Consider the following 56,335-nt stretch of genomic DNA (forward strand, 5'->3'; position numbering starts at 1 on the left):
ATGGCCGGCTCGATGTTCTCCTGCGTTGGCTGAAGGAAACCTCGCCGGATGTTGCATGTCTGCAGGAGCTGAAAACACCTGACGAGACGTTCCCACGACGCGCGCTTGAGAAGGCGGGATATGGCGCCATCTGGCATGGCCAGAAAAGCTGGAATGGTGTCGCCATCCTGGCCAAAGGGAAGGAGCCTGTAAAAACCAGGCGTGGACTGCCCGGCGATCCCGACGACACGCATAGCCGGTATATTGAAGCGGTCATCGACGGCATCATCATCGGGTGCATCTATCTTCCCAACGGCAATCCGGCGCCAGGCCCGAAATTCGACTATAAGCTTCGCTGGTTCGAGCGCCTTAAAAGCTATGCTGCCGAGCTTCTGGAACTGAATGTTCCAAGCGCGCTGATAGGTGATTTCAACGTCATGCCGACCGATATCGACGTTTACGCCCCTGAGCGATGGCGAGACGACGCTTTGTTCCGGCCCGAGGTGAGGGCGGCCTACGCTGATCTTGTTTCGCAGGGCTGGACCGATGCGATCCGGCATCTCTATCCTGATCAACGCATCTACACATTCTGGAAATATTTCCGGAACGCCTTCGCTCGCGACGCCGGCCTTCGCATCGACCATTTCCTGCTAAGCGCATCGTTGGTCGACGATCTGGTAGCTGGGGGCGTCGACAAGTCTGTCCGATCGCTACCGCACGCGAGTGATCATGCGCCAGTTTGGATAGAAATCCGAAATTGACAGAAACTGCGATCGTCACGCCAGTGGGGCGACGCTTGTCGAGCGCGGTCTATGAATGTTGACTAATATGTGATTCAGGGGCTCGGTCAAAAGAGGTGGGGAGTTGTTGCTGTCGGGCACGCGCCGGATGGCAGCGGATATCGCCTCATCTTCCGCTGTCTTGCGGCTTTCTCCTTTTGACGATCAAAAAGGTGCGCGCATCGCCTGTGTGTGATTTGAGGTCGAAGGACGCGCCTGCCGGCGGGAGCGAGCTTGGTAAACATTAAAGCATCTCGAACGACGATTGACGCAGAAAATCGGCAATCGCTTCGGCAGACATCGGGGCGCCCAAGAGGTTTCCTTGCAGTCGGTCGCATTTTCTTCTGCTAAGCCAACCCGCTTGACCGGCTGTCTCGACGCCTTCTGCCGTAACCCGCATCCCCAATCCATGCGCAAGGCCGATGATGAAGCGAACGATCGTCTGGCTCTTCGGGTTCGTCTCGACATCATTGATGAAGTGCTTGTCGATCTTGATCGTGTCGAACGGGAAGCTCTGTAAGTAGCTCAGCGACGAATAGCGAGTGCCAAAGTCGTCGAGCGCGATCCGGGTGCCCAAGACCTCAAGGGTGTGGAGCGTGTCGAGGTTGTTGGTCGTGCGCTCAAGCAAGACGGTTTCGGTTATTTCGAGCTCCAGCCTATCGGCCGGGAACCCAACCTCGTCGAGGATCCGGGTTATTCGGTCGGTAAAGCCGGCGCGCAGGAATTCCGCCGGAGAAAGATTGACCGATACGATAAAATGCGAGGGCCAGGTCGACGCCTCACGGCAAGCCTGTTCGAGTACCCACGCTCCAATATCGCCCATCAGGCCATCGGCTTCGGCCATGGGAATGAAAAGACTCGGCGGAACGACGCCAGCATAAGGGTGACGCCAGCGCAGGAGGGCCTCGAAGCCTATGATCCCGTCTGCAATCTCGACGAGCGGCTGATACTCAATGAAGAATTGTTGTTCCTGGAGGGCAACGCGTAAGCTGCGCCTCAGCATCTCACGCTGTTCCAGCATAATCATCATCGAGCGGTTTAACGTTCTCGCGCGGCCGCCTCCGTCATTCTTGGCCGCGTAGAGCGCAATGTCGGCGGCCTTCATCAATTGTTCGCCGTCGTTGCCGTCAATCGGGGCAATGGCAATTCCTACGCTTGCGCCCACAAACACACTGATCCCGTCGATGGTAAACGGATCTTTGAACGCCCGGACCAAGGATTCGGCCAGACGCTCTGCTTCAGCGGGCTGGTCGTCACAGGATTGAATGACGGCAAATTCATCGCCTGCGAGCCTGTAGGCGGTCTCACCGTCGCGAAGAACGGCTTGGATCCGTTCCGCCGTCATCTTGAGCACGATATCGCCGGCGCCATGACCAAGGGTGTCGTTGACCGGCTTGAAGTCATCGAGATCGATCTGCATCAATGCAAGCTTGTACCCGGCAAGCATCGGGAGATTCGCCTGAAGGTCGCTGCTGAACTGGCGACGGTTGGCCAGTCCCGTCAATGCGTCATGCCGAGCCTGATGAAGAAGCAAAGCTCGATCTGCATCTCCATGCGGCGCCTTCGAACGAGCCGCCTCGTTTCGCGTCTCGATGACGCCGAGTCCCCGTTCCGTGCTGAAGAGGAGAAGATTGCGCCCCTCGTCGGACGCGCCAGGTTCAATCGCAATATTGCACGGCATGCTGCCGGCAAGCACGGCCTCGACACGCGATTTGCGGTCGGGGTCCAACAGCTCTGGATATACCTGCCAAAGAGTCGCATCTGCGGCGGCTACGATTCTGTAGGCCTGCGCAACCTTTGCAGAGCATTTTACCAGTCTCAGGCTATTGCCATAATAAGAAACAAATTCATCAGCTTGACTGTTCATAAACGCAGCCACATTAGAATCTCTCATTCCCACCTCAGGCTGTTGAGAATTGCTAACATGCTCAAGGTAATTTTTTCAATCAGGTTTCGCTTTGGTTAGCGAGATAACAACTAGGGAGCGTCAAATGAAAAGAAAGTGTCCGGAATGGGCCTTCATTCAGATGATCCCTTGCGATCCTGCCGGCATATGGAAAAGTGCGGCCGGCTGGAAACGCAAACAAAGTTCATATGGTAATCACACGAGGCAGAGGAGCCTTTGCTTGTTACCCCGCCGATCAGCGCGATTGCGCCGTCTCGGAGGACTTAAGCTTCTTCACTTCGGCATCGTTCCATGCGATTTGGCTCATTCTACGCCCTCTTGTAGATTGCGTCGCGGATAGCTCCGATTGCGACCTTGATCTTTCGCGCCGTCTCGGCATCAATCCCCACAACCTCGCCGATGCACTTCGAACCGGCGCGGTACGATCCTTAAGCGCTTGACCCTCAGCCGTGAGGTTAAGAAGCACCTGGCGCCCGTCCTGCCGATTGCGTGTGCGAGTGAGGAACAAAGCCTCTCCGAGTTCCTTGACGGTGCGTCCGTCGCGGCTCCAGAGCGAAACCAAAACCAGAAACTGAGGGTAGGCAAGACCAAGATCGGCAAGCAGGGGCCGATAGAGCTGGCTGAAGGCGTGGCCCGCCGAATAGATGGAAAAGCATAGCATTTATTCGATATCAGGGAGGTCGAGTTCAATATCGGCTGCGTTGGCGTTCATGGCATCCCCTTCTTTCTGAAAATATTTTGTGCGCGATCTGTTTGCAAGCTATTGACTGCAAAACCAAGCTCGCCTATTTGGATTGTGCACAATCAAATCGTACACAATGGGATGCTGCTTCGCCAATGTCGGTGCCGACGTTTCGCCTTAAAAGCCGAACATCACTTAAAAACGGCCGAGCCATTCCGGGACCTGAAACCACCAACGATAGAAGGAAATGACATGTCCAGGTTTGCTACCGCCCTCACCCTTATTGGCGCCCTTTTCGCAGGTGCCGCTGCCGCACAGCCGGCCAAGCCCACCGTCGTCCTCGTGCATGGCGCATTTGCCGACTCTTCGAGCTGGAACGGCGTCATCCAAATTCTCGAAAAGGACGGCTATCCGGTCGTCGCCGCGGCCAACCCACTGCGCAGTGTTTCGAGTGATGCCGCATATGTCTCAAACGTCGTGAGCAGTATCGAGGGACCCGTCGTCCTCGTCGGCCACTCCTATGGCGGGCAAGTGATCTCGAACGTGGCAAAGGGTCACGACAAGGTCAAGTCGCTCGTTTATGTCGCAGCCTTCGCACCGGAAGCTGGAGAAGCGGCAGCGGACCTGGCCGGCAAATTTCCGGGTGGCACCCTTGGCGAAGCGCTCGCGCCCCCCGTCAAATTGCCCGATGGCGGCGTCGACCTTTACATCGACAAGGCAAAGTTCCACCAGCAGTTTGCTCACGACGTGCCGTCGGAACAGGCCGCTCTTATGGCGGCGGGACAGCGCCCGATCGCCGAGGCGGCACTGACCGAGAAATCCGGCGAGCCCGCCTGGAAAACCTTGCCTTCATGGTTCATCTATGGCGACGGCGACAAGAATATCCCGGCAAAGGCGCTGGGCTTCATGGCGGAGCGGGCAGGCTCAAAGCACACTGTCGTGGTCGAGGGCGCTTCCCATGTTGTGATGACCTCGAAGCCGCAAGTCGTCGCCGCCTTGATCGAAGAAGCCGCGCAATAGACGGCTTTTGCCGTTTCGCAATCGAAAGAGGCCGGTGCGTCCGCGCACCGGTCTCTTTCGTGCCGATGCGAGTTGCGTGCTGCTGGCAATGCGCTGCTGCCATTTCGAAGGATCTGGGCGGTGCCGCGGCTGATGACGAGCATCATGTCCAGGCCGACTCCGGATGGTTGATAGGCCAGGAACAGCACCTGGACATGGAGCTCAGATCCGGAGATCGTTCCTCTGAGACAGCTTGCGGGCGGATTGCGGTTCCCGAGGGAATCCGTCACATAGGCCCCAATGCAACTCAGTTCCGGCTTATCATGGGCGTTCCAGAAAAGTCCGAACTAGGACGGCCACTCGTTCAGGGTCTTCCCAATGGAGGTTGTGGCCGTGGCCGGGAAGAGAAATGAGCTGCGCGCCGGCGATCGCTTGCCGCATCTGGGCCTGATGTTCCTTGGTCGCGATCATATCCTCCTCGCCTCGCAGGATGAGGGTCGGCGCCGAAATATCCCGGAGAAGTTGCGACGGGTCATAGGCAAGCTGCTCGTAATATATCGAATGCCAGATGCGTGACGGCAACGCGGCGCTTTCGCGTCGAGCATGGGCAAGAAAATTCGCGTCGACCGGAGTTTTTCCACGACACCATTCCCGCATGAATGCGCTTTCTGGATCGATCGGATCGCGGAGCATCTGGATGTTTTCCCACAACCAGCCCCGACGTTCGCGCAGCGCGGCTGAGGTCGATATGAGGACGATTTTGCGGACGAGACGAGGCCAGCGCTCAGCGACCGCTTGCGCAAGCCGCCCACCAAGCGAATGGCCGACGACGTGCGTCGGCACAAGACCCAGCGCCTCTATGAGGAACCGGACATCAGTTGCCATCTCGGGTATCGTGTAGCAGCCCTCAGGTCTGTCAGAATGCCCGTGGCCGCGCAGGTCCGGCGCAACCACGCGAAAGCCTGTCGCGAGATATGGTGCGGCGAGGCTCCAACTCCTGGCGCTGTCGGTAAATCCGTGGAGCAGGAGGATTGGCACGCCGTCAGGGTCGCCGATCTCGACATAGGCGAGCCGGACCCCATTCGAAAGAACGGCGTTCCGCTTCAGCGCCGAAAATTGCTCTTGCGAAATCGGTTCGACCAAACGATCACCCTCAATGCCAACTTCATAATGTTAGCATGAACATCGGGATTGGTGACGTCCGCTTTCGGAGCACAGAAAACTAAGCAAGATCGCCGCCGTCGATCCCGATGACGTGTCCGCTTATATAGGAACTGGCATCGCTGGCGAGGAAAACGACCAGGGAGGCAACTTCCTCCGGCGTGCCGGCGCGCCGCATAGGGTAGGGGCCAACGAGTTGTTCGGTCGTCACTTTCCAGTCACGCCGCACCCGCTCGAGCATCGGCGTCTCGATCGCGCCGGGCGCGATGGCATTGATGCGTACGTGCCGTCCGTACTCCTGTGCAGCGGCGCGGGTCATGTGGATGACGGCAGCCTTTGAAGCTCCGTAGGCGACGATGTTTGGAAAGGCATGCCGGCCGCCGATCGAGGCCATGTTGATCATCACCCCTTCGGAGCGGACGAGATGCGGCAGCTCGTATTTCATTGCGACGAAGACACCGCGCAGGTTCGTCGCAATCTGATCATCGAAGCCGGCAATATCGGTGTCGGCGATTGGCGCTGGCGGCAGGTCGATCCCAGCATTGTTGAAGGCGATGTCGAGGCGGCCGTAACGCTCGACTGTTTCAGCCACGAAACGCTCGACCTGATGGGCGTCGCGCACGTCCGATTTGATATAGACGACCTCGCCGCCAGTGGCCCGAATCCGTCCCTCCACTTCGCGCCCGAGTGCTTCTCGCCGGCCGTTGAACGCAACCTTGGCTCCGGCGTGAGCTAAGACGCCGGCGGTCACCGCGCCGATGCCAGACGTTCCCCCGGTAACGATTGCGACCTTGCCCTGAAGGACGCCAGGAGTCTGCGCCGCTGCCGGTTTAGCGGCGAACCCCCCGCCAACCGTTGCGCCAGCAACAAGCATGCCAGTGAGAATGTCCCGGCGTGGCAGAACCATTGTGTCGGATACAATTGCGTCGGTCATGTCCTATTCTCCTCTACTGTCGATGGGCAGAGCCTAACCGAGGAAATCCAAGGGAAAAATCCCGATCTGCTTTCAGCATTTTAAAGCATGGGTTAATAATCGGCGCATGAGCTTGCGACCGGATCCATTCTACGGCCTCTCAGCTTTCCTTGCGGCGGCGGCGGCGGGCAGCTTCACCGCAGCGGCTGCGCGACTGGGTGTGTCTCCGGCTGCCGTGAGCCAGGCGGTGAAGTCCCTCGAAGAAAAGCTTGGGACGCCTTTGTTCAGCCGCACGACACGGCGCGTGGGCCTGACGGAGGCCGGCGCGGCTCTGCTGGCGCGCACCGCTCCTGCAGCCGCCGAAATCATCGCCGCAGTCGAGGACGTCGCGTCAGTGCACGAACCGTCGGGATTGTTGCGCCTCACAGTGCCGCGCATGGCGGTGCCGTTGGTTATGGAGCCTGTCGTTCCCGCCTTGAGGCGCGCTTATCCGAGGGTTGCAGTCGAGGTGGCGGTCGAGGATGCGACAGTCGACCTGTCCGCACGCAGTTTCGATGCCGGCATCCGCATCGGCGAGTATGTCGAGCGCGACATGGTCGCCGTGCGTCTTTCCCGGGACATTACCTGGGCGGTCGTGGCGAGCCCTGCATATCTCGCCGCTCGCGGCCGACCGGAGGCACCACTGGACCTGGCGGGCCATGAGGCAATTCGGTATCGTTTTCCGAATTCGGGCGCGCTCTATAGGTGGGAATTCGAACGCGACGGCCGGAGCTTCTCCGTCGACCCGCCGGGTAGCCTGATCGTCAACGACGGTGCGCTGCTCGTCTCCTGGGCACGGGCCGGCCTTGGCCTCGCCTATGTCGCCGATATCGCCGTAGAAGCGGAATTGCGCGCCGGCCAACTTGTTCGTGTGCTTGAGCAGTTCCTGCCGACGACGCCTGGTCTTTTCCTTTATTTTCCGCAGCGCACTCAAGTCCAGCCGAAGCTGCGCGCCTTCATCGATCTGGCAAGACAGGTCTTGCGGGCAGGACGCTGAACGCGTCTGCCACGGTCCGGCGAGAGACGTCATGCTGGCGTCGATGTTTACCACGCTGGGTGTTGAGAGACTGCCCGCATAGCATGCGCTTAATACCCGGGAACTTTTCCTGCTCACGCGCGTTGTTGGTGGCACGCTTTTTCAGCGCCCTCCAGTCGTTGAAGTCGACGTGCGCGCTAGTGCTGTGGGGATCACCCCTTGGGCACTAGACTGATGGCTTGGGCTCGCCTTCGTCCCCTCTCTAGACGAGCCCTTGTCGCAATAACTTCGTGAGGTACCTACCCCGCTTCTGGCGGGGTTTCTGTTGGCTTCTTAGGGAGTTTTGAGGAACCAACTATGACCAGAGACCATTTCTCTGCCCGTGAAATGCCTTTGCAGAACGACGATGTTGAGATCTGCAAGAGAATCTTCGATCGCATCTGTACTACCCATCACATAACGAGCGATTGTGAGCGCGACCAACTCGCAAGCCAGATCATCTATTTCTATCAGCACGGTGTTACCAACGAGCAAAGCCTGGAGCGGCTAATGGCTAGCATCGCCGGCGATGAAAACATTGACGTGACCGCGATTCCGCTCGCCGAAAAACAGAGACCAGGGTGATATTTCGAATAAGCCAGCGTAAGACGCGACGAAGATGGCAGCTGGTCGATTGGCGACATGGAGACGCGCACGGTCGCTGTCATTGCTGATTCTGCGGCCCAAATGCTTTCATGAAGCCACGACATTTGAGACTGTCGATGCCTGAGAAAGAGGCATTTGGCTTCTGAAGCACCCGGCGGCACCTCCGCTGAAAGTGCGCGACCGTACTAATCCTTTTTAGCTAGTTTGCCCCCGCGCTGACTTTTGGCATCATTTTTTCACTGGGACACAAAGACCGTGATTCTCAGTGCAGCGGGAATTGAGATGAGCTCCCGCGGCACGAGGTGCGACAGGGCTCGCCATTTTTGAACCTTTTGGACGAGCCCTCGTCGTATTCTTCAGGTCACGGCAGCGGTGATCGGCAAGCCGGCTGCGCAGGTAGGTCCGCAGTTTCTCGGTACACACTTCCGGTAGCATGCAGCCTGCCACCGAGCGCACTTCCGAAGATATCGATCAGGCAGCAGGTTGGAGGTTTGCGAGGGCTTCGGCGATGCGCTGCGGCGCCTTGGGACGCGCGTACATCCGCTCAAGATAAGCTTTGAGATTTGGATAGCCGTCAACCAGCCCATTTTCATTGCCCCAGTCCACGACATAGGCGGTGACGCAATCAGCTATGGTTATTTTATCGCCGACGATGAACTGGCGCCCGTCCATGTGATGCTCCAGAATTGCCGCCATCGCCATAAACTCCTCTCTGGCTAGAGCTATGTCTTCTGGCAGTCGTTTGTCTTCGGGATATATAAAGGTGTGCTTGGCGATCCGCCACAACGGCTGTTCAAGTTCGGTGACCGCAAACATAGACCAGCGATACGCACGTGCCCGCTCCCTTAGGTCGGCGGGCATGAGCCCCTTGGCGCCATACTTCTCTGCTAAATACATGACGATCGCGGCGGATTCTGTAAGTACAAGGTCGCCGTCAACCAGTACTGGGAGTTTTCCGGCAGGATTGAGGCGCAGGAAGTCGGGGCGACGGTTTTCGCCAGCCAGGAGATTGACGGGAACAAACTCGAATTCCGCATCAAGCTCTTGAAGGGCCCAAAGTGCGCGAAGCGAGCGCGTCGGACCTAATCCATATAGTTTCATCATCATGATTTCCTCCGGTTTCGAACAGAAAGCGTCACGGCGTTGATAAGTCATTCTCCCATCATCGAATTCGTGGTCGCATTCAAATGACGTTTGAGGAGACGCCGATCCGACAGAGGGTCACAAAAAATCGTCCGTGCTGGTTCACGATTTCGAAGGCTTGCAAGCGGCAGGAACTTCTTTCACCGAGGCAATTCGACACCTTCTTACCCACGGTACCAGCAGCGCAAACTAGGTTCCTTGGCGGCTTGGGGGGTCGCGCTCCTACTTCACGGTCCGCTCGACAATCCCGCACCTGCCCTGTCCTGCGATCCCCGGATTCTCCGGAGGGCAGAGTTGCGGTCGCATTGAAGCAGGAAATGTAGACATTTCGCATCCTGCTGCCGTGGCGCGTGATCGCGGTTCATGTCGTTCCGGGCCGTAGAGAGCACGCGACGCCAACGGTCGAGCGACGGGGTCCGCTATGAGGGAGCGGGTGCAGCGTGGATGAGATCATCATTTGCAAGCAGACCTGTGGCCAGATGACGGAAAGCCTGGGCGGCTTTCGGGAAGACATCCTTCGGATGTTCGGTGGCCGCAATCCAGAGAGCCGCATTGAGCGCGGCGCCATTCAGAAGCCGAGCGGCCGCCTCTGCATCCACTGGCTTGAAGATTCCTTGCGCAATCAGCCGCGTTACCGTCTGCTTTGTCGCCTGCAAGCAGTTGCTCTGACTAGGCCATTGCGATGGATCTCCGAGGACCGCTGGCCCGTCGAGCAGAACGATCCGCTGTACTTCGGGATCGAGCGCCATTTCGATATAGGCCGTACCCTCAGTAAGCAGCCCTTCCCAGGTGTTTTCCGCTCGGCCGCCGATCTCCTGTGCTCGCGAGGCCATTTCAGCGTCTATCTGGTTGACGACGGCAGCCAGAAGTCCACGCTTGTCCCCGAAGTTGTGATAAAGCGCGCCCCGAGTGAGGCCGACCTCGGCGGTCAGCTCGTCCATTGAGGCGGCTGCGTAGCCTTTTTCCGCAAATGCCTTTCGCGCGGCCGCAACCAGCTTTGCGCGGGTCTCCTCCATCATCTCGACGCGTCGCTTTGCCATCATGACTCCTGTTTTCACATACGCGACGTATATTTGTTGACATACGAGGCGTATGTTGATACTTGGCATACGTGGCGTATATCAATGATGCGACAGCCTGTGAAGCTCCGCAAGCAGCGTTTTGCTCATCGAGTGCCACCCACCAAGATGAAGAAAGAGCGACAGATGACGCAACGCGACGCAATTTTTCCTGCCAATAGGCACGCACTTTATCAAGCACACGGCTACTCAGCCGCGATTCGCTCAGGCGACCTCCTCTTCGTCTCCGGGCAGGTCGGCAGTCATTCCGATGGGACTCCCGAACCTGATTTCGGGCGTCAGGTCGAACTGGCCTTTGACAACCTAAGGGCAACGCTGAAAGCGGCAAGCTGCACCTTCGACGACATTATCGATGTGACCACGTTCCACACAGATCCCGAAAACCAGTTCGCGACCATCATGGCAGTCAAGAACCGGATCTTCAGCAGTCCGCCCTATCCCAACTGGACCGCAATCGGTGTGAACTGGCTCGCCGGTTTTGATTTCGAAATCAAGGTCATCGCTCGCATTCCTGAAGCGGCATAAGCTAGGTCCTGTCAGAGCGGTTGCTCAGGCTTACAGGGCGCAGCAGGGCAGCCGGGGGTTTTCGCTCGCGGCTGTGCTTGACGGTGGAAGCCAGACTCGCGCGAACTGAACCGTCGACAACATCCGGCAATACATGCGCCCCAAGTGGCTATCAAATCCCGTCTTCGACATTTATGCGGCGATCATCGGCGCCGCTTGAGAGACATGGCGGAGACATTTCACGCAACCACAACTATCACCTGCATCGAAATGAAGGCTTGGGACACATGTTGGTCAGCCGTCATGACCGGCGGTTTTGTTTGAAGGAACCGCCTGCTTTTCACTGAGGATGCGATCTGGGTGGCTGTCTGGACGTTGATCACCGCATGACCGGCGAGGCCATTGAGATCATGCATTATGTGAAACCTGATTGGGAGCCGCCGACCTATTGAATTCTCCTTCCGACGACACATATGGAGGCTACCACCCAAATGTGATGGCATCCTGCAGCGATCTTGTCGCGCGTTTGAAGCTATCCGGGTTGGCGAAGGGCGCTCCCCGAAAGGGTAGAGCGCCCTTCGGATTTACGAGGTTCAGACATCTGGGAATGGATCAGCCAAGGATTGCATAGTTGAGTAATGCAGCACGGACCTCTCCTCGGAGACAATGAACCGATACGACCGCTCCACTCACAGTCAGCCTTGAACCGATAGCCTTCAACGCGCGTCAAGCCATTGCAGATCGTCATTGCTGATCGTGTATTTCGATTGAGCAATGCGCGTCGAAACAAGTCCGCGACACCCGTTCGAAGCGATGGCGGGCAAATCGCGTGTCGCGCAGCTAGGCGACGACCAACCGCGGCGCTTGGAATTTCCTATACTACAGCCGACGGCATTGGGCCCGAGGCTCTACGGCTTGAGGTACAGTGGGCGTCGGCTGAATGACGTTGGGCGAGCGGGTCTGTGGCGTTCTCCTTCGTTGGATCGTATTGAACCGGTCAGTGGCTGCGTATGCCTCGTCCTCAACAGATTTCCAGTTTCTCAAATACCGTATGGAAAAACTGCGCGTTCCCCAGTTCCGAAACTGCTCAACATGCTTAAGCTCATGAACCCATAGCCCAGGATCGTTTGCTGCAGCTTGATCCTTGAAAATAACGGTGTCGATCAATGTAACCGCGTCTGCACCGCCATATCGAATGGCCAGGTCTGCGAGGTTCAGGGGGGCGCTACCACCAATTTTGAAAGCTGCCATGTCATAGATCTGCTCGTCGTAAAAGTTTCCGAGCGTTTGACGAAGCGCCGGCGGCATTGGCATCACCCCGCTGGAGTGGGCACTATTTCGTGATGCGATGATCCATTGCTCCAATGCCGCAGCTGCGGTTAAGACCTGGGCTTCCGAGCGAACGCGATCCAACTCTTTTCCAATATCCGCCATCTCCCAGCCGACGCGGCCGAAGATATTCGGCACATCGCTATCTGCATTGCCCGCGTCTCGCTGGACATTGCCCAGAAATTGTTCGGGATCGTCGATGTCGCCAAGCTGAGCCCACGTGACGGCAAAGGACACAGTGAGTAATAAAACCGTCATTGTCATCATGACGCACGTTCTCGTGAATTTGGCCACCGACAACAGCTCGGCACAATATCACAAGACGCTGATGTTAGCACTACGAAGCCACGGCGACCCGGGCCGCGGGTTGTCCGCTGAGATGGCTGCAAATGCCTTTCATCAATCGATCGAGTGCCGCCTGACCTATTTCGCTTAGGTCGATGGCCGAATTAGTGAGAGGCAGGTCATTGCCGAGTAGTCCCTTTAGACGAGTTATAAGGAAGTCTGGGATTCGCTACCATTCTCTTTCCTGCTTGCAGAGTGCAGAATGTGTGGTGTGGCAAGTTGAAACTTGGCTTAAGAAGAAGACCTATCAAGCTGATTGTCGCCGTTGCGGTGCCCTCGAGTTTCCTTCTGCCGTTATCCGGACGGCACCCGTCGGTGCATGAACGAAGCTCTGTCAGTCCGATTTCAATGCCTTTGGCAACCCACGTAGAACACCCGGCTCACTGCAGTCGACATACATCACTGGCGGCGGACGCTGCAGCTGGAAATCAATTTTCCGACTACACTCCTGAAAAATTCTATCCAGCGCGTCAATCATTTCGAGGCTTTGAAGCTTTCGCGGGCGCGCGTTTTCCAAGAGAGCCCACCCAACAAGCAAAACGGCCGGCTATGATATCGAATGACCTCCCGTATTCGCATTGGCCTTTTGAGGCGCAGATAACCAGCCTCTTCATCCACGAACCTCTTCAACACGGCAGGAAGCTGGCGAACGCTGCAACAGCTGAGCTGGCAGATCGACGAGTGAAGGCTATCGACGAACAGCGACGTTCGGAAGGAGGGGGACAATGCGCAATGCGAGGCTCAGCGCACGAGGGGACATGATCTACCCGGTTCAATATCTCAGAGCGTTCGCCGCAACAGCAGTCGTTGTCTATCATATCGGTTTCATCTTCGGCTGGGGGTGGCGGCCGCTCGCGGCTGGCGTCGATTTGTTTTTCGTCGTCAGCGGCTTCATTATGTGGTCGGTTACGGCCGGGAAACGTGTGAAGCCCGCCGAGTTTCTTTCGCATCGAATTATCAAGATCGTCCCGCTCTATTGGCTCTTCACCATAATATTTGTCGTTGGGGCGACGCTGTCTCCAGGGTCATTTGATGAGGCGTCCCCGACCTTTCCTGAGCTTGCGAAATCGCTGTTGTTTATTCCTTATTCCGCCCGGAACGGAGCTGATGGACCAGCGCTTGCCGTGGGGTGGACGCTCAACATAGAAATGTACTTCTATCTCATTTTCTCGTCCGGGTTGGTCCTGAAGAAGAGGCATCGCTTAACCTATCTCACGGTGACCTTGGGAACGTTGATGCTGGCACGATTTCTCTCCAGCGAAGTCGCCTCCCTGAACGTGGTCGCCTCGCCATTGCTGTTGGAGTTTCTCGCGGGCATTTTCATCGCCGTCTGGTACCTCTCCGGCAAGGCTCTTCCAAAAAACGCGGACATGCTGTTTATCGCATTGGGCGTAGCAGGTGTCGCGCTTTCGTTCTGGGTGGGACCGCCCGTGGGCGGATCTCGAAGAGTCTTAATGTGGGGATTACCCGCAGCACTTCTGTTGGCAGGTGCACTTTCGTGCGAGCGCAATGGAAGACAACGGAAGGTCGAGTTTCTTCGTTACATCGGCGATGCCTCCTATGCTCTCTACCTCTCGCATGTGATCACCATTGCTTACTGCAAGTACATCCTTGACAAAACCGGGTTTGAGCCTAAGGACGCGTCGCTTAGCCAGCAGCTGAGCGTTTTCGCCGTCGTCTTCGTTGCGTGCATGGCTGTGGGGATCGCATGTTACTACGCGCTTGACAATCCATCCCATCAATGGATGAAGCAGCGGTTGCGGCGTTATTGGGCACGCGCGACCACCAATGCGCGCCCTCTCCGTCCATGATGTCTTTGGTGCCTGATAGTCGCATCTGCTCTCGGCCAATCTGGCCGAATGGGCCGATCTCAGATCGGCCGAGCTGCTGGTTTCATTCTGGAGCAGCCACCCTGAGAAGATCCATCAATCAGCTAGCGTCGATATAAGGATCCGCCGAGCGTCCAGAGCTGTCGGCACGGCCGCGAGATCTCTGTGAGCCGGATCGGTACGTCGACACGCTGAAGTTCAATCACATAAACGCCATTAATCGACAGGCATCGACCCTGAGTGTTGCAGCGTCGTGAACATTCCTTGCCCGGTACCTTCTGAATCCAGTTGCTCTCGTGCCTGCCGAAACCCGTCGTGTAGCCGTCCAATAGCCAAACTGGCTTCGACAGGAACGATCCCACCTTCCGACATGGCTGCTATGCTATGAAACGGAGCTACAACGGCATCTGTCAAAAGTCGCGCGAAGGTCCACTCCATCCAGGCCATCACGTGCTGCGATGGCGATTATCCGGGTTAGTGGCTCTTTGCCATTCCATTCGTCCCCGACTGTGATATCAACTCGCTTGCCGACAACCTGAAGAATGACCCGCCGGCCCGGTTCTTCGGCCGTATACACAACGCCTTTGCATCGGTAGACGCTGGCAGGAAGCTTGCGCACCGCTTCCCGCAATGGTTCCAGGGAAAGTGGCGCGTCCGTCTCGTAGCTCCATGTCTTGAAGGCTTGCAAGTGGTCATGCCGATGGCCTTGAGCGCTATGCTCACAATCATGTCCATCACAGTCGTGAGGATGGCTGTTATGGTCACGAGAAGATGTGCCATCGAGCCGGGAAGGATCGAACCGACCCACCGATAGCAGGATTTCCAAAGGCACGTCTCCGCGGGATGTCTGGACGAGCCGATAGCGGTGGAACCGGTCGTCGAGCCATGCCTTGATCCGCTCGATCTCCTTCTGGGTGACGAGATCGACCTTGTTGAGGATGAGCATGTCTGCAAATGCCACTTGGCGGAGCTTTAGTTCCATCATCTCCGGCGCAGCAAAGATCTGCTCTGCGTCCACGACGCACATGATGCTGTCCAGCCTGATGCGGTCGCGCAAATCTTCGTTCATGAAAGCTAGTGCGATTCCGGAAGGATCGGCCACCCCACTGGCCTCGAGCAGGACGAATTCGGGCTTTTCAGGACGAGCCATCACCTGCGTCACCGCTGCGACCAGATCCTCCCGGATGTTGCAGCATACACAGCCGTTGGCGAGATTGATGACATCCCCGTCGCTTTCAATGCCGACAACCAGCTCGGCGTCGATGTTGATCGAACCGAAGTCGTTCACCAGCACCGCGACCCGAAGGCCGTGACCGCCATTGAGAATGCGGTTCAGGAGTGTCGTCTTGCCTGCTCCGAGAAAGCCAGTGAGGACGGTCACCGGCACCGCCTGCGCGGCAGATTGCTGGGGCGCGCAGAACGACGCCGCTTCGGTATCGCTTGGCGGGGAGGTGATTACACGATCCATCGCTACTCCCTGCTTCCTTCAATAGCGTCGATGATGGCCTGGATTTGCGCGGCCTTTTCCGAGAGCTTCGTCTGGGCCTGTTTTGCCTTCACCAGAGCCATTTCGCGGACATCGATCGTGTAGTCCCTCGGGTAATCCTTGTTCGGTTGGCGATACACATCCGGTGGGTAATATTTCTTGGGGTCGATGTCCCCGTTGAGTATTTCCGCCTCCAATTGGTCAGCAAGCGGATTTCGGGGATTTGGAAACGTGACCTTCAGATTTGTCGGCGTCAGGCCGAACAGTTCGACCGCCTCTGCGGGGCTTGGGCGTGCCATGTTGCCGGCATCCGGGATTGCAGCCTTGCGCGTCCAAATTGCGTCCTTGGTGACATTGACGACCACGACGTCTGGCGCGCCGAACTGGAACAATCCGCTGTAGTGAACGCGGATCCCGGCCGTGATCTCCGGGATCAACTCCTCGTCGTACGTCGTATGGGTGACCATCGCGAGGCGCGGCTGGATCTTGTCGAACATATAGCCCACCGCGTAGTGGGGGCTGTGAGCCTGGTCGATTGTCGTGCTCATGATGACGGACGGCATGCCCATTTTCATCGCCTGGAGGTTGGCCGTGTCCGGCTGCACCTCGGTCACAAACACGTCCACCCCCTTCGCCAATTCCAAAGAGCGTTCGTCCGGTCGACCGTCGCCGGTCCAGACGAACGATAACCCATTCCAGTCGAGCCTGTATGCCGAGGCGCCGTCCTTGGTGTGCGAACGCCGCCAGTGGCGGATGGTCACGCCGTCCTTGTCGTAGCAGACACCGTTGTCGTCCCGGAAATCGAACTCGTTGACCTCGACCTCGTAGCCGTCGCCGATCGGACAAGCGTTGAAGGAGTCCGTATGCCAACGTGTCATCATCTTCATCCCCTCGATCATCGTCTTGATGCCGTCCGCGGGCGTGCGGCCAGATGGACCATGCACGCGCAGCGGCTTCCAGCGCCCCATCCACGGGGCGAAGGCGAATAGATACGGCAGGTCCGCGTAGTGATCCACGTGAAGGTGGGTGAAGAAGATGTCGTTGACCACCGACAACGGCACGGCCATCGCGATGATGTTGCGCACGCAGCCGGAGCCGAAATCAAAGAAGAACCGCTTCCCGTTTCCGAGCTCCACCATGATGCAGGTGCCGGCCTGTGCACGCGTGACCGGGATCGGCGTACTGCCGATGAAGGCAATCCGCATCTCATCGGGTCCGAGCTGTTCCTGGCCCGGATAATACACGTTGTTGCTCACAAGGCTCGGAGTGGGTCGGTAGTAGGGTGGAAGCGTGATCCCGCCGCTCGGCACCCCACCATAAGGGTTTTTCGCATTGGCCGCGGCTGGTGTTTCCTCAGCCGTTTGCGCCGATGACACGGTAGCCGTTGACAGAGCCGCGGCTCCGGCCAGTCCTGCTGCCTTGAGTGCCTCGCGGCGGCTTATCGGCCGCTGACCAGCGCCAGCTTCATCACGTATGCTCTTTTCTTTTGTTATTTCCGGTTTCATGGCGCGTTTACCTCACCGATCGAAGCCCTCCGGGACGGTTTGATAAGCATTGAGGCAAAACCCTAGCAGTAGTAAACACCGGCCGCGCAGCGCCGCACCGTGCGCCGTGCCACCCCGGCGACGCTGACTGGCGTAAGGGGTCGTCCAACCCTCGCTTCGCTGGTCGCCACAAAACTGTGCACGCCCGGAATTGAAAGCTCCGATCCCAGTTCCAGCCCGAACAACGCCACCATCCCCGCCAGCACGGCGATTTTGAGTTTCGTCGATATGTTCATTTGGCATCTCCTCCGACAAAGTTATCTGGCAGCTCATCGATATCGATAAGTTGCTTCGGGTCGTCGACCTTGTTGGCGTCCGTCGGGGGCTTAAAGCTGAAATCCTCCGCGTCCAATTCTGCACCGCTCTTCCATTCGCTGAACTGGACGCTGTATTGTGGCCCCTGGTCTATTTGACTGGACGTGATGATATATTTGCATGGGTACGGCTGTTCCCCTTGGGCGATCCATATCTGCCAGTCGACGTCCTTCGTCCGAAACGCGAGATGATCGCACTCAGTGCCGGCAATCACACCGCTGCCGAGATCCTTCACATCGACAACGTCGCGCATCAACTCGTCGTAGACGTTTGACAGAAGTAAATCAGCGCCCGGTACGGGCAGGTGATGCTTCGTTCTCAACTCCTCGATCAGATTGTCGATCGAACCGGGCACTTCGAACTGGGTGTAGAGATTGACGTCCTTGCCCATCAGCGTCAGGGACTTTCCGTCGAAGGTTATCTCGACATCGGCAAACCCGCCGGACCGTGTGGCGCGAATCTTGTCGGGGCGAGCCATTCCAACCTTGCCTGAACTCGCCAATTGCAGTTTCTGATGTTCTGTGGTGACGACCTCGAAACTGGTATCGTAGGCGAACGAGACGGTTTTTTGTCCCGCCAGATAGTCGGACATGGCTTTGACCAGCTCCTTGGCCTCCGCTTCGCCAGCCTTTGCGTTCGGACCCGTTCCAGACACAATGATCAGTGCCAGCATAGCCGTTTGCGCTGTCGTCCTCATCGAGGTAGCCTCCCTTGAACGTTCGTCAGGTATCGACCTGATCCGGAGTCATTTTGTGCAGGCTTCGAAAATGCGTCTGTGGTCGAGGCGGAACGACGCGAGAGCCGCTGACCCGCTCGGCCCCAGACCCCGAGATGGTTTCCCCGACCACATTTCGCTGAACGCACCACTGGCACAACACCAGTTCAGCGTGTATATCTTGAGCAGTGAGAGGTCACCTAGGCATGTAGGCAGGCGAATCGAACCGGCCACCTATTTGGCAGCGGCTTTAGTTGTTCCCCATCGGCCGGAATGCCCGACATATAAGCGTCTGCTACTAAACGTACTCCGCAAATGCCGCTCCGTCCATAGGCTGTTGTCGACATTCCTCGGCCTCGGTCGAGAGGAATGTGTGAAGCGCTTAATTCGTCATCCAACCGTCGAGGCGAGCGGCGGCATCGCACGCACGAGCAGCGCAACCCGCAAATCCGATAGCCCTGTTCAAGGCGCAGGTGAATACCAAATCGGCGATGTGTAGGCGCGCTCCTGGATTTCCATCCTGGCTTCCGGCGGCACTTTTATGGCGTAGTATTTGGCGTCATGGGCGGTCCACCGCGGCGTCGGGATCTCCAGCACCCGGCCGTAGTAGAAGGCGCTTTGCGCTGGGTCGAATTCCGGGTCGGTCCAGACGGCGACCAGTTCGGGCGCTCCGATCGTGTTCTTCCACGTCGCATTGTTGATGTCGACCGTGGTACCCACCGCTGGCAGCTTGCCGTCGACGCCGGGCTTGCGGTCGCCCGACCAGGCGACGTCATAGATCTTTTCATGGACCTCGCCGGCGGCGTCGATCCAGCCCTTGACGATCTGGTAGCGGTCGAGGTTCGCGCCGATCGGGTCTTTGAGGGCGGCAACCAGGAAGGTCGGTGCCTTGCCTTCGGGCGCCGACACCAAGTCGCCGCCCATCGGCACGCCCTTGAGATAGCCGGCGATGGCGGGATTTCTGGTGTTGGCGTCATCGGCGTTGAAATCCCATCCGCCGAACAGGCGCACCGCCATGCGTGGACCGGTCGTGGCATAGGTTTCGCGCCGCTCCATCGCATCCCACAGGGATTCGCGCGTGTTCTCCATGGCCCAAACGGCGGCGTAGCCCGACGCGGAAACCTCCCAGTCCATGATCTTAACGCCGGTTTGCTTGTTATCGATGAACGCGGCGGTGGTGCGCTGCCGGCTCGGCTCCTGGGGCACTGTCTTGCCGAAGAAATTGTCCTCCTCCAGCGCGCTCAGCGAGTTGTGCGCGTCACTACTGCCGATCAGTCCAAACTTGTACGGATTGGCCCCGAGTTGCCTGTCAAGCTTCAAGCCGTTTTTCAGCGCCGAGCGCGCATATTCGAACTCCAGCATCTCCTTGGTCTTTGCGACGCTCCCGTCGAGGTTCCCCTTATCCCATCGCTCGAAATCGGCGAACTCATCGTTGGGCGACAGGAAAGGGTGCGCCTCGCTATCGCCCTTGGTCTGCGTCGCCTCGTAGAGCCGTTCCCACTTCAGGCGGGTTTCGGCATATTGGCTGTCGAGTCGCTTTCCCAAAGCCTCGACGATCGGAAACATCGTGCCGTTGCTGAGGTTGCCGTTGTGTGCAATGGCCAGCACGTTTCCGCCGGTCTTGCTTTCGTAGGCTTCCATCCACTTCCAGAGGTCGACCGGATTATCGCTGCCCATGGGAGGATAGACCGTAAACGGTTCAACCTGGCTCGCCTTGTCGCCATTGTCGCGGAAGATGACGTTGCGATGCAGATTGTTGCCGCCAGTATTGGACGTCCATTCGTAGCCGATGAAAGCGGTGAAACGGCCCGGATCGTTGTACTCCTCTGCCGCTGCAATAGTTTCCTGCCAGGCGCCCCGATAGGCGGTCGTGCCGGGAAAATACATCAGATCCTTGGGGAAGGTTCCATGGGAAAAAGCGACGATGATCTCGATCGCTGCATCGGCCCCCTTGCCAGATTGAATCATGTCGTACCATTTGCGGCCGGTCGGATCGGCGAGCATCGCAGGCTTGCCGGCAAACAGGTCGGGGAAGAAGCCCATATTGTCGGAATGATCGGCAACGACGAGGAAGTCGAGCGGTCGCGACAGCTTTGCGGGCTGGCCAGTGGACGATGTGACCTCTTCGCCCCTGGCGAAGCGATAGGCGTCCCTTGGTCCCAGCCGGGCGCCAAAGGCGCCCGCGTCCATAGAGAAGGACGTATGCAGATGCGTGTCGCCGAAAAGCGGCCGCGTCGGGAACTTTCGGCCCGCATAGGGCGAGTAGGGCCGCTTGGTCGGATAGAGCTGGTCGGCGGCGTCCTTGTTGAGAGTTCCAGAATCGAGGGCTGCCGTGTCGTCCTGCGACGCGACAGGTGATATGCCTGTCAGGGTTCCGAGAAGGATGACGGCCGAAGCAAGCAGCAATGGGTGATAGATTTTCATTGTTTCCTCCATGTTGTTCGGTTGCGCATGCCAAGCCAAGTGTTTCCTGGAAACTGCTCATCGAAGATCATCGAACGGAGTAAGCCCAGCCTCGAAACTCCCGCCGTCGTCGGCGCTTGAAAGGTATGTGGCGACTGCAAAATGCGATGCTTCGTCGAGCCCGATGCCAGTATTCAAGATTTCACGCAGCCGGGGCACGAAACGCGTCACTTTCCAGGCCAACAGATCATTTGCGACATGGCCGGCAAGCTCGGGACGAACCGCTAGCAAACGTTCATATGCATCGATGATCGAGGGCCGCAATTCGACTGCCCCGCCTGTCCCCTGTACGGACAGCGCCTTCACAATCTCGAGCAACTCACTGTTACTTCGACCCGATTTAACGAAATATTCTTCCGCAAGCCGCGTCACTCCGTCCGCGCCTGTCATCTCGATGAGCGCGGTGGCGTAAGCAGCGAGATTGGTCGTCAGCCTATACTTCGCCGCGGTCTTCAGTTTTGCGCGCACGAAGGCGATGTCGTCCGGTCGGTCCGACGTGCCGAGCATGAGGATGTAGAGCCCATGCCATTCGACATGAAAGAAGTCGTTGACGATTCGATAAATATCATCTCGCCCCACATTTGTTTTGAGATTGCGCAGCGTTGCGTAGGGCGCGCGCCCGACCTCCAGAAAAGCCAGTTCCGCGAGCCGGCGATCTTCGTGCCGAAGGTAAGGGGCGAAGAACATCGCGCGTTCGGCTGGCGTCTTCGAGCCGGCATCCCAATCAGCGAGCTGGCGCATCACACCTTGATATTCACTTCCCGCCAGCCCTAGGCCCGTCCAGATCCCGCCGGGGCGGTTTTGAACGAGAATGACCCTAAGCATCGGATTGAGCCTGAGGGCGCGGCCTGTCATCGAATCGAGGAACAGAGGGATCGCGCTGCCGTCGTAATGTCCCTTGAATGTTTCCTGGACCACGTAGGAGAAAGGCTTTACCGGATTCTCGCCGGCAAAAACCGCCGTACCACTTCCAATGACCTGATCGGCCTCCGTCTCTTGAGGATAGGGCAAGCAGAGCACGCAAGCGTGAGCGAGCGTCGGGACGACGAGGAAAGCAGCAGCAATCATGGGTATCAGCCAGGCCAGGATGGCGCTCACTGGCCCGCGAGCTGCAACTAACGCGAATGAGGTATCCATGTGCCATCCCCCTGATGACCTTAGAACGCCGCGACCCTTTCGATGACCCAGAACATAGCGATCGTGCCGATGGCGTATGGCGGCACGAGGTGGAGCCAGGCAGGCAAAGGCCGCTTGGCCGATCGGATGAGCGCGGCAAGTGCAAGCACTGCTGCGATGAAAAGAAGCTGACCGATCTCCACCCCGACATTGAAGAACAGCAGCGCCAATGGAATCTGTCCCACGGGTAATCCGATTTCACTTAGGGAACCGGCAAAGCCGAAGCCATGGAGTAGCCCGAAGGCGAAGGCCACCAGCCAAGGTGCTCGCGCAGAAAGGCTTCTGCGCCCCTGTCGAACGTGAACGATCTCGACCGCGACAAAGGCGATCGACAATGCGATCACGGCCTCCACGGGCGGCGAGGGCACATGAACAAAGCCGAGTGTTGCCAGCGCCAGCGTGATGCTATGGGCAATCGTAAATGAAGTGACGGTCTTTACGAGCGCCCAGATCCCTTGCGTGATGATGAGAAGGGCAAGCACGAACAGCAGGTGATCGAACCCCAGCAGAATGTGCTCAATCCCGAGCTTGAGATAAGTGGCGGCCACCATCCCGCGGGTTTGTGCCACAGGAATGGTGGCTTCCGGCGCGCCGGGCGTTAGCCGCGCGACCCATGCCCCGCCCGCGGCAAACTCGACCCGCACCAGCGCGTCTGTCATGGTGCTCCGTAGGCCCTCGATCAAGACCTGTTGGCCTTGGAGCGGCTCGATCGTCCGCATGCGCCAGGTCTGAACCATAGCGTTGCCAGTCGGGCGCGAGACGATCGGCGTGATGTTCTCAATCTTGCCCGAGAATACCGCAGAAAGCGCCAGCCGTGCGTCGCCACGCATTGGCGTCTTGAGTAGAACGCTGTATTCGTTGGGCATCTCCTCGCGGAGTTCGAGGTAGGCGGGACGTACCTCATGTGCGCAGGCAGTGACTAGCGACAGAAGGCCAATGCTGAGTGTCAACAGCACTAACACAGCGCTGGAGTTCCAGATCCGCCTCATGGTGCTGCTGCCATGTCAGCGACACGGTCCGCGCCGAGCAGTTCCTTCACGCTGTCATCGAGCACGACTCCGTATTTCTCGCGAAGTCGAGCAATGTAGTCCCGATTTGCGCCTTTTTCTTTCTCACGTCGCCATTCCTGCAGGACCTCATCGCGAACCTCCTCAAAGGGAGGCTGCCTCCCGGCGCTGCTGTTTGCTATCGAGACGAGATGAATGCCGTATCCAGATTTGACTGGCTCGCTCCACATTCCGGGCTTGAGGGCGAAAACCGCCCGCGCAAAATCCGGCCCGAACATGCCGGATACTGCCTGCTCATCTGCATCGCGGACTTCGGTGTCAAGCAACCATCTGTCGCCAAGCATCGCCGCAAGGTCGGTATCGCGCGCGCGCTTTAGCTCGACAAGCGCCGCCTTCGCATCCGAGGAGGCGTCTTTGCGCAGCGCCGGGTTGAAGAAGATTTGTGTGAAAGACACCCGCGCGCCGCTTTGGAAGCGGGCGACGTTGGCCTCATAGAATTGTCGAAGCTCTGCTTCATTTGGCTCGATGAGACCCGAGGTATCTTCGACTATGAACTTCAGCTTTTGTGCCAGACGGCGCCGCACGATCGTGTCGTTCCTGTCAAGACCCATTTCCCGCGCCTCGCGGGCGAGCAACTCCTCGGACACGAGATCGGCGACAAGCTCTTGCAGCTCCTGAGTACTCGGTGCGCGAAGCCACTGGTTGGCCCAGGTCTCCTCCAACCACCGTACTTCGCCTTCACCAATCCGGACCGGTTCGAGGTCACTGGCATCGGTCCGTTCGCGGTCCAGCCATACGTATCCGGCAAACAACAACGCGCCGCCGACGACGAAGTGGAGCAGTGGTTCCCTGAGGAGGTTCACAGGACATCCCTTCAGATGCAGGATTGCTCACGAGGCATTGTCAGAGGCGGGGTCGAGAATATTCAAATTCGCTGAAATACTGATACGGTTTGCCGTGTTTGGCAAGACGATAGTCTCCAACGACGACGAACCGCATCAGGTTGATCACGCTACCAAGGGCTGCATTCGTCGCGCAGTACAATTTTATACGACCGATGTAACAGTAAGTTACTTAGCATTTTACTGATATTCGGGCAGCTTGTGTCGTAGGGGAATCTCGGCCGGACATCCAGTGGCAAGTCCATCGCCGATGAGTGAGGGATGATGATGAAGGCTACTTCGGTATGTACGGCCATTCTGTGCGCGGGCTTGGGAGTTGCATCGCCCGGCCGCACGGCGGACATCACGCCGCTAGCGCCGGACGCCAAAGCGATCGAAAGCCCCAGCGGATGGACGTTCACCGTCGCGCCCTACTTCTGGGGCGCCGGGATTTCCGGCGACATCGCGCAGTTCGGATTGCCGGAAGTTCAGGTGGACGCTGACTTCGGCGACCTCTTGAAGAACCTTGACTTCGCCTTCATGGGGGCGGGTGAAGCCCGGTACGAGCGGTACAGCATCTTCGGCGACATTATCTACACAAAGCTCGGAGCAGACGGGAACACCCGAAACGGCATCCTGGCCGACAGCGTCGACGTGACGTCGAAGGTGTTCTCTGGCCTTGTGGGTGTGGGCTACTCGGTTCTCGAAGATCAAACAGGGCACCTAGACGTCGTCGGCGGGATCAAGGTGTGGTCGGTCGACACAACCATCTCATTCAACGGCGGCCTCCTCGGCGGGATCGAAGCGAACGACAATGCGACCTGGGCCGATGCCGTCGTCGGCATCAGGGGCAACTACTTCTTCACACCGGAGATCTACCTCACCGGATGGGGGCTCGTCGGTGGAGGCGGCGCCGACGTTGACTGGGACGTGGCCTTGGGCGTCGGCTACAAATTCAATGATGCGATCTCGGCAGTCGCGGGCTACCGTGCGCTGGGCGTGAATTACGAAAACGATGGATTCGTCTTCGACGTCGTCGAGCAGGGTCCGATTCTGGGCATAGCATTCCGCTTCTAAGCTGCGCCCACGAAGAACGGTTCGGTTCCCGTCAAGGTGCGCTTATAGACGTCTTAGGCGCGATCGATAGGACCGCATTACCCTCACCCGGCTCGTTCCTGCCATGCCCCCACAAGGACAGAGCGATAGAGCCCGCAACGAATAGAACGGAGATGACCGATAGCCAGTCCTTCCGGAGAGTGACGCCACCAACGCTCGTGGATTGAATGTCTGCCATGTCTGCCCCTTTGCCCGTATCCGTCCCATGGCGTGAAAGTTAGACGGCTAGCTGCGCCTAATGAACACGCCAAAATGACGCCCAGGCAACAGGTTAGGTCAGTTGGCGTGGACTAGAAAGCTATCCGTTTTGGTACGCTCTTGGTTGCCTTTAGGTTTCCTTTGGTACGCCTTTTGGTTGACCCTTTCGGTCCCCTAGCGCTGCCAGAACGGCCAAAAAGCAAAGACCTCCGGACCTCAACGAAAGCTATATTCCGATACTACGATCAGAATCGAAATGCCATGGATTCGTCGTACCTAGACGAGGTGTTCGGAAAGCGTGAGAAATCAACAATTTGCAGAAAGATGGTGCAATTTTCCAGTCATCGAAACTACTATACGTTTTGTTTGGATGTCTCACAGTCTGCGCAGCTGGCCGAGGTTTAAGGCCGCCTTTTAGGCTCGCAGGTCTCCCATTCCGATTCGGACGATTGCGCTTTTCCAAGGATTCCGAAGAGCCATGCCAGGCCGGCATCCATCATCGCGACTTTGGGCGCGACAGCATTGAGCCGGAAGCGGGGGAGTGGCAGAGGGGCTTCGACAGTGACGACTCCGAAATGTGCCGCATGGATCGCGACAAACCGCCTTGGCAGTGCAGAGATCAGGTCGGTCCGGGCAATGGCAGCGAGCGCGAACATAAAATTCGGAACCGTCAGTGCAACGCGCCGTGAATAGCCTTGCTTCGCCAAAGCCTCATCGACGAAGCCATGAGGATCGCCGGTGAGTGAGACCACCAGATGTTGCATCTCGCAATATCGCTCCGGAGTAGGGTCAACTGCGAACGGGTGTCCGGCGCGCATGGCGACGACAAAATCCTCCTCGTAGAGGCAGCGTGAATGAAAGCGCGTCGGGATGTGCTCAGAGGGGACGACCGCGATGTCCATCGCGCGAACCTCCAGATCAGCGAAGGCGTTGCGCCATGCACGCTCGGGCGAAGTTTCTCCCGGAACGGGAAGCAATTGACGCACGCCGAGGTCGATATTAGGCGCGGTACGCCGCAGCTCGTCGAGAAGCGGGGGCAGGAACACCGCCGAGACGCCGTCGGGAGCGCCGATTGTGAACCGGCGCGCGGAGCTCGCGGGATCGAACTGTTCAGCTGTCGAAATGACGCTCCTTACCCGGGCCAAGACCTCTGCGATCGGCGCCGAAAGCTCTACCGCGCGCGCCGTCGGCACGACACCCTTAGGCGTTCTAAGAAATAGCGGGTCGTTCAGAAGCCGGCGCAGTCGGCCGAGTCCGTGGCTCACCGCCGAAGGCGACAGGTTCAGCCGATCGGCGGCCCGACCGACATGCCGTTCGTCCAGCACGACCTCGAAGAGGACGAGAAGGTTGAGGTCTGTGCGCGATAAGTCAACCAGCTTCAGCATATCGGTGAAATAATATCATTAGATTCAGTATCCTTGAAGTGCTCTCCTCAGCAGGCGAGGCGGCATACGGTTGCCCCGCACTGGTGGAAACAGACAGGAGTGACCCGCATGTCAGCCACGCGACGTCCCATTCTCGACGCAAACGGCATCGGCCCCGCGTTCTCGCAAATCGCCAGGAGCGCTTCCCTCGAGGATGGTCAAGGATACGATCCCGGTGAGGCGATCGCAGAACTTGTCCGACAATCCGCGGAAGCGAACACCGCGCTTATGCGTGGCGACATCGACGGATATCGTGCGCTGAACCCTCACACCGACGACTACGTGCTGATGTCTCCATTCGGCGGCACACCCACGCGCGGTTCGCAGATGACGGATGAGCGCTGGGAGGCGGTCGGCCGCTTCTTCAGGAACGGCACGTTCGAGCAGGAAGTTGTCGAAACATACGGTTCAGTCGACATGGCGGTTCTTGTGATCATCGAACGATGCCGTGTCGAGGTCGGCGGCCTGCCATCCCAGGATTGGCCGCTGCGTGTTACGTTGGTCTACCGCCGCGAAGGTGTCGAATGGCGGCTGGCACATCGACATGCCGATCCTCTTGTCAATGGCGTCAGCCTGGAACAGGCAGCCGCACTTGCGCGCGGCGAGGTGCCATAACGATCCACGCTTATCGCTCAGATGCTAGCTTTTTTCGCGCTAGATCTGGAGGGATACGGCGGCTCATCCGCCTTATCCCTCCAGCGCCGCTCTTAGCGTGCAGTCGCATAATTTAGGCGAGGGAGGGCGGTGGAACGAAGTCATAATTCAACCGTTGAACTTGCGGCAGCAAGACGCGGAGGAAACACAATGGGTATCGAGCAAGCCCCGACAGAAAAGGGTAGGCAAGCCGCACGCGGACTGAGAAAAAGCACCGCAAAAGAGGAAAGGAAAGTCGAAGCCCAAAAGGGTTCTGATCTTGCAAAGGGCGCAGAACGCTTTGAGGAACGGTCGAAAAGCTCCGACGGCAAGAGCGCGGGGAAAAAACAGCGCCTCTGAGCAGATTGGCTTTTTCGTTCATCAGTGACCCGCCGGCGTCCTAAGTAGGAGCAGCCAGCGTAACGGCGAGAAGCCGATTGCCCGATGAAATCAAAGTTCGCTCGAGCTCGGCAGTTGATGCAAGCGGAGCAGGCCCTGTCTTGCTGCGGGTAATTTGGGTGAAGTCGGAGTATTTCACTGACGTCATCGTTCTCGTGGCGATTCCGTTTGCCTCACAGTAACCCCAGATGGTTCAATGCCGAGACGGCGCATCTTCTCAGCCCCAACCCGCATGGAACTTCTTGACCGGCAGCCCCTCGACAAACGAGGGACCGTTCTTCGGGGTGCCCGGAACCGTTGTAGGACAATCAGCCGGTGGACGACGATCGGTCTCAGTTACCGTTGAACAATAACTTGCGTTCCCGGCTGTACCATCTCGTAAAGCTCCTCGACGTCCTCACGGTACATCCGAAAGCAGCCGCTCGACGCATTGGTGCCGATGGAGGAGGGATCGTTGGTGCCGTGAATGCGAAGTAGCCCGTCGGCAAGGTAGATCGCGCGGGTTCCAAGCGGATTTGCGGGGCCAGGCTCCACGACGGCTGGAAGCGTTGGGTTCTTCTGGCGCATGCTCGCCGTTGGCCGCCACTCTGGATGCTCTCGCTTCGACACTACCCGCGTTGTTCCGTACCATTGCTTGCCTTCGCGGCCGACTGCGATGGGGTAGGCGAACTGCTCGCCTTGTGACGTCGTGTAGACAAGGGTGTGCTCACGCGTGGCAATGACGATGGTTCCTCTTGCGCTTCGCGCCGATGGCTCCCGACGTTCTTGCCAAGGTTCCCGATAGCGAGGCACTGGCTCGTATTCCAGCGGCGGGGGATAAGGGCTGTACGGGTCGTCATAGCCGTAGCCACCATAGTCGTCGTATCCATCATAAGGCCCATAAAACTGGGCTTGGGCCTGAAAGGCTGTTAGTAAAAGGGCTGCAGCCAAGAAAGCCAGCAATCTCATTTTGTCGCCATCGCTTGTTATACAAAGGTGATTGGGCCGAACTCTGTGGCAGCACTATGACCGCTGAGTTAGACGGCGTGGGCATGCCCATTCATCCAGCCGAAGTCGAGTACTCGGCTGTATCCTCAGGAGTGCGAGAGATGAGGCCCACCGTAGGGACAATGCAGTCGTCTTTCGGGCCAACCGAGTTTGGCTGCGGGAATGATCGAGCTAGGAGAGACGATGCAGCTGCAGTGCGGGAACTCGCTGAGGAGACAGCGGTCACGGCTGTGGCGCAACGGCTTCTCGCAACGATCGAGGCGATGGAAACCGATCACGCGGGGCGGATCAATTATCACATCGTGATCATCCGGTGCACTGAGCAAAAACCGGACGATTGCTGCGCCATAGTCACCGAAAGAGGCGAGGTTGCCGAGGGTCTGAAGTCCCGTGTCGAAAACGCCTTCAGGCTCGGCTTTATCACGTAGGTGGGTGCCATCGGAAGACGACGATTGCACGGGCTCTGGCGCAGCGGCTGCACGCCGTGCATGTGTGGGTGGATACAATCGAACAAGCGATACGGTCTTCTGGAATACCAGATGAATCCGGCCCTGCAGGCTACATCGCTGCTACGGCATTGCCGGAGACAATTAATCCTCTGAAGAACCGTCATCGCGGTGGAGGTTGAGGTCGTGCTCAGATAAAACGGAGCACCGCAGGCGTCTTGAAACGCGTCAATTGACTTGCGACACGCTGCTTCAGTGCGCTGTTGACGCCAATTGGAAGACCGTCCCCTTATTAGAAAGGAGACGGCTATTTTCTTATGAGACCAGGAAGGTTCTCGGCGGATGTTTGCTTTAACGGCAACGGGCCTCATAGCGGCGACCATAGCGATCACGATAGATGCAGTAGCCACGGTGCTCCGTCGAGCGTCCGATCAAAGCGCCGACCAGCCCGCCTGCCACAGCACCAACAGCAGCACCGCCCCAACTATTGGTGACGACGCCACCGATGATGGCGCCGGATCCGGCGCCGATCGCGGTCCCTTGTTCGGTCGCTGTACAGGATGCCAAGGTACCTACCAATGCACTGGCAAGAACGATTTTTTTCATCATTTTGGTTGCTTCCTAAATTCAATTTATCGAACGACAGAAAGCAGATAGCCCGAGCATCCATGGAAGTCCAGAATCCAAGGCCGAGCTAGGAGATGCCGGCGTCCCTGCAAAAAAAGGGGCCTTCCCAGCGGCGGACCGGGAAAGCCCTTAACCTTTCGCGCGGCTTACCGAATCCGTGCGCGTCAGGCCGCCCACAACATGGATCAAGCTTGCGGCAAAGAACATTGGACCGAAGCCTGAAAATGGTTGGACTTTGGTCTTAGTTTGTCATTCAAATTCCATCAGAATGGAGCGCAGTACGCGTTCCGGCGCCCTGTTGGGCGTGGTTGGCCGAGGGGAAATTCCTAATCTCATCGCTGCGTTACGGAGTGGCGCGGGAAAAAAACGGCGAGGGGCATACCCCGAAGACGTACGCGGCATTCTTGAGGTGGTCGGATCTCAGGAGATTACCATCCAGTCGCACGATGAAAAGGTATCGAGCGACGATCTCGACGCAATGACCTGGGAGCTCTTGAAAGTCGGGCCGCTCGGAAAGCCCATTCGGGAGAACCCCGCCCTGCAAGTGGCGGCCGGGCCTTTGTTGCGTGAGGCGCTGGCTGCCTTGGGCGACCTCTCCAGGTGCAGCTTTTGGCTGCCATCGGGATCGAGACAGCGCGAGCCGGAGCAGCGACCCGGCGATGAGCCTCCCGCGATCCAGAAAGCGCCGCTATTCACGGGCCGCGCGATGTCTGTTCCGGGCGGCGCATCGGAATATGATGATCCGGCAAAAATCTTCTCGTCGTCGGACTAGGATAGAGGTATCTTATCTGCTCGCGACCATCGAAAAATCGAAATTAAATCGATCTGCGCATGTGACGGATCGCCGATGTCGTTGGCCAGTCTAAAGGGAGGCTGAGATTGAGCACCGCGTTCACCAAGGAAGAAAGTGCCGAAACGGCTTCGGAAACTCTGCTGCCCGACCGTCCGATTTCACCTCACCCGAACCTGGTTACTGAAGCGGGATTGAAGGCCTTGGATTTGCAGCGCCAAAAAGCTCGTGAAGCCTACGATGCCGCAAGTACAATCGAAGACGTGAATGAACGGCGGCGGCAGGCTGCAATCCCCTTGCGTGACATGCGTTACTTTAGCGAAAGAATTCGCACGGCGCAGGTGGTCCCTGACCCTGCTTCATTTGACATTGTTGCGTTCGGGAGCACGGTAACCTTCCGTCGCGACGACGGGCGCGTGCAGAAATATCGCCTTGTTGGAGAAGATGAAGCTGATCCGAAGGCCGGGTCGATTTCCTTCGCATCCCCTGTAGGAACGTCTCTAATGGGCAAAGCTATTGGCGACATAGTCAATGTAGGTGATCAAGAGCTTGAGATCCTTGCCATCTCCTAGAGAAGTCAACGTCCTCCCAAGGTCCAATGGCAAGGACCGCTACCTTCTGGCTCGAGCGACAGTTTCCTCTAAGAAGCGAGCCTAAGGCCAAGAAGCACCATTCCGATACCCCGACCTTCCTGCCAAGCAATGAGGCCGGGCGACGGGAGAACGCGCCGAAGGCCCTCGCACAAAGACCAAAGAACGGAAAACTTCTGAATTGCCCAAGTCGCAGAACGGCGCTGCGGCAGGAAAGCGTGCGTGAAGTCGGGGGCCGCCTGGGATCGGTGTGATTGTTGATCATACCTTCACGCATGGCTGCGGCGACCAGGGGAGTGGCCGATCCTGGGCAAATGGGTGGGATGGCATACTCCGGAATGCAGGCCCTATTGCACATCAATTTCAAGCATATGCAGACCGACGACGCGCCGTCCCACATCTCAAGGATGAAATCCGTCCGCGCGCCCTAATGACCTATCGGAGATCAGCCAAGGGAGACACAGCCGGTCCGTTCAAAGCGGTGCCATCTACAGCAAATTGCGAACCGTGGCAGGGGCAATCCCAGCAGCGCTCGAGGGAGTTCCAATGCACGTGGCAGCCTATGTGCGTGCAAGACGCCGAACGTTTGTAGAGCGTGCCGTCTTCGTTCCGGAAGGCGGCGATCTTGGTGAGGCCCACGCGGACGATGGCACCTTCTCCCGGTCGCAGCTTATCAAGGGAATCAATTTCTCCAGGCGCGATATACTTGACGAAATTCTTGATCGCTGTCGCGTTCTCCACGAGGTAGTCACCGATCGCCTTTGGTGTCTTGCGGGATGGCTCGTAAAGTTCCCGCCAACGGCTGTTGCCGCCGAGAATGAGATCTCGGATCAGCAGAGCAGCCACCGCTCCATGGGTCATGCCCTCGCCGGAATCGCCAGTGACCACGAACACCCGCTCGTTGCCCGGATTGCGACCTATGAAACCGGCGTAATCGATGGTCTCCATCACCTGCCCGGACCATCGATGGGTCTCGAGGCCAAGATCGGGCACTAGACGTCTGGTCCACGACGTCAAGGCTGCAAACCGCTCGTCGCCGTCGTCGGCCGCACCAGTCTTATGGTCTTCGCCGCCGACGACGAGAAAGTCCGTCTCGCGGTCGCCCGGCTGCAGACGCACGTAGTGGTAAGGGTCTTCAGTATCCCAGTAGAGCCCATCCGGGATAACATCGCGCCCGATCTCGAACGACATCGCATAGGTTCGGTAGGGCGCTTGTTTGGTGTGGAGGGCGACACGGTCATTGATCGGCGAATTGGTCGCCACGACAGCCCATTTTCCAGTGACGACAAAGCCTGCGGCTGTCGCGACGCGGACACCGCCGTCTGTTTCCTCGACCTTTTCGACCACTGTGTCCCGGTAAAGGACGCTCCCGCGGGCGCGGACGCCGACGGCCAGCCCGCGAAGATATTTGAGCGGGTGGAATGTCGCCTGACGGGCATAGCGAAGGGCGGGTGCCGCGGAGAACCCCGCAAACGGCAAGCCGGTGGTTCTTTCGACCGCGACGCCGACTTGCAGGGCGGCATCAAGTTCGCGCTCGAGGTCGGCTTCCTGCGCTCGAGACGATGGAAACAGAAACCCATCGACGCGTCTGAAATCGCACGCGATAGCCTCTGTCTCCTGAATCGCTTCGATGCGATCGATCGCGGCAGATTGGCTCTCGTGGAAGAGCCGCGCCAGTTCACGCCCCCGCAGAGCGATGAATTCGGAAAAATAGTCGTCGCATACCGATGTCAGATGCGCGGTCGTGCGGGCAGTCATGCCGCTTCCGATCTGGCCGCGATCGATGACGGCCACTTTCTTCCCGGCGAGTGCGAGCTCATAGGCCACTGACAAGCCGGCAATTCCAGAGCCGACAACGACGACATCGACCTGGTCATCGTGGGGAAGCGGAACAACGTCAGGCGCGACTTTGATCGGCGCCCATAAAGAGACGGTTCTTTCATCGCTGACATTCATGGCCCGACTTCTCCAAAATCCACATCTGCTAAATAGGAGAACGAACGCAAAAGTTCCCGCCGAACCTTGCCCAGCGGACCTTGGGATCACTCCGGCGGAAGTCGGCCCTGCGGACCCCCATCGCACACGGTCAATCCCGACAATGCGCAATCAATCCAGCCCTCGCGCAGTTCCCCATCCATCCCGAAATGCCACGCCAAGCGAGGAGAAGCTCTGTATATTAGTAAATATTAAAGTATAGTGGAATTTTCCTTTGTCGGAGATCGGACGTCGCGCGTCGAGAGATCGACCGCGGGAAGGGATGTGATATGCCTCGAAGCTTCCTAAACGTGATCCTTTTTTCGGTTCTTCTCCCTTCGACTTTGATCCCAGCCGCTGCTCAAATCAGCGGCAATACCTCGATGCGAGGGAAGGATTTCGACGCGGCCGCGATGGAGCAGGCGAGGCGCTATCTGGAGGAGGGCCGCGAGACGTTTCGCTGCGATACGTTCGGCAGCGAGGACTTTTGGGGAGGTAAGCTAAAGCTTCATGAGGCGATCGCTGGCGAAAAGCTGGGCGGCAAAGGGCCCGGTCTCAGCCCGAAAAAGGCGCTCGAGCTCGGGCTGAAAGTCGACGTAAACGCTATCCCCAAAGACGTAGCCGGAGCGCTGAATAGAGGCGAGGTTGATCTTGCCGATCCGGCCAGCACCCTTGTCCTGCTCAAGGCAAACGCCGGACGTGCCCATCTTGGGTCAAGCCGGCCGCGGCTCGTGGAAGCGGCACCAATGTTTTCAGGCCAAACCACCAGCGAGGAGAACCTGAAGCGGCTCAAGGTGCACGATGGCGTTAAAGGCAGCGTTTTTGCCCGTAACATTGGCAACGCACGCATGATTGCGGTTGCTGACGACAGCACCGCGTGATGCGAGCCGAGGAAAAGGACGTGATTGCCGTGAAGGAGGCGCTCCAAACCACCGCTTGGTGGCCTCCGACCTTGACACTTCCATGGCACCGCTCTTCGAGATAGCCGCTGTTCCGAGGCTCCATTCATGAGGTGACGGCGGGCAACGTGCCTGCGGATGCACGATCGGCAAGCTCGAAGCGGGCATCGACGACCTCTTCGACGGGGCGAGGCCGGAGGCGAACTCGCCTTCGCGCCGAACGGAGCGCTGCGCAATCTCGGCAGTTCCTGCAATATCCGTTTCGAGAGCAGCGATGAAAAGTGGCCGACCTGCGCGTCGATCTGGCGGCCGCAAGACGCGGACGGAGCGTCAACCACGCCGCGCCGCTTCGATAGCGGCGACGTCGATTTTTCTCATCGTCATCATGGCCTCAAACGCGCGCTTTGCTTCGTCACCGCCAGCCGCCAGCGCGTCAGTCAGTACGCGGGGGGTGATTTGCCAGGAAATCCCCCACTTGTCTTTGCACCAGCCGCACGCGCTCTCCTCGCCGCCATTTTCGACGATAGCATTCCAGTAGCGGTCGGTCTCCTCTTGGTCGTCTGTGGCGATCTGGAACGAAAAGGCTTCGTTGTGTTTGAATACCGGTCCCCCGTTCAGGCCGAGACAAGGAATGCCCGCAACTGTAAATTCGACCGTCAACACATCGCCCTCTTTGCCCGCCGGAAAGTCGCCGGGTGCGCGGCGCACGGCACTCACCATGCTGTCGGGAAAGATCTCGGAGTAAAAACGAGCGGCAGCCTCGGCGTCCTTGTCAAACCAGAGGCAAATCGTATTCTTGGCCATGGCGTGTTCCTTTCGCTTTGAAGCAATCCGGCCTTACCTCATCCGCTTCGCTCGGAAATAGGGAACCAACCGTTTTTCGCCACCCCGGAAGTGTTCGATCGTAAAGGGCGCTAACCTTGACGTGGTTGCCGCTTGGACCAAACTGCGCAACGCGCCAATTGCGGTCGTTGAGAGCTGGAAACAAGAGTGCTGCTTTGCATGGGACTGCGCGGTGTATCTGTCCCTTCTAACTGGAAGTATCCCGAAGGGCTATCAAGTCGTGCTTGCTTCGATCGTCAAGGATTTTCACAAGGCGGAGTAGCCTTTCCTCCTCCCGATCCCGAGCGCTTTCGCAGGAGCGAGCTTAAGCCTCAAATGATGATCGGCCAACAGTGTCGCGATCGTCGATTGGCGTCGTCGTCGTGAAAGGCGAGAGCGGCCCCGACTTCATAGTCAGTGTTTCCCTTGTGACAGGCCGCATCAGGGAACTAGCCCTTCCGCCTTGGCGCTGCGAAGAACCGTTTCGACCGCGTTGTCCGGATCGCCGTCAGAGGTAAACCACACAGGTTTTCCCGAAACATCTTCCGAGTTACGCATGGTTCTGAAGACGCCGCAGGAAAGCCCGCTTTCGCAATCTATGGCAACCTCGAACTGACCCATCGGCGAACCGAGGGCCATATCGTAGGCGCCTGCCACGAAGAGGCGTTTGCGATCCAATCCAGAGCCGGTTTTCAGTGCGTTGAGCAATCGTGGATGCGCTTCAGCAATGGCGACTTCGCAAGGCGGCGTCCAATAGGTGCCTTGTTCCAATTCTCTCTTGATCGGCTGCCGGGGCATGATCGTTCTCCCCTTACTCAATTTGTTGCAACGGGCGGATGCTCCGCCGTTTGTTCCTATTATGTTCTCACTGTGATAAGAGTCAACAAATCTTTGGATGTGCGCCGAACGGATCGAGATACCGGGACGACTGATCGACCTTAAGGACAAGATGTGGCTGGTCGGCACTTCTGGAGTTTCACCGTTGCCGGTGCTTGAACACGGCATGTTCTCCCGGTCCGAGCCAATTTGAGTTCAGCTCGAAGTAAAATTCGTGACCGGACTCGAGATGTCGACGTCTGGTTCGGCCCCCGGGCCCAGGGCCCGCCGTCCGTGGGAATGCGCGGTTCAGGGGAGTATTCAGGGATAGACTGCCGTCGCCGACTCGGGCAGGCGCTAACAGCCAGCGGGCATGTTCGCGGCTGGAGCAAAAGAGGAAGTGAATGGAACCCGGCGTCACTTGTGGTGCTGCGCCGGAGGCTACTGGTGAAGTATAAGCTTGCGCGGGCTTCCTTGCGAAAACAGAAAAAAACGCGTATTCCGGGGCCTTTGTGAAGCCGCGACTTCTTCTTAAAGTTCGGGCGATTGCTTCTGCGGTAGATCTCATCAGCCGCTGAATTATCCTGATCTGCCTTCGCATGCCGGCATCCAAGCCGTGATCGACTGTCACTCTAAAGCATGGGTATCCCTACGATAAGGATTACGACCAGTCCTGCCATTACGAGCGATGTCTCGATCAGAAATATCGCCACTTGCCGTCCGGTCATGTCTGGAAAAATAGCTTTCATTGAAGCGACTCCTTGCAATAATATTCCAATGTACGCATCATATCACAGGATCTTGTAGAAAGTTTTTATTTTTATTGCAACGAAATGCCTTGCTTAAAACCTAATCAAAGCGCACTGTATTTCTGTCGGCAGCATTTGAAGCGGGCGCTGCCGCAAAAGGGTTAAAATCCTTCGCCCCAATCAAAGGAGGACGTGATGTCTTCCATGTTCCATCATCATTATTCCTTTGAAAACGTCGCAATCAGAATCCTGGTCGCGCTCAGCTTCGCTTTCATCTTGTTTCTGATTTCGGGGGGCTGGCTGTGGTAACTGTTCTTTACGTCGGTGAAACTGCAGCTATCGAGGGCTCGACGCTGCAGCGAATTCTGAAGCGAGCCAATTATGCGACATCGGACATGCAAGCCGACGAGGGTCCGGAGCGTCACGAGGAAGTCGTAATCATCCGCCGCATTGAGGCCGGCACGATACCCTCGCAGAGTTACCCGCCCTCCCTTCGGCGCAGGCAAAGCTCAGACCTGGATGCACTGGCGTCGTGGGAGAACGAAGGCGGCGCAACGAGCGCGCGTTCGGCGGCAGCCTCGAAAGCAGCCGAGAACCGAAGGTGACTGCGGTGACCTAGCGCGGCGACCACAAAGGCTGTCCGACCGGACCAGATCGCGCCGCTTGGGCTGTAAACGCATGAAGAGAAAGCTGACCGGGACGGAAAGATTTCCTGGCTACGCGGCAAACGTCTGTCGCCTCAGCATCAAACCAGACGGGAGTCTGCCATGAACAGAACAACTGAAACCGAGATCAGGTTCGATCATTCGTTCCTCATCGAATCTCTCGTTATGCCACTGGCAGCCGGGACATACCGGCTGACGGTGGACGAAGAACGGATCGAGGAACTATCCTTTGCGGCTTACAGGACATTAGCCGCTCATCTGGAAATTCCGTCAATTGAAACGCCTTCGCTCAAGAGGCAGCATTTGCAAGTCACGCGAGCGGAAATCGATGCGGCGGTGCTGAAGGACCAGCAAGCCGCACGACCAGCGACGACCGAAGATCGCGTCTAAGCAGGGAACGCAGCTCTATCGTGGCTTGCCACGGAACGGCCCCGAGGAGGCTTGCTGTCGTCCGTCGAGGGAGACCGATGCTCCCGTCGTCTATGAGCATCCGCGAAAGATATTGTTTGCTTTGTCTACTCCGAGGGCGCATGGTCTAGCCTCCAGCAGTAATCATTACGGGCGCTGCTGTTTGAGGGTCGCCAAACCCTTTGCCCCGACCGAAAGGAGGATGTCATGTCTTCCGAAACATCCATTAAATATATGACGAGCGACGACCTCAACTTACTTCAGGGGGTGCTGAAGGATGCTGGCTATACGGACGATGTTCTCTTTGAACAGCCTCGACCCTTCCCCATCGCAGCCCGGCTTCTGATCGGCCTCTTTCAAGAGGGCACGACCAGCCCAGCCGAACTGACTATCCAGCTCGAACGACATTTCGGCAGGCCTAAGAAAGAGGCCGTTACGCTCGGAGCCCCACGTTTCCATCGCTTTGCGATCCAAGGGCTTCCGGCGCAGCCATCTGGCGCGCTCCATTAAAGCCACGTCCAAAGGCAATGAGCGACAGAACCTTTTTGCCGCGCAACCTTCTGGGGCAGGAGGCGATTCAAGAATCCCGACTATGCAATGATCGAATGGCGCAGCCGGTTACGCGCTCTTTTGCACGAACGAGGCCGCCATCATCGCTGGCAGGATCCAGAATGGTGGTTGCCTGGGTGAATATAATATCGCGATCGTAGACGCGAATTTTGATCCGCTGCAAGTACTCGAGCATCCGATTTTAAAGATCTTGATCTTGCCGATCGGGGAAGGGCAGGGGAGGTAGTGCGCGTTTACAATGTAGCGCGTAGGCCGTCGGCTGGCTCGTTCAAGGGCAGCCGACGGCCGAACCTCATATTAGCTTCGCAATCGCCTATTGGCGAGACGCCTCGCGACGACGCGAAAGCGCAGTTAACTGGCCGCGCTTTCTTGCGGCGTCCGCCATGGGCCTTTGTCCACTTGGGGAGGGGATTGCCCTTCCATCTCCTTTATGGCGAGCTCCCAGTTTTCGCGGTCTTTTCCTTCAGGGCAGCCTTCCCTTTCCCATATAGCGTAAGCGCGGGCTTGTAGTTGTTCTTCCTTGGATCTCTGCATAGCGCTATCCTTTTCTGGTCGCCTCTGTCACGCATCGACGAAGTTTGAGACACCATTTAATAACTTACGTCCTGAGCAGCAAATGCCCCAGAACGGCCACCGAGATGAACATCGCGACGAGAACCGCAAAGTATGTCGCTATCGAGGGGAAGTTAGTTTTCCGGCGAACCGTGTTTTCACGATAAGCACGGAGTGCTTCGGTGGATGGCATGTTAGCCTCCTTGAGCGTGGCTACGATGAGGAACATCGAATGCCGCGCGTCTGGTCAAAAGACCATAAAAACATGACGCGCCTTTAATGGGCGATAGCGCGCGGAAGAACTTTCCCGCCTAAGTGGCGAGCTCGGGGAAATGGTGGACCGCGCAGGACAAGGGCTTGCGCTGGAACAGGGTGGAACCATTCCGCCTCCTCAATCCACCCGGTAAACAAGGCGCATAGGTTATTGTTCCCTCGAAGGACAAATGATTTCGTTGCGTTCCCTGTGGAAGAGCATAGGGTGCGTATTGTCGGCAGCCGTTGAAAAGGGCACTGCCGCTTGAGAGCGCTACGCTCCCGCCCCAAGCATTGGGGAGAAGGTCATGTCCTTTCCTGACCGTTTCGATCACAACAACAGGCATTCATCTTACGACCTCGAAAGCCTGAGAATTGCATTCGACGACTGGAATGAAAAATCAATGTCGGAGCTGCTCGAGGATAAGGTCACGGCCAGGCCGGATCTCCGCATGGAATGTCCCCGGTCGCGAGCTGTTCTAAAATACGGCACATCGGGAGTGCGCCCGATGAAAGACGCCGCCGGACGGCCGCCCACGATAGTGGAGGAAACGCACCGCGTTTCGGCGATCATCATTCGAGCCGAGCTGAAGGCAAGAATGGCCAAGACCGCCCATCTGAAAGCCCTGCGATTGGACAATGAAGAGCAGGTCAGGCTGCGTGTGGCGACGGTTAAAGCACGAAAACATTCACCGACTTGACTTTTTCGCCAAACCGCATCGTTGGCGATAGGTCCTTCTCACTCTCTTGCTAAATCCCAGCGTTCTGCCGCTCCTTCAATTGGGCGTCGATTTCTCCTCGCATGTCGCCCCTAGGGTTCTGGATCGAATATTCTTCAGGCAGTACTTGGTCGCGTAGCATATCTGCCACCTGCTTAAATCCCGCGCTACAGTTTTCAAACAGCGCTTGTTTGTCCGCCAGCCAGTCATTGATGTTTTTCATTCATCTTTCGTCGATGGGACGCCAAATTGACGCAGAGTGGGGATATGCCGCCCATGAAAGGTTGCGGCAGATCAAGACAAACGAGAACGTTCCGAGTGGCGCGACGATTGCTCAGATAAACTACCTCACGGACATTCACCATGACGGGGCGAGGGTGTGGAGGCCCTTGCAGCGCCCGTGCTATGGCTGCCGAAGAGGCGACATTGCGCCGAGGAAGCGGAAACGCAAATGAATTTATGCAGCTGTTCGCGTTTTACGAAGTTTCGTGGAATTCATTTCCCCGAGCCGCGGGCAGGTTTTGATCTGCGCTTATCTTTGCTTTCATCAGGTCGCACGCAAAGATGTGAAATCGGAGCGTTTGCAAAAAGCTGACGAGCTGTTCGCGAGCCAAAGACGTAGGCTCGCCCCTGAGAACGCCCCCGACTATTTCGGCCTCCTGGACCGCGATCTGGATTCGATCATCGGTGACCCGCTGCTTTGCGACTTCAAGTGCGGAGCGCTTTTTCATTGCTCATCATAGCACGGTTTTCGGCCGTGCTGTCTGGAAAGCGCTCTAACTGACGCTCGGGGTAGCGCCTTTACGTCGAAGCTTGTCAGTTTTCCTGCCATTAGCTCCTCCAGGCGAGTAATATGGGCTTGGTATTTGGAGGGGTCGGTCTGGACGACATCCATGACACAAGATCAGGCTTACGCCTTCGCCATTCTGATCGGACTAATGGTCGCTTTCATATGGGGACGGTTTCGCTACGACCTCATCGCAGTTCTCGCACTTCTTACGGCGGTTTTTACCGGCATTGTGCCGCACAAGGCAGCATTCTCCGGATTCGGTGACGATATTGTCATCATCGTAGCGAGCGCGCTGGTCGTAAGCGCCGCAATCGAACGCAGTGGTGTCATAGAGGCGTTCGTTCATCGCGTCGCGCCCAAGGTGACCTCCTTGCAGGGCCAGGTCGTTATTCTCGTGGGAGCTGTCACGGTCCTGTCCATCTTCATCAAGAACATCGGCGCGTTGTCGATGATGATCCCGGTCGCATTTCAGATGGCGCGCCGGTCGAAAGCGCCCGCTTCATCTTTTCTCATGCCGATGGCATTCGGCTCGTTGCTTGGCGGGCTCATCACCCTCGTCGGCACGTCGCCAAATATTGTCGTGTCGCAGATGCGCGAGGAACTCACGGGTCGCCCTTTCAACATGTTTGATTTCACTCCTGTCGGCATTGGTATTGCCGCAGCGGGAGTGGCTTTTCTGGCCCTTGGCTATCGGCTGCTCCCGCGAGACAGGGAGGCAACCCCGACAATGGAGAAAGCGCTGAACATCAAGGACTACATGACAGAGGCTCGCGTCACTGCGACTTCGCCCGTTAACGGCAAGTCGATCAGACACCTGTCGGCCTTGCTGGACGAGGAGGTCCTTGTCACCGGGCTTGTCCGTAATAAGGTCGAGCGCATGATATCACTGCCGGACCCCATCCTTTGTCAGGGCGATATCGTTCTTTTGGAGGGAGACCCTCAGGCGCTGGAGCGAGGCATCAGGCGTGCGCGTCTGGAACTGGAGGGACACAACCGCTCCACGGAAGCAAAAGGAGTCGACGAGGAGATTGCCGGAATTGAAGTCGTGATCGGCCCAAAATCGGTTTTGATCGGTCAAACCGCCAAGCGTCTGGCGCTGCATGAGCGCTTCAACATCAATCTGCTCGCAGTGAGCCGGAGCAGCAAGCGCTTCACCGAACGTTTGCGCGATATCGCGCTAAGTCCAGGCGACGTTCTCGTTTTGAAGGGCGATCTTGTGCTTCTCCCGACCAAATTGATGGAACTCGGTCTTCTTCCCTTGGCGGGACGTGAGATCCGCCTGGGGAATCCGCGAAGGGGTTTGGTTCCGGTGGTGGTCCTGGCTGGTGCCATGGTGCTAACGGCATTTGGCCTGCTGCCCGTTGCCACAGCTTTCTTTACGGCTGCTGTCCTGACGGTACTGCTCGGCTCGCTTTCACTTCGGGAAGCTTATGAGGCCATCGATTGGCCCATCCTGATAATGCTCGGGGGCCTCATTCCCGTGAGCGAGTCAATCCGTACCAGCGGTGGTGCCGACCTTATCGCCGGCGGCCTCGCTCAGCTTGCTAGCGCCTTGCCCCTTTACGGCGCCCTCGCAATGATCATGGTGGTCGCAATGGCCGCAACTCCGTTTTTGAACAATGCAGCCACGGTTCTCGTAGTCGCCCCGATCGCTGTTACCCTTGCGCAACGCCTTGGCTACAGTCCGGACGCCTTTCTGATGGCCGTAGCGGTGGGTGCGGCCTGCGATTTTCTCACGCCTGTCGGACACCAATGCAACACGTTGGTGCTCGGCCCCGGCGGTTATCGCTTTGGCGACTATTGGAAACTGGGACTGCCGCTCTCATCCATTGTGGTCTTGCTGGGCGTGCCTCTGATCCTGTTGTTTTGGCCGCCTGTTTAGCGGGCAACATCGTTCAAATTCCGATCCAAATGCACCGTGCCGCCGTGCCCGGTAACCGTGGCGATAACACCTCCGAATCGACCACTAAACCCGCCCAACGGGAATATGATAAGAATAATTAGAAGTATCATTCCCAATGTGATGATTTTCTCCACTTGAATCTAGTTCTAATTCGTCTCGACGAAATACTGCCTTCACCAAAATTGAACTCGGCCGCTGTCTTATCTCGCCGCTTTCGCAAGATTTATCAGCGAGATTGCCGAATGAGCATTAATGCACCATGTAATAATATACACTATACTATTACATGGTGTAGTTTCTGCAATCGGCTGACGCCGGCTGCCCGTTGCCGCCGCTGCGAAGCAGCGGTCTGCTGTGCGATAGCGACGCGATCTGCTCCACTTGATGTTCGTGCGTGACTATCAGCAAGGTCGTTGCGAATTTCGATGAGCGCCATGCACGCCGATGGAGTAGAATCGCAAGGAAACCGGAGGAGTGGTCATGATTCCTCTAAGCAGACTGGTCGAGCAGCTTCTTGGTATCGGCGCGCTTGTGCTGCTGGCGATTGGTTGCGCTCTCGTCCTTTGGCCCTTCCTATCGGCAATAATGTGGGCTGCGGTGATATGTTTTTCGACCTGGCCTATCTACCGCCGATGTGAACGTGCGGTTGGAGGCAATCGGGCGGTTGCCGCCGCGGCTATGACGGTGCTGGTGGTTTTTGTTGTGGCCGCACCGCTAGCGTTCCTCGTGACGGCGCTCGCCGACGACATAAAGAACCTGGCGGCGGGAATAACGCGCGTCCTCGAGCAGGGTCCCTCCGCGCCCCCAATCTGGGTGAAAGGCCTTCCGATTGTCGGCGAGAGTGTGGCCGCTTACTGGGAAAACTTTGCGCATGACGCTCCTGCCTTTATCCTCGAGCTCAAGAAGCTGACGGGGCCTGTCACCGATATTGCTCTTGCTGGCGGCGCAGCTTTCGGCATCGGCCTAATCGAACTTGCGCTCAGCATATTCATCACTTTTTTCCTGTTCCTGCACGGCCGGCGCATGATCAGTTTCATGCGTCAAATCGGTGAGCGTGTTGCCGGCACTCGCGCTAGAAAGTTGATCACGGTCATCGGCATGACCGTGAATGGTGTCGTTTACGGAATGATCGGAACGGCCCTCGCCCAAGGTCTTTTGGCCGGCATCGGCTTCTGGATCGCCGGTTTGTCGCAATCGTTATTGCTCGGCGGCCTGACGTTTTTGCTTTCGTTCGTGCCCGCAGGGCCACCGTTCGTGTGGGGGCCGGTGGCGCTTTGGCTTCTCATGCAGGGATCGGTTTGGTGGGGGATCTTCATCGCTGCATGGGGCCTGCTTCTCGTCAGCAGTATTGACAACTTCCTGCGACCATATCTGCTCAGCCAGAACATCAATCTGCCCGTGCTGCTCGGTCTATTCGGGCTCGTCGGCGGCGTTCTGGCTTTTGGATTCATCGGGCTTTTTCTCGGACCAACCCTACTGGCGGTGGCCTATAACCTCTTTCGCGAGTGGGTCGCAGCGGAACTCGAAGAGCGTATGCAATCGGAACCGTCTTCCCTTGCGGCCGACAACTTGGAAGCCGATACCAGGGATTGAGTTGACGGATTTTCGCTCATGGCGGCGCGACACCTGTGAAAGCACATCATCTTGGAGGCCGCCAAAAGTAATAGCTTCTGAACATCAGGTATTACTGAGGGTGCAAATGGCGACGACAGTGACAGCAAAGGGGCAGGTCACCATTCCAAAGCCCGTCCGCGATCTGTTGGGAATCGTTCCCGGAAGCAAGGTTGATTTCCGCCGTGCCGCCGATGGCAGCATTGTCGTGGTGCGGGCGGACAAGAAGCAGCCTGTGAGCCGGTTTGCGAAGTTGCGAGGTCATGCGGGAAAGGGCTCAGCACCGATGCCATCATGGCACTGACACGTGGCGAAACTTGAACCTCGTCGACACCAATATCCTCCTGGACGTTGTCACCGATGATCCGGCGTGGGCGGATTGGTCGATTGCGCAGCTTGAAACGGCGAGCCTCGATGGGCCCTTGCTGATTAACGATACCGTGTACGCCGAGCTCGCGGTGCGATACGATCATATCGAAGAACTCGAGGCCTTCCTCGACGAGGCTGGGCTTGAAATGACTGCAATGCCGCGAGCCGCCCTTTTCCTTGCCGGCAAGATACTTACGCAGTATCGCCGCGCCGGAGGATCAAAGAATGGCGTATTGCCCGACATTTTCATAGGTGCCCATGCAGCGGTTAGGCAGCTTCCGTTGCTCACCCGCGACCTTGGCCGCTACCGCACATATTTTCCCTCGGTGACGCTGATTACGCCGCACGTGTAGCCGGAAATATTTTGCAGTGGATGTGCTGCCGCGCCGGTGTCCGCGTCGCTGATGTGGTTGCAGAACTCCGGGTTTAGATCTGCGTGCAAAGTTTGGCATCCAGACTACGAATTGAAGGCCCCGAAACGCGGAAAAGCATTTGAAGTTAGTTCACTGGTAAGGGTCGGCAGTGAGTGCTTTCATCAATATGTCCAGCGACACTCCCAAAGCCACCACAATCCGATCGATGGGCAGATCCGCGATGAACGTTGCGGACGGCCCGCACGGTGAGTATCCGGGCTCGATGGAAAGCCATCAACTGATCTGCATCTGGCAAGCCCCTGTTCGTCGGATGCTATAGTCGGCTGAGCAACTCCGATTTCTTCGCCTCGAATTCCTGATCTGTGAGGATACCTTTTGCATGAAGGGCCGCGAGGCGCTCGATCTTGTCGAAGATGTCGTCCTCGGACCGACGCGCCTCCGGCGCTGGACGCGCCGCTTGTTGTGGCTCGGTGGATTCCGGCGCGGAGGATGCGAATATCGATGGCGCAACCGTGGCGGCAGACGGTTCGGTAGCCGACGTGCCCGCCGGGTCCTTGCCGTCCTGACGGACCACATCCAGTTCCGAAATTTTCACGAGCCCATGCTGGGACGTAAAGGCCAGCGACTGGTCGCTGCTTTGCTGTTGCGAGAAACCGCCAATGCGATGGTCCTTCGTGTCGTAGACCGTAACCTGGCCGCCGACATCGATCGCCAGCCGCCGGGTTGTCGGGAAAAAGGCATAGCGCAGGTCATTCTGCGCCCCGGTCGAGGCAGGATGCCCGAGCTCCTCGGGCCACCAGTTCCCGGCCGACAACGCCCCGGGCACGAACAAACTGACGCCGCCCTGACCTTGGTATTGGGACTGGTGCGCCCTCTGCGGGTCCAGCAAATCTGAGCTGCGCACCAGCGCCGCAAGCTCGGAACAAATTTCGGCCACGTTCGCCTTGAGCGCATGGTTGAACATGTCGCCGACCATGATCATGCCGCCCTGTGACCATTGCCCCATGCCACCGAGATCAGGATGGTTGAACTGAGCCTGTGTCGCCTGCCCGGCGATAATCGCCATCAGAAGGTGCTCGACCGCGCCAAAACTGACCCCGTAGCGCTGTGCAATCCCCTGCAGGGTCCGTCGACCCTCGTCACTGAGTTGTCTCATCGTGATCGCCCTTGCCTGATGAAGAAAGCGTGCACGCCGCAAGGCCGAGCCCCGCAACGAAGTCAAGAAGCTCTCCACGACATCAGAACAATATGGAACTTGGTGGCAAATGTCACAAGATATCGCGTCGGTTCTACCATCACATCGTCGGCGTAGGCTCATGCGCCGAGATCGACGCGCTCGAGAACTGCTACCATAATCTTGACCTCAGATGCCGAAGCGCCAAGAGAGCGGGCAAAGTCACGCCATCTTCGTACTATCTCCCGACCACGCCGCGATTACTGCGGTCGAGATGAAAAACTTTGCGACCGGTCGCAACAAATCGATAGATGCGGTCGCATCGTCAAAACATATCTAGGTCGACAGTCCCGGCACTATTCGGCTAAATAGACTTGGCGCACCGGCGGCTATACAATCTTTGGCGCGAATACATCAACGGCGCCGTTCTCGACCTGGCCAGGTCGAGAACGGCAATCAAGGAGATCGTGCGCCAGGCCGGGTACGGTCGCGGCTTGGTCCGACGCGTGCTGAGTGGTCAACGCTCGGATGTCTTCCGCGTCCGCAAGAACTCGCTCGAACTCCATCTGCCTTGGCTCGACGCTCAATGGGCGGCCGGACATCGGGGACAGAGCAGTGGCGGCAGCTCAAGACCCAAGGGCGGCTGCCTTCGTGTCGTCACCGAATGGGCAACACGCCGTCGAAAAGCGGAGAAGGTCGATGACGTGACCTTGAACCGAGCGACTTCGGCCAAACCATCGCGCGTCTTATGACTATTGCTCGCGACGACCTCTCCAAATCTGAGACCGTGACGGTTGCGATTGAGGGCAGGCGTACCGCAGCTCTTTGAGTCACGGGAAGCCATCGCCGCCTTCCAGGCGATGACCCGCAAGAAATCCCTTGCCGATCTCGATCCATGATTGGAAAGAGACCGAACAGTCTGGTAGCCTCCTTCGCCAACGGCGTCGTCAAAGACCGTGTAGCCGTCAGCGCCGCGGTCACTTCGCCATGGTCGAACGGCCAGACCAAAGGGCAGATCACCGCGCCAGATGTATAGCCGTGGGAAGATTGACCCCTGCAGGCTGCGTTATCGGCGCGGGATGAAATCCATCACCATCAAAACTGCGTCAGAGCCCATATTCCCTGCCTCTTCCCTTGCGCCACCGCCTTCCAATACGTCTTTCTCGCTGAGCGATCTCTCCTGGGAAGGCCCGCGGACAACGCCGATGTTCGATCGCCACCAGACAGGAGCAACATGAGCGTATCGGACAGCAGCGACCTTCGATTACTGATCAACGCCAAAGCAAACATATTCTTCATGGTCAAATACAAAGTACTGGTCGTTGCAATTTTGCCAAGTCGTCTAATAACGTTAAGTTGCAATAGAGCCTCTCCTGATATATATTTGCATGGGGATAAGGTTTGTCCGTGCGACTGTCGGGGGATGCCATGATAGGGGGGCGCAAGAGACGCGGCATCGTGACGATCGTGCTTGTGTTCGCAGCGGTCGCCATTCTAACAAGTCCGAGGCAGGCTCTGGCATTTGAGAACTGCTCGCTTGCCCCTGCCGAGCTCGTGGACGGACAGCTACGGCTTGCACTGCTTATCGGCGTTGGAACGTATCTCGATCCCAATATTAGCGAGCTCGACGGGCCGACCAACGACGTGAACAGGTTTCGCGAACTTCTCCTCAGCGGCTACCGCTTTCCCGACGAGAATATCTGCGTCTTAACCGACGAGCATGCCACCCATGCCGCCGTGGAGGAAGCTTTCCAGAAGGTGCTGCTCGACCGCATCGCCAGCAAGAACGACGTCGTCTTGATCTATTTCGCCGGCCACGGTTCGCAGACCGAAGACCACAACAGTGACGAAGCGGACGGCAGGGATGAAACGATCATTCTACACGATTCAAGGACGGAAGGCCGGGGCGACTTTATCGACGACCACATGAACGAGTGGCTGAAACGACTCGACGAAAAGACCCCCAATATAACCCTGATGCTCGACTCCTGTAATTCCGGAAGCGCCGCGAGGGGCCGGGGTGAGTTTAAGAAACGCTGGGTTGAACCGATGGCTGGCGGTTCGGTGAGCGTAAGGGGCGGCGATGCGACCGACTGGACGCCGGCTTTGTTTTCCGGCCTGAACGTCCTTTCAGCCGCCACCGACGGCACAGTGGCGATGGAGCAGGACGGCACAGGGCTATTTACACAGGCACTTCTCGACATTCTTTCCGACTCGCCACGGTTGACCTATGCGCAGGTCGCCAAACGCATTCCGCCTCTGTTGCGGGCTGCGGGAACACCGCAGATCGCCTATGTGCAGGGCAATATGGAGAGTTTTGTGTTCCAGAACACTAGCCGGAAGGCTCCGATTTCCTGGAGTGTCCGATCGGTATTGCTTGGCAGCGGGTCCAATCCGGTGCGGGTCGAAATGGCTGGGCCGCCGCTGCCTGGAATCGGTCCCAACGCAGAACTTCGAATTTTTGACGGGGCGAAAGATGGCGACGATCTCTTTGACGTGACGAAGGCCAAGGGACTCGCAGTGGTGGAGGCATCCACTGGGTTCAACGCTACTGCAACGGTTGCACAGCCATCAGGCGCACCTCCACTCACCGAGGGCGACGTCGCTGTTTTAATACGTCCATCCGACGATTACGATGCTTTGACCTTCAGCCTCAAGCCTGAGGGGGAAGCCGGCGGTATTCCCGCGAACCTTGCCGAGACGCTCCGGAAGGAGATTTTGTCCAACAAAGAGATGGAAGGCTTAGTGACGCTTTCCGATGACGGGGAACTTGAGGCCAATCTCAATCAAAATGGCGCGCTCGTTCTGAGCGGTCCCGCGAATGATGTCCGTAACGTCATACCCCCTGCGACGCCTGAAAGGCAGGCGGCCCTGTTGACTGGGATACTCACGTCGCATGCGCGCCAGCGCATCTTCCTGCGTTTGAAAGGCGAGGGCGGCAACGACTTCACGGACCAAGAAACGCTAAAGGTACAGATCATTCCGGAGACCACACAAACAACTTGCGCCGCTGGCGCCTGGGTGCAAGCCCCACCCAACTCGGAGCAGTTCATACCGGAATGCTACGAGACCCACATTAGAGTAACTGTCGACGCTCGGTCGCCCTATCCGCTCCTCGTCGGAGGACTCGTGATGTCGTCCGACGGCAGCATAATTGGCTTTCCGAGCGATGGACGATTGGAGCTCGTTCCTCCCGGCTCCACCCACGATTTTCGCGCTCGAAACGAACGACTGGTCGCTATCAGTCCCTACGACGTACAGGATCAGATCATGGTTTTTGGCACGCAAGAGAAGAATCCGGTCAGATGGGGTGATCTGACGCTTACGGTTCGACGGGCTCTGGGTGGGACCGTTGGCACGCTGCATCGGACTCTCGACCGTTACCTAAGCGGAAAAAGAGGTCAGATGTCCGCCGTCGATGGGGACGACACCACGTGGACCATGACTAGCATTCCGATCCGCGTCAGTCAGCGTCCGGGAGGCTCGCCTGGCGGGCCGGAGGCCTGCAAGCCGCAGATCTGCGAAGCGCCCACGCAACCTATTACCGGGCTAGGGGAGGAATCTAGGCCATGAGCAAGAACGAAAGCGCGGACCTAAAACTATCGCGCAGAAAAGTGCTTGCTGGCAGTGTAATTGCCGCAGGATCGTTCGTTTGCCCGTTCAGCGTCGATCTGGATTTCGGCGCGGCGGCAGGTGAGGTGCCTGATGCTGGCGAGCCACTTTCGGGCGTGGAAATCACTGAAGTGCTGAAGGAGGAAGGCGAACCGGGGTTCGTTCCCCGTGCCATCATCTCGAACTTCTGGTTCCAACAATCGTCAAGCGAACGGCCTTCCCCGCACTGGCCTTCTGACGACGTCTCCTATGATTATCGCCCGCTTGCCGAATTTGCCGCCTCCGGCGCGGAATTCGACCTATCGGGCGATGTCCTTCGGGTCCTCGCCGAACGCAATGCGTTCGACTTAGGCGAGGCCCCCGTCATTCTTTTCGGGCTGCGTGGATGCACGGTTTCGTCCGGCAAAGACTATTCGCCACCAGCGGCCAAGCACGCTGTCGTCACTACACGGCCGGACCACCTTAACATGAGATGCTTGATTGGCGTTTGGGACCGGTCAGGGGGTAACCTCTCTTTATGCCGCGGATCGACTGTGCCGAACGTGGATCTGATGGATGCTTATGTGCGCGGGGCACTCGGCTGCAACATGCTTCCTACCGGCTTGCATCATTACAAGGTAGGTCCGCATCGGGGCAATAAACAACCCGGTGCGTTTCGTCAGCAACAATCCTTATGGATACTGCGCTCGCCGAAGAACCTCAGCTATGCTGCCAACGACCGCAACGAAATCTGGGACGATCTAGACGGTGATCTGCCTTTCGATAACATTCACGCGGCAATCCTCAACTACCGAACTGAGCCACCGTTTTTCTCGTCTGCGGGTTGTCAGGTTGTCGCCGGCCGTTATAAGAATGGTGTACCCGTGGGAGCTTGGGCGAATTTTCGTCAGGATGCAGGCCTTGTCCATCCGCCCGTCGTCCGTGACGGAAGCCGGGGTGCGACAGCTGATGACGGTAAGGCCTTTACCTATTTTGTCCTAACTGGGGACGAGGCGTCGCTTGTCTCCTCCCATCCAGATTCCGAGTTTAGAGCGCTCCGATACGGCTCGTCCGGGCCTGCGGTGGTGGCTCTGCAGGAAAAGCTGGGAATGACACCCGACCGAATCGACGGGATTTTCCTTCGCGGGACTCTTGGGCGCTACCTGTCCTGGCAAAAGGAGAATGGTGAAGCGGCAACTGGGATCGTCACGAAGACCGAAGCGGAGCGGCTTGGAGTTTTGCTCTGAGCGAACTTGGACGAAGATGTGCGCTTGAGTGGTCAACGCACGAACTGCCCGAATCCAGAGCTTGTGCCGAGGATAAGCCCTTGGAGATGAATCCCTATCGTCAGGTTTCGTCTATCGCAACTGCAGCGCTGTTGTAGCTAACTCCGAAGTAGAATGCACCATCCAGGCCCAATCCCCTTTGGCAATTGAATGGAAACGAGCCGTGCGTGTTAATCCAATAATCCGGCCTGCGGTCGGTTCCGGCGAAATGGACAAGCAGTGGCCAGATTGACACAACCGGCAATGGGTAGCAACCTTCAGGTTGGTGCGGATGTCCGGCGTGGCGGTAGGCAACTTTAAGGGGCATGGACGATCATGCCGGGGGGGTATGACATGCAATGCCTTCGCATCACCCTGACGATCTTACTAATGCTGATGTGCACGCAGGCGTTTGCTGAAAAGCGCGTGGCGCTGATTATCGGCAATTCTGCCTATCAGCATGTGCCGAAGTTGCCGAATCCGGACAACGACGCCGCCGACATGGCGGCCAAACTGCAGGATCTCGGTTTCGATGTCGTCGTCGGCAGCGACCTCGATCTTCCCGGCGTCAGGCGCACAATCCGCGAATTCGTCGGTAAGCTTGATGGTGCCGACATGGCACTGTTCTACTATGCCGGCCACGGCCTCCAGGTGAATGACGAAAACTATATCGCGCCCGTCGATGCGCAACTTCTTTCCTATAGCGATCTGGAATTCGAGGCGGTGCCGATGAACCTGATTCTGTCCGCTATGGAGCGCACGACGCCAGTCAATCTGGTGTTCCTCGATGCCTGCCGCGACAATCCGCTGGCGGTCAATCTAGCGCGGTCCATGGGAACGCGCTCTGTCTCAGTCGGCCGCGGGCTTGCCAAGGTTGGAAGCGGCATCGGCTCTCTCATCGCCTTTGCCACCCAGCCCGGCAATGTCGCGCTCGATGGAACGGGCCGTAATTCTCCCTTTACCGCAGCATTATTGCGCCACCTCGGCAAGCCCGGACGGGATATTACCCGCGAATTGATCGACGTTCGCCGCGACGTGCTAGATGCGACAAATGGCAGACAGGTGCCTTGGGATAGTTCCTCGCTCACCGGCGAGGTGGTGCTGAAGCCGCTGGCAAAGCTAGAGCCGACGGCGGCCGATACCAGCACGAACGACAATACCGCAGAGCTTGCCTTCTGGGACACGACAAAGGCATCGACCGACCGGGACCTGTTTGACGCCTATCTGCAGCAATATCCGAACGGTGTCTTCGCCTCACTGGCGAAGGCGAAAATCCTTATCATCGAACGGGCAGCAGCCCGACAGGCGGCCGCTAATGTGGAGGGCGCTGCAAACGCAACCCTGCAGCCCGCACAAGCTGGCGCTCTGCCAGCCGCCGAGGAGCAGTTGGCAGCACTAACACCCCCGAGCACAGACGGTACCATCCCCGATGCCGGAAGGCCGGAGCGAGAACTGGTGCGCTCGATCCAGAAGGAACTGAACCGCGTCGGCTGCCGTGCGGGCAACGAGGACGGGCTCTGGGGCGCCGGCAGTCGCCGGGCGCTGGAGCAGTTCGCCAAACGCAGCAAGATCGAGCTTGCGGCGCTCAATCCTTCAGCCGGGGTGCTTGAGCGGTTGCGCACGCAGAAGGCGCGCATCTGTCCGCTCGTCTGCGACCAGAACCATCAGGAGAGAAACGGCCGCTGTGTCGAGATCAAGTCGCCGGCGAAACGCACGCTGCAAAACGCGATCGCTCCGCCGGCCGCGGCCCCAGATAAGGCCTTCCGCGCCTGCCCGGCCGATGCTCACGCGGCTGCCCGTGAGACCTTCTCGCGTGGCACGGGACGTGGCCGGACTGTCAGAATCGCCACGCATTCCTGCGGCCGCGGCTTTATCTGCCGCCGTGCGGCGCGCGGCATGCGCTGGGACTGCAATTGGCGCTAAGCATAACTCCAAAGGGTAATTGGTTTATGAAAGACCTTTTGGGAAAGAAGTGGTGACGCCCGCAGCAAAGCGGAGAGCTGTCGCGCATCTGATGAACCAACATCGGATGAGCGAACGGCGGACGTGTAAAGCCATCGGGTTTTGCCGAATGACGATCCGTTGCGAAACCAACACCGGCGACGATCAAGGAACCACAAGAAGCTCTTCCGGCTCTATCGGGAGGAGAAGCTGACCGTGCGCAAGCGCGGCGGCCGCAAGCGAGCGATAGGCACACGAGCACCGACGCTGATTGCGATGGCTGTCAATGACCGTTGGTCGTTGGACTTCGTGTCGGATCAACTCACCGATGGCCGCAGGGTCCGGGTTCTGACGGTCGTCGACGATTGCATCAGAGAATGCTTGGGACTCGTCGCCGATACATCGCTTTCCGGTCCGCGTGTCGCCCGTGAACTTGACCGGATCATCGAGGAGCGCGGCAAACCCAGGATGATCGTCAGTGGCAACGGCAGCGAGTTCACCAGCAACGCGAACTCTTGAATGAAACCCTCTGCTCGTCACCGGCTCATGTTTGGTCAGCGCTTTCAAGCTTGGCAAAGCGATTACAACGATCACCGAACCGCATTCGAGCCTCGGCTGGCTGACACCGGTCGAGTTCAGACCATCAATCCGCGACGTGATGCGGTGCTGCGCAACCGAAAATGGCTCCGCACCGCAGCCCGCCACTACCGCCATAAATGAAGCAACCAAAAACCGCTGGAGCGAACTCAAAACTCGAAAAACTTGGAGGCAAGGTCAGCGCCCATTCTTGTCGGGCAGATGGTCGAGATGGTCTGTCAGGGTCACTGCCGCGTCGAAGCCTTCGGTTGGAATCTCATCCATCGTAGCGGCTCGTGTCCCGTGACCGGAGGGCCTTGTTCGTAATACCGTTTCCGTTGGCGTATACCTAGCAGACACGACGCTAGGCCTGCGTTCCGGCGTCCGTTGGGGTTGTTTCTTGCGTGCTGACGTCAAAGTCTCTGGACATCACCCTAACGGATTGCCGGAAGCCATACGCCTTCGCGCCGATGTCGACGAAGAAATACTGGCCGTGGCCGAGAAGCTGTTCACCACCTTAGCGCCAGGGACGATTAGGCGACGGGCGACTGTACGCTCTGGTCCCACATCAGCCGATTCAGTCGGCTTTTCCAGTATTGCGGTTAGATAAGCGCCTTGGAGTTGACAAGCAGCACGCTGAGTAAAAGCTAGCTGGCTTACCCGGTGCTACCGGGACGCCACCCAGTTGTGCCAATCGGCTTCATCACCGTGGAAGACGTTTAGGTCGATCCGGCCATCGACGCCATGCGACAGGCCGGAGCCCGAATACTGCCAGAAAACCCACTTGCGTTTCGGGTATACCTTGGACGGGTGAGCAGCGACCGAACGCAGCCAGAAGGGATAGTCGAGGAACGCGCCCTGCAGATTGTCGCGATAAAAGTCCGGTGCAGTGTAGATGATCGGACGCTGGCCGTAGTGCCGCTCGAGCTTGTCCATGAAAACCTGCATTTTTTCGAGCACCCGCTCGCGCGAAGGCCGTCTCTTGCAGCTCGATTCACCGTTCCACTCGACGTCGATCACCGGCGGAAGAGCACCCGCTTCCTTCGGAACGTTGCGGATGAACCAGTCGGCCTGTTCGCCGGCCGTACGGCACCAGTAGAAGAAGTGATAGGCGCCGCGCTTCAAGCCGGCCTCCTTGGCTCGGCGCCAGTTCTTCTTGAACATCGGATCGAGATGATCGCCGCCGTCCGTGGCCTTGATATAGGCGAAGTTCGCCCCCTGCCTTCTGAGCCTTTCCCAATCGATCTCCGCCTGCCAGCGCGAAACGTCGACACCGTGCACCGCAAGCTTTCTCGGCGAAATGGCCCCGAAATTGATTGGCTTGGCGTCGCGGAACCCGTAGCTGTAAATCTGCGAGCGCGTCTGCGGGGCTGCCCTCGTTTCAGGCTTGTCCGGAGCGAGCATGGCAATCGGCCGTTCTGACGGGATGGGCGCGCCAACGGTTCTTGAGGCCGGCGCGAACGCCTGCGGCTGCGGCACCGATCCCGCCCAGGCCAACGTTTGCTCAGGTGGGTTGCCCTGCAGGGCAACGTCGCCGACATTGGCGGCAGGGACAGGCACGGTTGATTGGGCAACCGAGCCCGTCGTCTCCTCAGATGGCCGCCCGGCCTGAACGGTCGCAGGACGAGAATTGGCGGCGCAACCGGCCAAAGTCAGGCACGCAAGAAAGATTGCTGTCACATTCGATAGACGCATAAGGACCCGTACGCAAAACAACTGCCGCCGACGCCAATCCCGCGCCGCCGGGACCGGCTGGCGTGAATGGCTAACGGGAAATTACCAAAAAAGACTGAATACAATCTTTATTGCCAAGGTTAACGGCGTGGCATGCTTGCGAGTGCGTCGCGGGAATTCTAGCCTAGGAATTTCTCTGCCAGCCGCGCCCACATGGCGGCACCAACCGTTAGGTTCTCGTCGGCAAAGTTGAATTTCGAGCTGTGCAGGATCTCCGAGTTGAGACCGTTGCCAAGGCGCAGGAAGCAGCCCGGCTTATGCTCGAGAAAATGGGAAAAATCCTCGCTTCCCGGGATCAGCGGGCACGTTAAGACCTGGTCCGGGCCGACCAGCTCCTCCGCAATGGCGCGGGCAAATTCGGTTTCCTTCTCGGAGTTGATGACGACCGGGTGGCCGCGTAGATAGTCGACCTCGGCCCTGGCGCCATAGCCTTCAGCGACGGTCGCGGTGAGTTTGCGAATTCTCGCCTCCAGAGTGTCCCTGATCGCCGGTTCGAAGGAGCGCACACTCAGCAAAAGCGTTGCGATGTCCGGAATGACATTCGAGGCCTCACCGGCATGGATGGAGCCGACGGTAACGACTGCCGTTTGCGTCGGATCGATGCTGCGCGAAACGACCGACTGCAAAGAGACGACGAGATTGCAGGCAATGACGACCGGGTCCACCGTCAGATGCGGCCTGGAGGCATGGCCGCCCTTTCCCTTGATGGTGATTTTTACCGTGTCGGCAGCCGCCATCAATGGACCGGAACGCAAAAGCCAGGTGCCTTCGGGAGCGCCGGGGTGATTGTGCAGCCCGAAAATTGCATCGCACGGAAAGCGTTCGAACAATCCGTCGGCGATCATCGCTTCAGCGCCGCTTGCGGCACCGGCTTCCTCAGCGGGCTGAAAGATCAGGTTGACCATTCCGTCAAAACGGCGGGTGCGGGCCAGATATTCCGCAGCCCCAAGCAGCATCGTCGTGTGGCCGTCGTGACCGCATGCATGCATCTTGCCGGCGGCCCGGCTCGCATAAGGCAGTCCTGTTTCTTCCTGGATCGGAAGGGCATCCATGTCGGCGCGGATCGCAATACTGCGCAGGCTGCTGCCCACCTTGAGACGAGCGACGACACCGTGGCCGCCGACATTGCGAAAAACCTCGTAGCCCCAGGATTCCAGTTTTTCGGCGACGAAGCGTGCCGTCTCGACCTCTTCGAACGACAGTTCCGGATTGGCGTGAAGATGCCGGCGGGTCGCTACAAGCTGTTCTTTGAGCGGCTCGAAGTCGGAGATGCGGGCAAAAGCGTTGTCGCGTGTCATCAGACAGTTCCAATAGCTAGAATGAACGGGATGGTCGCGCCGCGGTCTGGCGGCGCGGGCAGAATGCGGAGCGTACAGATTGCCCGGCTAGATGAAGCGGGCGAGAAAGCTTCTCGTGCGCTGATGCTGCGGATTGCCGAGGACATCTTCGGGCTTGCCGTGTTCGACGACTTTGCCG

General features: G+C 58.0%; 52 protein-coding genes and 5 pseudogenes (2 of these 57 cut by a window edge). 28 read left to right on the forward strand and 29 right to left on the reverse strand.

From position 1 onward, the window contains the following. Positions 1 to 740 carry the 3' portion of an exodeoxyribonuclease III gene (gene xth / locus BLP23_RS16630; protein ID WP_092586126.1) on the forward strand. The gene continues 34 nt to the left of window position 1, outside the view, so 740 of the gene's 774 nt are visible here — the last part of the coding sequence; the start codon falls outside the window, past its left edge; its stop codon occupies positions 738 to 740. A 262-nt stretch (positions 741 to 1,002) separates the two neighbouring features. Here xth and BLP23_RS16635 read toward each other — a convergent pair whose 3' ends face one another. Both BLP23_RS16635 and BLP23_RS34570 read right to left on the reverse strand, forming a co-directional pair. Further along, positions 1,003 to 2,652, reverse strand: coding sequence for a putative bifunctional diguanylate cyclase/phosphodiesterase (locus BLP23_RS16635; RefSeq protein WP_233426730.1), 1,650 nt, complete (start codon positions 2,650 to 2,652; stop codon positions 1,003 to 1,005). Between the two features lie 320 nt (positions 2,653 to 2,972). Further along, positions 2,973 to 3,325, reverse strand: a pseudogene (locus BLP23_RS34570) (MarR family winged helix-turn-helix transcriptional regulator). 273 nt (positions 3,326 to 3,598) lie between these two features. Between BLP23_RS34570 and BLP23_RS16645 the strand changes: the two are divergent. Beyond that, complete coding sequence (locus tag BLP23_RS16645) at positions 3,599 to 4,366, forward strand: alpha/beta fold hydrolase (RefSeq protein ID WP_092585912.1); 768 nt, start codon at positions 3,599 to 3,601, stop codon at positions 4,364 to 4,366. A 300-nt stretch (positions 4,367 to 4,666) separates the two neighbouring features. Here the strand turns inward: BLP23_RS16645 and BLP23_RS16650 are convergent, their stop codons facing one another. Further along, positions 4,667 to 5,488: an alpha/beta fold hydrolase gene (locus BLP23_RS16650; RefSeq protein ID WP_092585913.1), complete on the reverse strand. Its 822-nt coding sequence runs from the start codon at positions 5,486 to 5,488 to the stop codon at positions 4,667 to 4,669. Between the two features lie 79 nt (positions 5,489 to 5,567). Further along, on the reverse strand, positions 5,568 to 6,440 hold the full coding sequence (locus tag BLP23_RS16655; protein ID WP_092585914.1) for an SDR family NAD(P)-dependent oxidoreductase: 873 nt from the start codon (positions 6,438 to 6,440) through the stop codon (positions 5,568 to 5,570). 106 nt (positions 6,441 to 6,546) lie between these two features. On the opposite strand from BLP23_RS16655, the gene BLP23_RS16660 reads away from it, so the two are divergent. Next, complete coding sequence (locus tag BLP23_RS16660) at positions 6,547 to 7,455, forward strand: LysR family transcriptional regulator (protein WP_092585916.1); 909 nt, start codon at positions 6,547 to 6,549, stop codon at positions 7,453 to 7,455. A gap of 336 nt (positions 7,456 to 7,791) precedes the next feature. Then, positions 7,792 to 8,058 (forward strand): hypothetical protein, encoded by a 267-nt coding sequence (locus BLP23_RS16665; RefSeq protein WP_092585918.1) that lies wholly within the window; start codon positions 7,792 to 7,794, stop codon positions 8,056 to 8,058. A gap of 492 nt (positions 8,059 to 8,550) precedes the next feature. On the opposite strand, the gene BLP23_RS16670 is transcribed toward BLP23_RS16665, so the two are convergent. Continuing rightward, on the reverse strand, positions 8,551 to 9,183 hold the full coding sequence (locus BLP23_RS16670; RefSeq protein WP_092586127.1) for a glutathione S-transferase family protein: 633 nt from the start codon (positions 9,181 to 9,183) through the stop codon (positions 8,551 to 8,553). A gap of 458 nt (positions 9,184 to 9,641) precedes the next feature. After that, a complete protein-coding gene (locus BLP23_RS16675; protein ID WP_092586128.1) occupies positions 9,642 to 10,262 on the reverse strand; it encodes a TetR/AcrR family transcriptional regulator in 621 nt (206 codons plus the stop codon). 165 nt (positions 10,263 to 10,427) lie between these two features. Between BLP23_RS16675 and BLP23_RS16680 the strand changes: the two genes are divergently transcribed. Continuing rightward, positions 10,428 to 10,826, forward strand: coding sequence for a RidA family protein (locus tag BLP23_RS16680; protein WP_167363919.1), 399 nt, complete (start codon positions 10,428 to 10,430; stop codon positions 10,824 to 10,826). Positions 10,827 to 11,684: 858 nt separating this feature from the next. Here BLP23_RS16680 and BLP23_RS16685 read toward each other — a convergent pair. Next, the gene (locus tag BLP23_RS16685; protein ID WP_092585919.1) at positions 11,685 to 12,401 is read right to left on the reverse strand and encodes an eCIS core domain-containing protein; all 717 of its coding nucleotides are present in this window, start codon (positions 12,399 to 12,401) and stop codon (positions 11,685 to 11,687) included. A gap of 803 nt (positions 12,402 to 13,204) precedes the next feature. On the opposite strand from BLP23_RS16685, the gene BLP23_RS16690 reads away from it, so the two are divergent. Continuing rightward, positions 13,205 to 14,290: an acyltransferase family protein gene (locus tag BLP23_RS16690; protein ID WP_092585921.1), complete on the forward strand. Its 1,086-nt coding sequence runs from the start codon at positions 13,205 to 13,207 to the stop codon at positions 14,288 to 14,290. A 400-nt stretch (positions 14,291 to 14,690) separates the two neighbouring features. On the opposite strand, the gene BLP23_RS16695 is transcribed toward BLP23_RS16690, so the two are convergent. The 8 genes from BLP23_RS16695 to BLP23_RS16730 all read right to left on the reverse strand — a co-directional run bounded on the left by BLP23_RS16695 (position 14,691) and on the right by BLP23_RS16730 (position 23,877). Then, a complete protein-coding gene (locus tag BLP23_RS16695) occupies positions 14,691 to 15,776 on the reverse strand; it encodes a CobW family GTP-binding protein (protein ID WP_092585923.1) in 1,086 nt (361 codons plus the stop codon). A 2-nt stretch (positions 15,777 to 15,778) separates the two neighbouring features. After that, positions 15,779 to 17,299: a guanitoxin biosynthesis MBL fold metallo-hydrolase GntH gene (gene gntH / locus BLP23_RS16700; RefSeq protein WP_092585924.1), complete on the reverse strand. Its 1,521-nt coding sequence runs from the start codon at positions 17,297 to 17,299 to the stop codon at positions 15,779 to 15,781. A 62-nt stretch (positions 17,300 to 17,361) separates the two neighbouring features. Then, positions 17,362 to 17,574 carry a hypothetical protein gene (locus BLP23_RS16705; protein WP_092585925.1) on the reverse strand — a complete coding sequence of 71 codons (213 nt, stop codon included), beginning with the start codon at positions 17,572 to 17,574 and terminating at the stop codon, positions 17,362 to 17,364. Continuing rightward, complete coding sequence (locus tag BLP23_RS16710; protein WP_233426732.1) at positions 17,571 to 18,326, reverse strand: DUF2092 domain-containing protein; 756 nt, start codon at positions 18,324 to 18,326, stop codon at positions 17,571 to 17,573. The genes BLP23_RS16705 and BLP23_RS16710 overlap by 4 nt, the downstream gene beginning before the upstream one ends. A gap of 504 nt (positions 18,327 to 18,830) precedes the next feature. After that, positions 18,831 to 20,792: a DUF3604 domain-containing protein gene (locus BLP23_RS16715; protein WP_092585928.1), complete on the reverse strand. Its 1,962-nt coding sequence runs from the start codon at positions 20,790 to 20,792 to the stop codon at positions 18,831 to 18,833. 57 nt (positions 20,793 to 20,849) lie between these two features. Next, the gene (locus tag BLP23_RS16720; RefSeq protein ID WP_139187074.1) at positions 20,850 to 21,968 is read right to left on the reverse strand and encodes a hypothetical protein; all 1,119 of its coding nucleotides are present in this window, start codon (positions 21,966 to 21,968) and stop codon (positions 20,850 to 20,852) included. A gap of 20 nt (positions 21,969 to 21,988) precedes the next feature. Next, positions 21,989 to 22,996: a HupE/UreJ family protein gene (locus tag BLP23_RS16725; RefSeq protein WP_092585932.1), complete on the reverse strand. Its 1,008-nt coding sequence runs from the start codon at positions 22,994 to 22,996 to the stop codon at positions 21,989 to 21,991. Beyond that, positions 22,993 to 23,877, reverse strand: a complete 885-nt coding sequence (locus BLP23_RS16730; RefSeq protein WP_092585933.1) for a peptidyl-prolyl cis-trans isomerase — start codon at positions 23,875 to 23,877, stop codon at positions 22,993 to 22,995. The genes BLP23_RS16725 and BLP23_RS16730 overlap by 4 nt, the downstream gene beginning before the upstream one ends. Positions 23,878 to 24,183: 306 nt before the next feature. Between BLP23_RS16730 and BLP23_RS16735 the strand changes: the two genes are divergently transcribed. Then, positions 24,184 to 24,972, forward strand: a complete 789-nt coding sequence (locus BLP23_RS16735; protein WP_092586130.1) for a hypothetical protein — start codon at positions 24,184 to 24,186, stop codon at positions 24,970 to 24,972. Between the two features lie 638 nt (positions 24,973 to 25,610). On the opposite strand, the gene BLP23_RS16745 is transcribed toward BLP23_RS16735, so the two are convergent. After that, a complete protein-coding gene (locus tag BLP23_RS16745) occupies positions 25,611 to 26,594 on the reverse strand; it encodes a LysR family transcriptional regulator (RefSeq protein ID WP_092585936.1) in 984 nt (327 codons plus the stop codon). A 108-nt stretch (positions 26,595 to 26,702) separates the two neighbouring features. Here BLP23_RS16745 and BLP23_RS16750 point away from each other — a divergent pair, with 108 nt between their 5' ends. Then, the gene (locus BLP23_RS16750) at positions 26,703 to 27,248 is read left to right on the forward strand and encodes a YybH family protein (protein ID WP_092585937.1); all 546 of its coding nucleotides are present in this window, start codon (positions 26,703 to 26,705) and stop codon (positions 27,246 to 27,248) included. 189 nt (positions 27,249 to 27,437) lie between these two features. After that, entirely contained in the window at positions 27,438 to 27,626 is a 189-nt protein-coding gene (locus BLP23_RS16755; protein WP_092585938.1) for a hypothetical protein, read from the forward strand. Positions 27,627 to 27,666: 40 nt separating this feature from the next. Here BLP23_RS16755 and BLP23_RS34575 read toward each other — a convergent pair. Then, positions 27,667 to 27,855, reverse strand: a pseudogene (locus tag BLP23_RS34575) (DinB/UmuC family translesion DNA polymerase); the annotation flags it as partial. A gap of 146 nt (positions 27,856 to 28,001) precedes the next feature. Then, a complete protein-coding gene (locus tag BLP23_RS16765) occupies positions 28,002 to 28,613 on the reverse strand; it encodes a L,D-transpeptidase (protein WP_092585939.1) in 612 nt (203 codons plus the stop codon). A 233-nt stretch (positions 28,614 to 28,846) separates the two neighbouring features. On the opposite strand from BLP23_RS16765, the gene BLP23_RS33720 reads away from it, so the two are divergent. Both BLP23_RS33720 and BLP23_RS35310 read left to right on the forward strand, forming a co-directional pair. Beyond that, entirely contained in the window at positions 28,847 to 29,080 is a 234-nt protein-coding gene (locus BLP23_RS33720; protein WP_167363893.1) for an NUDIX hydrolase, read from the forward strand. Between the two features lie 23 nt (positions 29,081 to 29,103). Further along, positions 29,104 to 29,354, forward strand: a pseudogene (locus tag BLP23_RS35310) (adenylyl-sulfate kinase); the annotation flags it as partial. 95 nt (positions 29,355 to 29,449) lie between these two features. Here the strand turns inward: BLP23_RS35310 and BLP23_RS16775 are convergent. Further along, on the reverse strand, positions 29,450 to 29,707 hold the full coding sequence (locus tag BLP23_RS16775) for a YMGG-like glycine zipper-containing protein (RefSeq protein ID WP_022718096.1): 258 nt from the start codon (positions 29,705 to 29,707) through the stop codon (positions 29,450 to 29,452). Between the two features lie 316 nt (positions 29,708 to 30,023). Between BLP23_RS16775 and BLP23_RS34065 the strand changes: the two genes are divergently transcribed. Then, entirely contained in the window at positions 30,024 to 30,497 is a 474-nt protein-coding gene (locus BLP23_RS34065; protein ID WP_208603162.1) for a hypothetical protein, read from the forward strand. A 107-nt stretch (positions 30,498 to 30,604) separates the two neighbouring features. Further along, positions 30,605 to 31,087, forward strand: coding sequence for a transcription elongation factor GreA (gene greA / locus BLP23_RS16785; protein ID WP_092585941.1), 483 nt, complete (start codon positions 30,605 to 30,607; stop codon positions 31,085 to 31,087). A 453-nt stretch (positions 31,088 to 31,540) separates the two neighbouring features. Here the strand turns inward: greA and BLP23_RS16790 are convergent, their stop codons facing one another. Next, the gene (locus BLP23_RS16790) at positions 31,541 to 33,061 is read right to left on the reverse strand and encodes an FAD-dependent oxidoreductase (RefSeq protein WP_092585942.1); all 1,521 of its coding nucleotides are present in this window, start codon (positions 33,059 to 33,061) and stop codon (positions 31,541 to 31,543) included. Positions 33,062 to 33,462: 401 nt separating this feature from the next. Between BLP23_RS16790 and BLP23_RS34585 the strand changes: the two genes are divergently transcribed. Continuing rightward, positions 33,463 to 33,960 (forward strand): hypothetical protein, encoded by a 498-nt coding sequence (locus BLP23_RS34585; protein ID WP_233426733.1) that lies wholly within the window; start codon positions 33,463 to 33,465, stop codon positions 33,958 to 33,960. A 348-nt stretch (positions 33,961 to 34,308) separates the two neighbouring features. Here BLP23_RS34585 and BLP23_RS16800 read toward each other — a convergent pair whose 3' ends face one another. Both BLP23_RS16800 and BLP23_RS16805 read right to left on the reverse strand, forming a co-directional pair. Next, positions 34,309 to 34,782 (reverse strand): VOC family protein, encoded by a 474-nt coding sequence (locus tag BLP23_RS16800; RefSeq protein WP_092585943.1) that lies wholly within the window; start codon positions 34,780 to 34,782, stop codon positions 34,309 to 34,311. A 459-nt stretch (positions 34,783 to 35,241) separates the two neighbouring features. Further along, positions 35,242 to 35,598, reverse strand: coding sequence for a hypothetical protein (locus BLP23_RS16805; RefSeq protein WP_092585945.1), 357 nt, complete (start codon positions 35,596 to 35,598; stop codon positions 35,242 to 35,244). Between the two features lie 1,069 nt (positions 35,599 to 36,667). Here BLP23_RS16805 and BLP23_RS16810 point away from each other — a divergent pair. The 3 genes from BLP23_RS16810 to BLP23_RS16820 all read left to right on the forward strand — a co-directional run bounded on the left by BLP23_RS16810 (position 36,668) and on the right by BLP23_RS16820 (position 37,948). Beyond that, the gene (locus tag BLP23_RS16810; RefSeq protein ID WP_092585946.1) at positions 36,668 to 36,970 is read left to right on the forward strand and encodes a hypothetical protein; all 303 of its coding nucleotides are present in this window, start codon (positions 36,668 to 36,670) and stop codon (positions 36,968 to 36,970) included. 162 nt (positions 36,971 to 37,132) lie between these two features. After that, a complete protein-coding gene (locus BLP23_RS16815; protein WP_092585948.1) occupies positions 37,133 to 37,420 on the forward strand; it encodes a hypothetical protein in 288 nt (95 codons plus the stop codon). Between the two features lie 225 nt (positions 37,421 to 37,645). After that, positions 37,646 to 37,948 (forward strand): hypothetical protein, encoded by a 303-nt coding sequence (locus tag BLP23_RS16820; protein WP_092585949.1) that lies wholly within the window; start codon positions 37,646 to 37,648, stop codon positions 37,946 to 37,948. Between the two features lie 411 nt (positions 37,949 to 38,359). Here BLP23_RS16820 and BLP23_RS35315 read toward each other — a convergent pair whose 3' ends face one another. Continuing rightward, complete coding sequence (locus BLP23_RS35315) at positions 38,360 to 38,542, reverse strand: DUF2934 domain-containing protein (RefSeq protein ID WP_092585951.1); 183 nt, start codon at positions 38,540 to 38,542, stop codon at positions 38,360 to 38,362. 64 nt (positions 38,543 to 38,606) lie between these two features. Further along, positions 38,607 to 38,753 carry a hypothetical protein gene (locus tag BLP23_RS33725; protein WP_167363912.1) on the reverse strand — a complete coding sequence of 49 codons (147 nt, stop codon included), beginning with the start codon at positions 38,751 to 38,753 and terminating at the stop codon, positions 38,607 to 38,609. Positions 38,754 to 39,321: 568 nt separating this feature from the next. Between BLP23_RS33725 and BLP23_RS33195 the strand changes: the two genes are divergently transcribed. Then, positions 39,322 to 39,513 (forward strand): hypothetical protein, encoded by a 192-nt coding sequence (locus BLP23_RS33195; protein WP_139187075.1) that lies wholly within the window; start codon positions 39,322 to 39,324, stop codon positions 39,511 to 39,513. A 49-nt stretch (positions 39,514 to 39,562) separates the two neighbouring features. On the opposite strand, the gene BLP23_RS16845 is transcribed toward BLP23_RS33195, so the two are convergent. Continuing rightward, on the reverse strand, positions 39,563 to 39,754 hold the full coding sequence (locus tag BLP23_RS16845; RefSeq protein ID WP_092585956.1) for a hypothetical protein: 192 nt from the start codon (positions 39,752 to 39,754) through the stop codon (positions 39,563 to 39,565). A 265-nt stretch (positions 39,755 to 40,019) separates the two neighbouring features. On the opposite strand from BLP23_RS16845, the gene BLP23_RS16850 reads away from it, so the two are divergent. The 5 genes and pseudogenes from BLP23_RS16850 to BLP23_RS16870 all read left to right on the forward strand — a co-directional run bounded on the left by BLP23_RS16850 (position 40,020) and on the right by BLP23_RS16870 (position 44,557). Next, positions 40,020 to 40,274, forward strand: coding sequence for a hypothetical protein (locus BLP23_RS16850; protein WP_233426734.1), 255 nt, complete (start codon positions 40,020 to 40,022; stop codon positions 40,272 to 40,274). A 150-nt stretch (positions 40,275 to 40,424) separates the two neighbouring features. Continuing rightward, complete coding sequence (locus BLP23_RS16855; protein WP_092585958.1) at positions 40,425 to 42,203, forward strand: SLC13 family permease; 1,779 nt, start codon at positions 40,425 to 40,427, stop codon at positions 42,201 to 42,203. A gap of 501 nt (positions 42,204 to 42,704) precedes the next feature. Further along, positions 42,705 to 43,817, forward strand: a complete 1,113-nt coding sequence (locus tag BLP23_RS16860) for an AI-2E family transporter (protein ID WP_092585959.1) — start codon at positions 42,705 to 42,707, stop codon at positions 43,815 to 43,817. Positions 43,818 to 43,923: 106 nt separating this feature from the next. Next, positions 43,924 to 44,156: pseudogene (locus tag BLP23_RS16865) on the forward strand (AbrB/MazE/SpoVT family DNA-binding domain-containing protein). Then, a complete protein-coding gene (locus BLP23_RS16870; protein WP_092585961.1) occupies positions 44,153 to 44,557 on the forward strand; it encodes a type II toxin-antitoxin system VapC family toxin in 405 nt (134 codons plus the stop codon). Before BLP23_RS16865 ends, BLP23_RS16870 begins: the two are co-directional and overlap by 4 nt. 334 nt (positions 44,558 to 44,891) lie before the next feature. Here BLP23_RS16870 and BLP23_RS16875 read toward each other — a convergent pair whose 3' ends face one another. Beyond that, positions 44,892 to 45,734, reverse strand: coding sequence for an SHOCT domain-containing protein (locus tag BLP23_RS16875; protein ID WP_092586132.1), 843 nt, complete (start codon positions 45,732 to 45,734; stop codon positions 44,892 to 44,894). Between the two features lie 392 nt (positions 45,735 to 46,126). Between BLP23_RS16875 and BLP23_RS16880 the strand changes: the two genes are divergently transcribed. The 5 genes and pseudogenes from BLP23_RS16880 to BLP23_RS35320 form a co-directional block, all read left to right on the forward strand. Further along, on the forward strand, positions 46,127 to 46,504 hold the full coding sequence (locus BLP23_RS16880; RefSeq protein WP_092585962.1) for a hypothetical protein: 378 nt from the start codon (positions 46,127 to 46,129) through the stop codon (positions 46,502 to 46,504). Positions 46,505 to 47,210: 706 nt separating this feature from the next. Further along, positions 47,211 to 49,325, forward strand: a complete 2,115-nt coding sequence (locus BLP23_RS16890; protein ID WP_167363913.1) for a caspase family protein — start codon at positions 47,211 to 47,213, stop codon at positions 49,323 to 49,325. Beyond that, complete coding sequence (locus tag BLP23_RS16895) at positions 49,322 to 50,590, forward strand: peptidoglycan-binding domain-containing protein (protein ID WP_092585967.1); 1,269 nt, start codon at positions 49,322 to 49,324, stop codon at positions 50,588 to 50,590. The genes BLP23_RS16890 and BLP23_RS16895 overlap by 4 nt, the downstream gene beginning before the upstream one ends. A 372-nt stretch (positions 50,591 to 50,962) precedes the next feature. Beyond that, on the forward strand, positions 50,963 to 52,531 hold the full coding sequence (locus tag BLP23_RS16900; RefSeq protein ID WP_233426735.1) for a caspase family protein: 1,569 nt from the start codon (positions 50,963 to 50,965) through the stop codon (positions 52,529 to 52,531). A gap of 40 nt (positions 52,532 to 52,571) precedes the next feature. Then, positions 52,572 to 53,432: pseudogene (locus BLP23_RS35320) on the forward strand (DDE-type integrase/transposase/recombinase); the annotation flags it as partial. A 359-nt stretch (positions 53,433 to 53,791) separates the two neighbouring features. On the opposite strand, the gene BLP23_RS16910 reads toward BLP23_RS35320, so the two are convergent. The 3 genes from BLP23_RS16910 to BLP23_RS16920 all read right to left on the reverse strand — a co-directional run. Next, entirely contained in the window at positions 53,792 to 54,820 is a 1,029-nt protein-coding gene (locus BLP23_RS16910; protein WP_092585969.1) for a glycoside hydrolase family 25 protein, read from the reverse strand. Positions 54,821 to 54,978: 158 nt separating this feature from the next. Next, complete coding sequence (locus BLP23_RS16915) at positions 54,979 to 56,157, reverse strand: M20 aminoacylase family protein (RefSeq protein ID WP_092585970.1); 1,179 nt, start codon at positions 56,155 to 56,157, stop codon at positions 54,979 to 54,981. Positions 56,158 to 56,244: 87 nt separating this feature from the next. After that, positions 56,245 to 56,335: the 3' portion of an amino acid ABC transporter ATP-binding protein gene (locus BLP23_RS16920; protein WP_092585972.1), read on the reverse strand. The gene runs 689 nt beyond the window's last position; the window shows 91 of its 780 coding nt (coding positions 690-780); the start codon falls outside the window, past its right edge — the gene reads right to left on this strand; the stop codon is at positions 56,245 to 56,247.

It is taken from the genome of Rhizobium mongolense subsp. loessense (genome assembly GCF_900099775.1).
GTDB lineage: Bacteria > Pseudomonadota > Alphaproteobacteria > Rhizobiales > Rhizobiaceae > Rhizobium > Rhizobium loessense.

What these genes read in the sequence shown, in the direction of transcription:
- BLP23_RS16635 (WP_233426730.1), bottom strand. Translation starts at nt 2,652, where the DNA reads ATGAGAGATTCTAATGTGGCTGCGTTTATGAACAGTCAAGCTGATGAA.
- BLP23_RS16645 (WP_092585912.1), top strand. Translation starts at nt 3,599, where the DNA reads ATGTCCAGGTTTGCTACCGCCCTCACCCTTATTGGCGCCCTTTTCGCA.
- BLP23_RS16655 (WP_092585914.1), bottom strand. Translation starts at nt 6,440, where the DNA reads ATGACCGACGCAATTGTATCCGACACAATGGTTCTGCCACGCCGGGAC.
- BLP23_RS16660 (WP_092585916.1), top strand. Translation starts at nt 6,547, where the DNA reads ATGAGCTTGCGACCGGATCCATTCTACGGCCTCTCAGCTTTCCTTGCG.
- BLP23_RS16665 (WP_092585918.1), top strand. Translation starts at nt 7,792, where the DNA reads ATGACCAGAGACCATTTCTCTGCCCGTGAAATGCCTTTGCAGAACGAC.
- BLP23_RS16670 (WP_092586127.1), bottom strand. Translation starts at nt 9,183, where the DNA reads ATGATGAAACTATATGGATTAGGTCCGACGCGCTCGCTTCGCGCACTT.
- BLP23_RS16675 (WP_092586128.1), bottom strand. Translation starts at nt 10,262, where the DNA reads ATGGCAAAGCGACGCGTCGAGATGATGGAGGAGACCCGCGCAAAGCTG.
- BLP23_RS16680 (WP_167363919.1), top strand. Translation starts at nt 10,428, where the DNA reads ATGACGCAACGCGACGCAATTTTTCCTGCCAATAGGCACGCACTTTAT.
- BLP23_RS16685 (WP_092585919.1), bottom strand. Translation starts at nt 12,401, where the DNA reads ATGATGACAATGACGGTTTTATTACTCACTGTGTCCTTTGCCGTCACG.
- BLP23_RS16690 (WP_092585921.1), top strand. Translation starts at nt 13,205, where the DNA reads ATGCGCAATGCGAGGCTCAGCGCACGAGGGGACATGATCTACCCGGTT.
- BLP23_RS16695 (WP_092585923.1), bottom strand. Translation starts at nt 15,776, where the DNA reads ATGGATCGTGTAATCACCTCCCCGCCAAGCGATACCGAAGCGGCGTCG.
- gntH (WP_092585924.1), bottom strand. Translation starts at nt 17,299, where the DNA reads ATGAAACCGGAAATAACAAAAGAAAAGAGCATACGTGATGAAGCTGGC.
- BLP23_RS16705 (WP_092585925.1), bottom strand. Translation starts at nt 17,574, where the DNA reads ATGAACATATCGACGAAACTCAAAATCGCCGTGCTGGCGGGGATGGTG.
- BLP23_RS16710 (WP_233426732.1), bottom strand. Translation starts at nt 18,326, where the DNA reads ATGCTGGCACTGATCATTGTGTCTGGAACGGGTCCGAACGCAAAGGCT.
- BLP23_RS16715 (WP_092585928.1), bottom strand. Translation starts at nt 20,792, where the DNA reads ATGAAAATCTATCACCCATTGCTGCTTGCTTCGGCCGTCATCCTTCTC.
- BLP23_RS16720 (WP_139187074.1), bottom strand. Translation starts at nt 21,968, where the DNA reads ATGGATACCTCATTCGCGTTAGTTGCAGCTCGCGGGCCAGTGAGCGCC.
- BLP23_RS16725 (WP_092585932.1), bottom strand. Translation starts at nt 22,996, where the DNA reads ATGAGGCGGATCTGGAACTCCAGCGCTGTGTTAGTGCTGTTGACACTC.
- BLP23_RS16735 (WP_092586130.1), top strand. Translation starts at nt 24,184, where the DNA reads ATGAAGGCTACTTCGGTATGTACGGCCATTCTGTGCGCGGGCTTGGGA.
- BLP23_RS16745 (WP_092585936.1), bottom strand. Translation starts at nt 26,594, where the DNA reads ATGCTGAAGCTGGTTGACTTATCGCGCACAGACCTCAACCTTCTCGTC.
- BLP23_RS16750 (WP_092585937.1), top strand. Translation starts at nt 26,703, where the DNA reads ATGTCAGCCACGCGACGTCCCATTCTCGACGCAAACGGCATCGGCCCC.
- BLP23_RS16755 (WP_092585938.1), top strand. Translation starts at nt 27,438, where the DNA reads ATGGGTATCGAGCAAGCCCCGACAGAAAAGGGTAGGCAAGCCGCACGC.
- BLP23_RS16765 (WP_092585939.1), bottom strand. Translation starts at nt 28,613, where the DNA reads ATGAGATTGCTGGCTTTCTTGGCTGCAGCCCTTTTACTAACAGCCTTT.
- BLP23_RS16775 (WP_022718096.1), bottom strand. Translation starts at nt 29,707, where the DNA reads ATGATGAAAAAAATCGTTCTTGCCAGTGCATTGGTAGGTACCTTGGCA.
- BLP23_RS16790 (WP_092585942.1), bottom strand. Translation starts at nt 33,061, where the DNA reads ATGAATGTCAGCGATGAAAGAACCGTCTCTTTATGGGCGCCGATCAAA.
- BLP23_RS34585 (WP_233426733.1), top strand. Translation starts at nt 33,463, where the DNA reads ATGCGAGGGAAGGATTTCGACGCGGCCGCGATGGAGCAGGCGAGGCGC.
- BLP23_RS16800 (WP_092585943.1), bottom strand. Translation starts at nt 34,782, where the DNA reads ATGGCCAAGAATACGATTTGCCTCTGGTTTGACAAGGACGCCGAGGCT.
- BLP23_RS16805 (WP_092585945.1), bottom strand. Translation starts at nt 35,598, where the DNA reads ATGCCCCGGCAGCCGATCAAGAGAGAATTGGAACAAGGCACCTATTGG.
- BLP23_RS16815 (WP_092585948.1), top strand. Translation starts at nt 37,133, where the DNA reads ATGAACAGAACAACTGAAACCGAGATCAGGTTCGATCATTCGTTCCTC.
- BLP23_RS16820 (WP_092585949.1), top strand. Translation starts at nt 37,646, where the DNA reads ATGTCTTCCGAAACATCCATTAAATATATGACGAGCGACGACCTCAAC.
- BLP23_RS35315 (WP_092585951.1), bottom strand. Translation starts at nt 38,542, where the DNA reads ATGCAGAGATCCAAGGAAGAACAACTACAAGCCCGCGCTTACGCTATA.
- BLP23_RS33725 (WP_167363912.1), bottom strand. Translation starts at nt 38,753, where the DNA reads ATGCCATCCACCGAAGCACTCCGTGCTTATCGTGAAAACACGGTTCGC.
- BLP23_RS33195 (WP_139187075.1), top strand. Translation starts at nt 39,322, where the DNA reads ATGAAAGACGCCGCCGGACGGCCGCCCACGATAGTGGAGGAAACGCAC.
- BLP23_RS16845 (WP_092585956.1), bottom strand. Translation starts at nt 39,754, where the DNA reads ATGAAAAACATCAATGACTGGCTGGCGGACAAACAAGCGCTGTTTGAA.
- BLP23_RS16855 (WP_092585958.1), top strand. Translation starts at nt 40,425, where the DNA reads ATGACACAAGATCAGGCTTACGCCTTCGCCATTCTGATCGGACTAATG.
- BLP23_RS16860 (WP_092585959.1), top strand. Translation starts at nt 42,705, where the DNA reads ATGATTCCTCTAAGCAGACTGGTCGAGCAGCTTCTTGGTATCGGCGCG.
- BLP23_RS16875 (WP_092586132.1), bottom strand. Translation starts at nt 45,734, where the DNA reads ATGAGACAACTCAGTGACGAGGGTCGACGGACCCTGCAGGGGATTGCA.
- BLP23_RS16895 (WP_092585967.1), top strand. Translation starts at nt 49,322, where the DNA reads ATGAGCAAGAACGAAAGCGCGGACCTAAAACTATCGCGCAGAAAAGTG.
- BLP23_RS16900 (WP_233426735.1), top strand. Translation starts at nt 50,963, where the DNA reads ATGCAATGCCTTCGCATCACCCTGACGATCTTACTAATGCTGATGTGC.
- BLP23_RS16910 (WP_092585969.1), bottom strand. Translation starts at nt 54,820, where the DNA reads ATGCGTCTATCGAATGTGACAGCAATCTTTCTTGCGTGCCTGACTTTG.
- BLP23_RS16915 (WP_092585970.1), bottom strand. Translation starts at nt 56,157, where the DNA reads ATGACACGCGACAACGCTTTTGCCCGCATCTCCGACTTCGAGCCGCTC.